Annotated in this window: 40 protein-coding genes and 1 tRNA gene; 18 read left to right on the forward strand and 23 right to left on the reverse strand. The window is 56.4% G+C overall.

Annotation, left to right across the window (positions count from 1 at the left end):
* Positions 1 to 717 (reverse strand): hypothetical protein (locus tag ACTG34_RS00025; protein ID WP_439103011.1); only part of this gene is annotated, 717 nt, incomplete at its 3' end.
* A gap of 122 nt (positions 718 to 839) precedes the next feature.
* On the opposite strand from ACTG34_RS00025, the gene ACTG34_RS00030 reads away from it, so the two are divergent.
* A complete protein-coding gene (locus ACTG34_RS00030; RefSeq protein WP_439103012.1) occupies positions 840 to 1,406 on the forward strand; it encodes a TIGR00730 family Rossman fold protein in 567 nt (188 codons plus the stop codon).
* Here ACTG34_RS00030 and rarD read toward each other — a convergent pair.
* The 11 genes from rarD to gmk all read right to left on the reverse strand — a co-directional run bounded on the left by rarD (position 1,346) and on the right by gmk (position 12,187).
* Positions 1,346 to 2,302: an EamA family transporter RarD gene (gene rarD / locus ACTG34_RS00035; protein WP_439103013.1), complete on the reverse strand. Its 957-nt coding sequence runs from the start codon at positions 2,300 to 2,302 to the stop codon at positions 1,346 to 1,348. The two genes, ACTG34_RS00030 and rarD, sit on opposite strands and share 61 nt — an antisense overlap.
* 120 nt (positions 2,303 to 2,422) lie before the next feature.
* Positions 2,423 to 3,022, reverse strand: a complete 600-nt coding sequence (locus ACTG34_RS00040) for a superoxide dismutase (RefSeq protein WP_439103014.1) — start codon at positions 3,020 to 3,022, stop codon at positions 2,423 to 2,425.
* Between the two features lie 431 nt (positions 3,023 to 3,453).
* Positions 3,454 to 4,143 (reverse strand): phosphate regulon transcriptional regulator PhoB, encoded by a 690-nt coding sequence (phoB, locus tag ACTG34_RS00045; RefSeq protein WP_439103015.1) that lies wholly within the window; start codon positions 4,141 to 4,143, stop codon positions 3,454 to 3,456.
* Positions 4,143 to 4,865, reverse strand: a complete 723-nt coding sequence (gene phoU / locus ACTG34_RS00050) for a phosphate signaling complex protein PhoU (RefSeq protein ID WP_439103016.1) — start codon at positions 4,863 to 4,865, stop codon at positions 4,143 to 4,145. The genes phoB and phoU overlap by 1 nt, the downstream gene beginning before the upstream one ends.
* A gap of 16 nt (positions 4,866 to 4,881) precedes the next feature.
* Complete coding sequence (pstB, locus tag ACTG34_RS00055) at positions 4,882 to 5,679, reverse strand: phosphate ABC transporter ATP-binding protein PstB (RefSeq protein WP_439103017.1); 798 nt, start codon at positions 5,677 to 5,679, stop codon at positions 4,882 to 4,884.
* An 11-nt stretch (positions 5,680 to 5,690) separates the two neighbouring features.
* Entirely contained in the window at positions 5,691 to 7,049 is a 1,359-nt protein-coding gene (gene pstA, locus ACTG34_RS00060; RefSeq protein WP_439103018.1) for a phosphate ABC transporter permease PstA, read from the reverse strand.
* On the reverse strand, positions 7,049 to 8,521 hold the full coding sequence (gene pstC / locus ACTG34_RS00065; RefSeq protein WP_439103019.1) for a phosphate ABC transporter permease subunit PstC: 1,473 nt from the start codon (positions 8,519 to 8,521) through the stop codon (positions 7,049 to 7,051). Before pstC ends, pstA begins: the two co-directional genes overlap by 1 nt.
* A 118-nt stretch (positions 8,522 to 8,639) precedes the next feature.
* The gene (locus tag ACTG34_RS00070) at positions 8,640 to 9,671 is read right to left on the reverse strand and encodes a substrate-binding domain-containing protein (RefSeq protein ID WP_062215365.1); all 1,032 of its coding nucleotides are present in this window, start codon (positions 9,669 to 9,671) and stop codon (positions 8,640 to 8,642) included.
* 189 nt (positions 9,672 to 9,860) lie between these two features.
* Complete coding sequence (locus ACTG34_RS00075; protein ID WP_439103109.1) at positions 9,861 to 10,901, reverse strand: sensor histidine kinase; 1,041 nt, start codon at positions 10,899 to 10,901, stop codon at positions 9,861 to 9,863.
* A 108-nt stretch (positions 10,902 to 11,009) separates the two neighbouring features.
* Positions 11,010 to 11,543, reverse strand: coding sequence for a gamma carbonic anhydrase family protein (locus ACTG34_RS00080; protein ID WP_439103020.1), 534 nt, complete (start codon positions 11,541 to 11,543; stop codon positions 11,010 to 11,012).
* Positions 11,540 to 12,187: a guanylate kinase gene (gene gmk, locus ACTG34_RS00085; protein ID WP_439103021.1), complete on the reverse strand. Its 648-nt coding sequence runs from the start codon at positions 12,185 to 12,187 to the stop codon at positions 11,540 to 11,542. The genes ACTG34_RS00080 and gmk overlap by 4 nt, the downstream gene beginning before the upstream one ends.
* Before the next feature lie 575 nt (positions 12,188 to 12,762).
* Between gmk and ACTG34_RS00090 the strand changes: the two genes are divergently transcribed.
* A complete protein-coding gene (locus ACTG34_RS00090) occupies positions 12,763 to 13,476 on the forward strand; it encodes a PAS domain-containing protein (protein WP_439103022.1) in 714 nt (237 codons plus the stop codon).
* A gap of 97 nt (positions 13,477 to 13,573) precedes the next feature.
* Positions 13,574 to 13,972 (forward strand): GNAT family N-acetyltransferase, encoded by a 399-nt coding sequence (locus ACTG34_RS00095; RefSeq protein WP_439103023.1) that lies wholly within the window; start codon positions 13,574 to 13,576, stop codon positions 13,970 to 13,972.
* A 67-nt stretch (positions 13,973 to 14,039) separates the two neighbouring features.
* Here ACTG34_RS00095 and ACTG34_RS00100 read toward each other — a convergent pair whose 3' ends face one another.
* Positions 14,040 to 15,410: a class II 3-deoxy-7-phosphoheptulonate synthase gene (locus ACTG34_RS00100; RefSeq protein WP_439103024.1), complete on the reverse strand. Its 1,371-nt coding sequence runs from the start codon at positions 15,408 to 15,410 to the stop codon at positions 14,040 to 14,042.
* 467 nt (positions 15,411 to 15,877) lie between these two features.
* On the opposite strand from ACTG34_RS00100, the gene ACTG34_RS00105 reads away from it, so the two are divergent.
* The 6 genes from ACTG34_RS00105 to ACTG34_RS00130 all read left to right on the forward strand — a co-directional run bounded on the left by ACTG34_RS00105 (position 15,878) and on the right by ACTG34_RS00130 (position 21,652).
* Entirely contained in the window at positions 15,878 to 17,062 is a 1,185-nt protein-coding gene (locus tag ACTG34_RS00105) for an ABC transporter substrate-binding protein (protein ID WP_439103025.1), read from the forward strand.
* A 117-nt stretch (positions 17,063 to 17,179) separates the two neighbouring features.
* Positions 17,180 to 18,040: an ABC transporter ATP-binding protein gene (locus ACTG34_RS00110; protein ID WP_439103027.1), complete on the forward strand. Its 861-nt coding sequence runs from the start codon at positions 17,180 to 17,182 to the stop codon at positions 18,038 to 18,040.
* A complete protein-coding gene (locus tag ACTG34_RS00115; RefSeq protein ID WP_439103028.1) occupies positions 18,037 to 18,744 on the forward strand; it encodes an ABC transporter ATP-binding protein in 708 nt (235 codons plus the stop codon). Before ACTG34_RS00110 ends, ACTG34_RS00115 begins: the two co-directional genes overlap by 4 nt.
* 3 nt (positions 18,745 to 18,747) lie before the next feature.
* Entirely contained in the window at positions 18,748 to 19,758 is a 1,011-nt protein-coding gene (locus tag ACTG34_RS00120) for a branched-chain amino acid ABC transporter permease (protein WP_342842334.1), read from the forward strand.
* The gene (locus tag ACTG34_RS00125; protein WP_439103029.1) at positions 19,755 to 21,056 is read left to right on the forward strand and encodes a branched-chain amino acid ABC transporter permease; all 1,302 of its coding nucleotides are present in this window, start codon (positions 19,755 to 19,757) and stop codon (positions 21,054 to 21,056) included. Before ACTG34_RS00120 ends, ACTG34_RS00125 begins: the two co-directional genes overlap by 4 nt.
* Positions 21,056 to 21,652: a nucleotidyltransferase family protein gene (locus ACTG34_RS00130; protein WP_439103030.1), complete on the forward strand. Its 597-nt coding sequence runs from the start codon at positions 21,056 to 21,058 to the stop codon at positions 21,650 to 21,652. The genes ACTG34_RS00125 and ACTG34_RS00130 overlap by 1 nt, the downstream gene beginning before the upstream one ends.
* Here the strand turns inward: ACTG34_RS00130 and ACTG34_RS00135 are convergent.
* The 4 genes from ACTG34_RS00135 to ypfJ all read right to left on the reverse strand — a co-directional run bounded on the left by ACTG34_RS00135 (position 21,633) and on the right by ypfJ (position 30,667).
* Positions 21,633 to 22,214 (reverse strand): Hint domain-containing protein, encoded by a 582-nt coding sequence (locus tag ACTG34_RS00135; protein ID WP_439103031.1) that lies wholly within the window; start codon positions 22,212 to 22,214, stop codon positions 21,633 to 21,635. The genes ACTG34_RS00130 and ACTG34_RS00135 overlap by 20 nt on opposite strands.
* A 665-nt stretch (positions 22,215 to 22,879) precedes the next feature.
* Positions 22,880 to 28,792 carry a Hint domain-containing protein gene (locus tag ACTG34_RS00140; RefSeq protein WP_439103032.1) on the reverse strand — a complete coding sequence of 1,971 codons (5,913 nt, stop codon included), beginning with the start codon at positions 28,790 to 28,792 and terminating at the stop codon, positions 22,880 to 22,882.
* A gap of 848 nt (positions 28,793 to 29,640) precedes the next feature.
* A tRNA-Leu gene (locus ACTG34_RS00145) sits at positions 29,641 to 29,726 on the reverse strand.
* A gap of 68 nt (positions 29,727 to 29,794) precedes the next feature.
* A complete protein-coding gene (ypfJ, locus tag ACTG34_RS00150; protein WP_439103033.1) occupies positions 29,795 to 30,667 on the reverse strand; it encodes a KPN_02809 family neutral zinc metallopeptidase in 873 nt (290 codons plus the stop codon).
* Between the two features lie 156 nt (positions 30,668 to 30,823).
* On the opposite strand from ypfJ, the gene ACTG34_RS00155 reads away from it, so the two are divergent.
* The 6 genes from ACTG34_RS00155 to gluQRS all read left to right on the forward strand — a co-directional run bounded on the left by ACTG34_RS00155 (position 30,824) and on the right by gluQRS (position 37,289).
* Positions 30,824 to 31,402, forward strand: a complete 579-nt coding sequence (locus ACTG34_RS00155) for a YqaA family protein (RefSeq protein ID WP_439103034.1) — start codon at positions 30,824 to 30,826, stop codon at positions 31,400 to 31,402.
* A complete protein-coding gene (locus ACTG34_RS00160) occupies positions 31,399 to 31,896 on the forward strand; it encodes a disulfide bond formation protein B (protein ID WP_439103035.1) in 498 nt (165 codons plus the stop codon). The genes ACTG34_RS00155 and ACTG34_RS00160 overlap by 4 nt, the downstream gene beginning before the upstream one ends.
* 17 nt (positions 31,897 to 31,913) lie before the next feature.
* Entirely contained in the window at positions 31,914 to 32,060 is a 147-nt protein-coding gene (locus ACTG34_RS00165; protein ID WP_439103036.1) for a hypothetical protein, read from the forward strand.
* A 132-nt stretch (positions 32,061 to 32,192) separates the two neighbouring features.
* Positions 32,193 to 35,000 carry a DNA gyrase subunit A gene (gene gyrA / locus ACTG34_RS00170; protein ID WP_439103037.1) on the forward strand — a complete coding sequence of 936 codons (2,808 nt, stop codon included), beginning with the start codon at positions 32,193 to 32,195 and terminating at the stop codon, positions 34,998 to 35,000.
* Between the two features lie 103 nt (positions 35,001 to 35,103).
* Positions 35,104 to 36,450, forward strand: a complete 1,347-nt coding sequence (gene trmFO, locus ACTG34_RS00175) for a methylenetetrahydrofolate--tRNA-(uracil(54)-C(5))-methyltransferase (FADH(2)-oxidizing) TrmFO (protein ID WP_439103038.1) — start codon at positions 35,104 to 35,106, stop codon at positions 36,448 to 36,450.
* Positions 36,450 to 37,289 carry a tRNA glutamyl-Q(34) synthetase GluQRS gene (gluQRS, locus tag ACTG34_RS00180; protein ID WP_439103039.1) on the forward strand — a complete coding sequence of 280 codons (840 nt, stop codon included), beginning with the start codon at positions 36,450 to 36,452 and terminating at the stop codon, positions 37,287 to 37,289. The genes trmFO and gluQRS overlap by 1 nt, the downstream gene beginning before the upstream one ends.
* Positions 37,290 to 37,293: 4 nt before the next feature.
* On the opposite strand, the gene hisI is transcribed toward gluQRS, so the two are convergent.
* The gene (gene hisI, locus ACTG34_RS00185) at positions 37,294 to 37,653 is read right to left on the reverse strand and encodes a phosphoribosyl-AMP cyclohydrolase (RefSeq protein ID WP_439103040.1); all 360 of its coding nucleotides are present in this window, start codon (positions 37,651 to 37,653) and stop codon (positions 37,294 to 37,296) included.
* A gap of 64 nt (positions 37,654 to 37,717) precedes the next feature.
* On the opposite strand from hisI, the gene ACTG34_RS00190 reads away from it, so the two are divergent.
* Together ACTG34_RS00190 and ACTG34_RS00195 are read left to right on the forward strand one after the other, a co-directional pair.
* The gene (locus ACTG34_RS00190; protein ID WP_439103041.1) at positions 37,718 to 38,161 is read left to right on the forward strand and encodes an iron-sulfur cluster assembly scaffold protein; all 444 of its coding nucleotides are present in this window, start codon (positions 37,718 to 37,720) and stop codon (positions 38,159 to 38,161) included.
* A 63-nt stretch (positions 38,162 to 38,224) separates the two neighbouring features.
* Positions 38,225 to 39,631, forward strand: coding sequence for a methyl-accepting chemotaxis protein (locus ACTG34_RS00195; RefSeq protein WP_439103042.1), 1,407 nt, complete (start codon positions 38,225 to 38,227; stop codon positions 39,629 to 39,631).
* A gap of 207 nt (positions 39,632 to 39,838) precedes the next feature.
* Here ACTG34_RS00195 and ACTG34_RS00200 read toward each other — a convergent pair whose 3' ends face one another.
* The 5 genes from ACTG34_RS00200 to sciP form a co-directional block, all read right to left on the reverse strand.
* Positions 39,839 to 39,961, reverse strand: a complete 123-nt coding sequence (locus ACTG34_RS00200; RefSeq protein WP_439103044.1) for a hypothetical protein — start codon at positions 39,959 to 39,961, stop codon at positions 39,839 to 39,841.
* Positions 39,962 to 40,107: 146 nt separating this feature from the next.
* On the reverse strand, positions 40,108 to 42,201 hold the full coding sequence (gene recG / locus ACTG34_RS00205) for an ATP-dependent DNA helicase RecG (protein ID WP_439103045.1): 2,094 nt from the start codon (positions 42,199 to 42,201) through the stop codon (positions 40,108 to 40,110).
* Positions 42,198 to 44,324, reverse strand: coding sequence for an NAD-dependent DNA ligase LigA (ligA, locus tag ACTG34_RS00210; protein ID WP_439103047.1), 2,127 nt, complete (start codon positions 44,322 to 44,324; stop codon positions 42,198 to 42,200). The genes recG and ligA overlap by 4 nt, the downstream gene beginning before the upstream one ends.
* A 150-nt stretch (positions 44,325 to 44,474) precedes the next feature.
* A complete protein-coding gene (ctrA, locus tag ACTG34_RS00215; protein WP_439103048.1) occupies positions 44,475 to 45,188 on the reverse strand; it encodes a response regulator transcription factor CtrA in 714 nt (237 codons plus the stop codon).
* A 101-nt stretch (positions 45,189 to 45,289) separates the two neighbouring features.
* Positions 45,290 to 45,568 (reverse strand): CtrA inhibitor SciP, encoded by a 279-nt coding sequence (gene sciP / locus ACTG34_RS00220; protein ID WP_439103049.1) that lies wholly within the window; start codon positions 45,566 to 45,568, stop codon positions 45,290 to 45,292.
* Positions 45,569 to 45,693: 125 nt separating this feature from the next.
* Here sciP and mnmA point away from each other — a divergent pair.
* The coding region (gene mnmA, locus ACTG34_RS00225) for a tRNA 2-thiouridine(34) synthase MnmA (protein ID WP_439103050.1) at positions 45,694 to 46,431 on the forward strand (738 nt) is incomplete at its 3' end.

Genomic DNA, 46,431 nt, shown 5'->3' on the forward strand with positions numbered 1-46,431 from the left:
AAGACCAACCGTCAGTTCACGTACCCCGTCCGAGGGCATGAGATCGAACAAGGCCACAAACTCACCGCGCGTATTGGTGGTGGCGCGCGAGACCTCTACGCCATCGACATAGATCACAACATCAGTGTTTGCAGGGGCGTGTCCGGCAACAGTTGTGATCCCCTCGGGCGGAATACGCACGATATCAAGGGAGACCGAGGCAGCACTGACCGACAGATCATTGACAGCTGACTGAGATGCGGCGGCGGTCGTATTGCCGACAACAGCCGCGTCTACATCGTCGGTCACGGGAGCGGCGGCAGACGCGGCTTGCGGGTCCTCTTTGGCGCTCTCATCACGTGTTTGATCATCGTCACCTTGGTCGGATAGGGGCGTTTGCGCCACGACTTCGGGCGTTTGCTCTCTGGGCGCAGGCGTTTGTGGTGCGACATCGTTTTGGGGGACGTCCGACGCATTAGGCGTCATCTCTTGGTCGGTGGCGTCACCATTCGGAACCGGTGTTTTTGCGGCGACTGCCGCCGTGGCGACCTCTCCGACAGCATCCGCTTGCTCGCCTTGCGCCAACGCGGCCTGATCCACACGCGCTTGATCCCCTCCCGCGGGTGCCTCCGCCTCGGGGGCTGCCACCCACAGCCCTACACCAATCGCTGCAATGATCGCGATGACTGACGCCGCCGCAACGGGTGCTGCGCGCTGAAATGCACTTTTATCTGACATAGCCCTGCTTTCGTTCCGTCGTTTCCCCACCCCATCTCGCGCAGGGTTGAGACAGCCTAACAACGCGTCTAACAAGGGTCAAAGACTTCCTTTGTTTCAAACCATTGCATATGAGGTGTTCAATGTCGCAATCTGGCCAATCTCCCCTATCCGTCTGTGTTTATTGTGGGGCGCGCGAGGGGGGCAAACCCGCTTATATGGCGGCGGCCACCGATCTGGGGCGCGTGATTGCGGATGAGGGATGGCGATTGGTGTACGGCGCGGGCGATGTCGGCCTTATGGGCGCGGTGGCACGCGCCACACAGGCCGCAGGGGGCGATACCTTTGGCGTGATCCCAGTGCACCTGATGAATATGGAGGTCGGCAAGCGCGATCTGACCGCCTTTGTGGTCACCGAAAACATGCATGAGCGCAAGAAAGTCATGTTCATGAACTCTGACGCGATTGTGGTTTTGCCTGGCGGTGCGGGCTCCCTCGACGAGTTTTTCGAGGTGCTGACGTGGAAGCAAATCGGGCTACACGACAAGCCGATCTTTTTGCTTTCAATCGATGACTATTGGGCGCCACTCAACGCCCTCATTGAGCATGTCATTGCGCAGGGGTTCGCCGCCGACACAACTGCACAGCTCTACAAAACAATATCGTCGATCGAGGCATTGACCGAGGCCTTGCGCGCCATCCGGACCTGACGGTCACGGCGCAGCGCCTGCAGGGAAAACAGCGACACAGCAAGCCAGACAAGTGGCAAGGCCACCATGTGTGGCAGTGTAATCGCCTGACCAAAAATCAAAACAGCAACAGTTAGTTGCAAGGTGGCGTTATAGTAATGTCCGATGTTGAGCGACGACAGTGTCACCCGTTTGGCCGCAACGCCGAACAACAAAAGCGGCACGCCCGTGGCTATGCCAGAAAAGGCGAGAAACGCGGTGTCATGCCAATTCGCTCCAAACGCGCCGCCGCGTACCGCATCACCACCCCACACCCCGAGATGGGCGCCAATCAAGTACACGAGCGACACAGGCATGAGCAGCGTGGTCTCGGCGGCCATTGCCAAGGTCGGCCCCGCCTCGACCCCCTTTTTGAACACGGAATAGGCGACAAAGGTCGACGACATCGCAAGCGCCATCCACGGCGCGGCCCCCAACCCAACCGTCAAAATCACAACGGCAGTCAGTGCCAATCCCATGGCGGGCCATTGCAACCCCGAAAGGCGCTCTTTGAAGACGACCCACCCTACGGCCGCGGCCAAAAGAGGCGAGATATAGTAGGCCAACGAGGCCTCAAGCGTTTTATCAATCTGGATTGCATAGACGAACAAAAACCAGTTGATCGACACGAAGATCGCCGCAGGAATGATCCGGTATATCCCGCTCCACCCAGTGCGCGGATGCAATACACCCAAGAGGTCGCGCAGGCGTCCTTGGACGAGGATCACCACGAAAAACGCCAGAAACGACCACACCGTGCGGTGGGCCAGTACCTCGAGTGGTGGCACATGGGACAGTTGCGCGTAGTAAAGCGCGGAGAGACCCCAAATGGTATAGGTGCCAAGAATAGCCAACAGGCCAATACGTGAGTCGGACATAACTCTGTTGAACGGTGAATTGTTCCCGACAGCAAGGCTCAAAACCGCTCAGGCGGATACGCACAAAAAAGGCGCCCCACACAGGAGCGCCTTTTTCTATAAAGCGAACGCCATCAAATATTAGAGGCGGCCGGCGACGTTTTCCCAATCGACCAGTTTTTCAAGGAAGTTGGTCAAATACGCAGGGCGTTTGTTGCGGAAATCGATGTAGTAGGAGTGCTCCCAAACGTCACAGCCCAAAAGTGCGGTCTGACCAAAACACAGCGGGTTCACGCCGTTCTCGGTCTTGGTCACTTTGAGCGCGCCATCTGTGTCTTTGACGAGCCATGCCCAACCGGAGCCGAACTGGCCTGCGCCCGCCGCAGCGAACTGTGCTTTGAACTCATCCACAGAGCCAAAGCTCTCAACGAGGGCTTTTTCCAATTCGGTCGGCATGGCGTTGCCGTTTGGCCCCATCATTTCCCAAAACTGGTTGTGGTTCCACAGCTGTGAGATGTTGTTGAAGATGCCGTTTTGCGCGACCGACGATTTGTCGTAGGTGCCGACAATGATCTCTTCGAGGGTCTTGCCGTCCCACTCGGTGCCCGCAATTGCCGCGTTGCCGTTGGTGACATAGGCGTTGTGGTGCAGGTCGTGGTGAAACTCGAGCGTCTCGGCGGACATGCCAAGATCAGCAAGAGCATCGTGGGCGTAAGGGAGATCGGGGAGTGCGAATGCCATTGTAAGGCCTCCTTGGAATTTTTAACTGCGGTTCTGGTCTATACCTGTTGTGTTGCGACCCATTGGTCAAGAGCACGCCGCAACATCGCGGCAAAAATTATCCATCCCGTGCGCGCATGCGTGGATATTCACGCCAAGCAATCGTGGCGCGCGCCTAGACGCGACGCTCCCACGCGCGAAAATAGACGTTGCTATGCGCCATGATCTTCGGGCGCGGCGCTTTCTCAACAACACTCTCTCTTTGGCGATGACACGCAAGCCGGTTTGGGACGGTTGCGTTGCGTCAAATACGCCGCTGAGCTCAAAACGGGGTATGAATTGCGTGCGGGTCTATTTTGTCATGGTCAATGCGGTGACTTTCGCATGTGCGAGATGTGTTAATGCATGCGGACATAACGCAAGAAGAGCCGTTTAAAACGGCATCCCGTTGCTTATCCCAACGCATATCCCGCACCGCGCACCGTGCGAAGCGGATCGTCACCGCCAAACTGACAAAGCGCCTTGCGCAGCCGTCCGATGTGGACATCTACCGTGCGTGTGTCGACATAGATATCGCGCCCCCACACTCGATCCAAAAGCTGTTCGCGCGACCATACGCGCCCCGGCTTTTCCATGAACGTTGACAGAAGGCGAAATTCGGTCGGACCCAGCTTCAACCCGTTGCCGCCGCGCGTAACACGGTGCGTCTCGGCATCCAGAGCGATATCGCTGAACTCCAACATTTCACCTGCCGCAGCGGGGCGTACGCGGCGCAACTGCGTGCGCACCCGTGCCATCAATTCAACCAAAGAATACGGCTTGACTACATAATCGTCTGCGCCAGTCTCAAGTCCGCGCACGCGGTCCACCTCTTCGCCGCGCGCAGAGAGCATAATCACCGGAATTGCGCGGGTCTCGGCCCGCATCTTCAAGCGTCGGCAAATCTCGATCCCCGAAACGCCGGGCAACATCCAATCGAGCACGATCACATCAGGCTGATCCTCATCCACCAGTAACAACGCCTCATCGCCATCTTGAGCGCGGATCACCAAATATCCTTCGGCCTCAAGGTTATAGGCCAGAACCTCACGTTGTGCGGGCTCATCCTCAACGACCAAAACACGCGGCTTTTGCGGTGACATTAGTCGTCCTCCACACCGATATGCGTGCGCGATGTCATATCACCTTTTACACGCGCCTCATCGGGCATTTCACCGGTCACAAGGTAGATCACCTGCTCCGCCACGGACGTGGCGTGGTCGCCCATGCGTTCAATGTTTTTGGCAATGAAATGCAGGTGCATACAGGCCGAAATATTGCGTGGATCTTCCATCATAAAGGTCAGGAATTCACGAAACAGGCCGTTGTACATCTGGTCAACGTCAACATCGCGGTGGCGCACGGTTTCGGCCAGAACGGCATCGCGCTGCAGATAGGCATCAAGCGCCAATCGTAGCATATCCTCGACCTCACGCGCCATGCGGCGCAGGCTTGCCCCCGCTCCATCAATCGGGCTCATCTCCGCTAAAACACCCGTGCGTTTGGCAAGGTTTTTGGCGTAGTCGCCGCAGCGCTCAAGGTTGGTCGAGATTTTCATCACCGACAACACCGTGCGCAAATCTCCCGCTGTGGGTGAACGCAGCGCGATGAGGCGTGCGGCCTCCTCATTGATCTGCACGTCAAGCGCATCAATGATTTTGTCCGCCTTGCGCACGTGCTCGGCGAGTTCCACGTCCCGCTCCTCAAGAGCGATGGAGGCATCTTTGATATTGGCTTCGACCAGTCCGCCCATTTTCATGATAAGCGCCTGAATACCCTCAAGATCACGATCAAAGGCGGAGGCAATGTGTTTTCCGTTATTCATATCTGTCTCCTGACCCTTATCCGATCCGACCGGTGATATAGCTCTCGGTGCGTGGATCCTGCGGGTTGGTGAAAATCTGGCTCGTGTCGCCGTATTCGACGAGGTTTCCGAGGTGGAAGAACGCGGTCTTTTGGCTGACACGCGCGGCTTGTTGCATCGAGTGCGTCACAATCACCACGGAGAAATTCGTGCGCAACTCATCAATCAGTTCCTCGACCTGCGCGGTCGCAATGGGGTCAAGTGCCGAGCATGGCTCGTCCATCAATAGGACTTCGGGTTCGGTGGCAATGGCGCGCGCGATGCACAGGCGTTGTTGTTGGCCACCCGAAAGCCCCGTTCCTGGCGCGTCAAGGCGGTCCTTGACCTCATCCCAGATCGCACCACGGCGCAGGGATTGCTCGACGATCACGTCCAGATCGGCCTTGCTACGGGCCAAACCGTGAATGCGTGGACCATATGCGATGTTGTCGTAAATGGATTTCGGGAACGGGTTTGGCTTTTGAAAGACCATACCGACCTTGGCGCGCAACTGCACCGGATCAACCCGCTTATCGTAGATGTTTTCGCCATCAAGCAAAATTTCTCCCGTCACACGGCAGATATCAATCGTATCGTTCATACGGTTCAAGGTGCGCAAAAACGTCGACTTGCCGCAACCGGACGGACCGATAAAGGCTGTGACGGTCTTGTCCTTGATCTCCACATCGACGTCTTTGATCGCATGGGTGTCGGCGTAATAGACTTGGACGCCCTTAGCGGAGATTTTGATGTCGTTCATATCCACGTCTCTCTTCATTAGTCGCATATCGTTCATATCTGACCCCCTTACCAACGGCGCTCGAAACGGCGGCGCAAGATAACGGCGATGATATTCATCGTCATCAAGAACCCTAAAAGAATTATGATCCCGCCCCATGCACGTTCATAGTACGCAGGATCGGCACGTTTTGCCCATTCATAGATCTGGGCAGGCATTGCGGAATTGGGATCGAAGAACCCCGATGCAATCCCATCGGGCATGTTGGACGCGATGTAGCCAACCATACCGATGAGCAAAAGTGGCGCGGTTTCACCCAAGGCCTGCGCGAGACCGATGATGGTCCCAGTCAAAATGCCGGGCATAGCGAGCGGCAACACGTGGTGAAACACCGACTGCATCTTTGACGCGCCCACACCCAAGGCCGCATCACGGATCGATGGTGGCACAGCTTTGAGGCTGGCACGCGTCGAGATAATGATCGTAGGCAAGGTCATCAAGGTGAGAACCAAACCGCCCACAAGAGGTGCGGATTGCGGCAGGTGGGCGAACTGGATGAACACAGCCAAACCAAGGATACCGAACACGATCGACGGGACAGCGGCCAGATTGGAGATGTTCACCTCAATCAAATCGGTCAGTCGATTTTGCGGTGCGAACTCTTCGAGATAGATCGATGTGGCGACCCCGATGGGCAGAGCCAGTGCAAGCACCACGAGCATCATAAATAGCGACCCAAGCATCGACACGCCAATGCCCGCTTGTTCCGGCCGGCTTTCCGAAGCATCCGCGCCAAGAATAAAATCGGCGTTAAAAACGGTTTTCATCAACCCTGCGGCCACCATCTGATCAGCAATATCAAGGTGCGCAGCGTCGAGGTTTTTGTCACGCTCAAGATCGGCAGCCTTTACACGGCCTTTGAAATAACCATCAACGCGCGACGAGACCAAAAGGCGGAATTCGACGGTTTGGCCAATCAAATCGGGATTGGCTACGACCGCATCACGCACCTGTGCGGATGCCGAGCTGGACAGCATTTTTCCAAGGTCTTTGGCTTTGGGATAGGGGTTTTCGATGCCCTGGGCCGCAAGCGTGTCCGCGAGGCCGGCCTCGACCAAAGGCTTATACCCAAAGGTCGTTACCTTGGCTATGACCTCTGGATCACGGACACCAGATTTGTCGAGTTTGGCCTCGGGCAATTCCACGGCAATGGTGACAAAGGTTTGTTTGAACGCGGGCAACCCGTTGCCCACAATGGACGTCAACAAAAACACGAGAAAGGTGAGGCCAAGTGCGATTGCGGCAATGCCGTACCCCTTGAAGCGCGCCTCAGAGGCATTGCGCCGCTTGGTGCGTTTTGTCTCCGTCAACAGGGACGATTTGGGTGCGCCTTGAGGCGCGCGGTTGGATGAGGTTGCGTCAGACATCAGTCATACTGCTCCCGATATTTGCGCACAATCACGAGTGCGATCACGTTAAGGCCAAGGGTGATCACAAACAGCGTCATACCCAGAGCAAAGGCGACAAGTGCCTCAGGCGATGAAAAATCGGCGTCGCCCGTCAATTGCGACACGATACGCGTGGTGACAGTGGTCATAGCGGCAAAGGGGTTCATGTCGAGTTGGGCGGCGGCCCCTGCCCCCAAGACGACAATCATCGTCTCACCAATCGCACGCGAGGCCGCGAGCAAAATGGCGCCGACAATACCGGGCAAAGCGGCGGGTAAAACCACCTGTTTGATCGTCTCGGACGGGGTCGCGCCAAGGCCAAGTGATCCGTCACGCATGGCTTGTGGCACCGCGTTAATGATGTCGTCAGACAAGGACGAGACAAACGGAATGAGCATCACACCCATCACCAGACCCGCGGTGATAACGGCGCGCCCACCAGCCATCCAGTCAACGCCCAGCATTCCACCATCGCCAAATAGCGACACCAACATCGGACCAACGGTAAGCAAAGCAAACAGACCGTACACAATGGTCGGAATGCCTGCGAGCACCTCAAGAAGCGGTTTGGCAAAGGCGCGGGTTTTTGGACCTGCATATTCCGACAGGTAAATAGCCGCGAACAACCCGATGGGCACAGCGACCAACAGCGCGATGATCGAGATATAGAATGTCCCCCAAAACAGCGGCAACACGCCCAACTCGGACCCGCCACCAAACGAGGGAGCCCATGTGGTTCCGAAAAAGAACTCAGACGCCGGATACAGTTTGAAAAACTCAATCGTGTTGAACAAAAGCGAAAAGACAATGCCAACGGTCGTCAGAACCGCCAAAGACGCCGCCGCCAAAAGCAGCGTGCGAACAACAGTTTCCACTTTGTTGCGGGCACGCGACACACGTGACGTTGCGCGCAATGCAAGGAAAAAGCCCACCCCTGACGCAGTAAGCGCAACAATGGTCATAATGATCCGCCCGGTAGACGATGCGGTCCGATATTTCTGAGCCGCCTGCAACACATAGCTGTCTACGTTGGACCCTAACGCGACGCCGACTTCGCCCAAAAGACTACGAACATCTGTGAACTCGGTGCGAATATCGCGCGCACGGTCTCGGCTTATCGCGCCTTGTTCAACAGCGACATCGAAGCCATCAGCGACACGGCGCACATCTGCCATAATCAGGTTGAGCGCCCCAGCATCTTCAAAGCGGTCTTGTGGAATGGTCTGTGCGATTTGCGTCTGCAAAATAATCGGCTGCATAATCAACCACGCGACCAGAACAAACAGGCCTGGGATGAGCGTCGACAACATAACGTTGGAGCCATAATAGCTTGGCAGAGAATGCAAGCGGCGGATGTCGCCCCCTGCGTCTTTAATTGCACGTGCCCGTCCGAGGACAAACCCAGTCGCACTGAGCGCGAGAACTAGAATGAAAAGCCAAAAGGCAGACATGGCCGCTCCGTATATCGTGGGGGAGAGAATTTAAACCGAAAGGAAGTCCCCCTACCTCCGCGGTCAAAAAGGGCTGCGCGATAGCCTCGCGCAGCCCCTGTGTATTGCGACGATGCGCTTAGTTCATGGTCACTTCGTTTGCAACGCCGTCTTGTGTCTGAACAAGCTCGGGGTCGGATACGAGGCCGTACTCGGCAAGCGGGCCATCGGGGCCAGCCATGTCGTCGGATACGAAGAACTCAGCGTATTCTTTAACGCCAGGGATCACGCCGATGTGGGCCGCTTTGATGTAGAAGTAAAGCGGACGCGACACGGGGTAGTTGCCCGATGCGATTGTCTCGGTTGTAGCTTCAACGCCAGACATTGTTGCCGTTTTCAGCTTGTCGGTGTTGTTCTCATAGAAGGCGAGACCAAACACGCCGATTGCGTTTGTGTTCGCAGCGATCGAGGCAAGCGTTTCGGTGTAGTCGCCGTCGATGTCGATGGATTTGCCATCTGTACGCACGAGCAAACATGCATCTTCTGCGTCATCTTCGGACATGCCGCCAGCAACCATAGCTGCCATTGCGCCTGTTTCTTCACAGCCCGCTGCGATCACTTTTTCCTCAAACACTTCGCGTGTGCCGTGCTTTGTACCAGGGATGAAGGCAAGGATGTCTTCGGCAGGCAGATCAGCGTTGAAATCGGACCACTTTGTGTAGGGGTTGTCGACAAGCGCGCCGTCAACGACCACTTTTGGAGCCAAAGCGTTGAAGATGTCGGCTTCGGTGAATGCGGTGAATGCTGGACCGTCGATCTGGGATGCGAACACGATGCCGTCATAGCCGATGCGTACTTCGATGATGTCAGTCACGCCAGCGTCTGCACAGACAGAAATCTCAGAGTCTTTGATTTTGCGCGATGCGTTTGCAACGTCGATGGTGTTTTCGCCAACACCCTCGCAAAAGCGCTTGAGACCGGCGGAAGAGCCACCAGATTCAACAACAGGTGTTGGGAAGTCAAAGTTCTCACCGAAGGCTTCGGCCACGATGGAGGCGTAAGGCAGAACGGTGGACGAACCTGCGACTTGAACCTGATCACGTGCAGAGGCTGCGGTTGCGGATGCAGCGGCGAGTGCCAGTGCGGATACGGTCAATTTTACGAAAGACATATAAAGCTCCTGTTGTCTTATCTCAGGGGTGTCATTCCCCTTCGACACCGAGACCTAAGGCCCGCTCGCAATGCTTTTGTGTAAGTTTTGTAACAGATTAATGACATGGGCCAAAATGCTCAAAAAAAGCGGCGTATAGATTTTCGCGTCTCCATCCCAAAAGACGCGGGGCGCCGAGATCGTAACCCCTTATTCATAAGGCAAAATAACAGAAAAGCAGCTGCCTTTTCCCGCATAGCTTTCGATCCTGAGCCGTCCGCGATGTCGGTTAATGATGTGTTTTACAATCGCCAAACCAAGCCCCGTACCGCCCATTTCACGCGAGCGGTGAGAATCAACACGGTAGAACCGCTGGGTGAGGCGCGGGATATGCTCTTGGGCTATTCCCTCGCCTTGATCGGCCACATCGACGCGCAATGCAGGGCCGCGCATGGTCGGCTCTTGGGTATGGCCCGCGACACAGATTGACACCTGACGCCCCGCACCGCCGTACTTGATCGCGTTCTCAACGAGATTTGTGAACACTTGCGTTAACTGGTCCTGATCGCCCATGACACGGTCGCTACCCTCTGCCCCTTCGAGCACAAGTGTTACATTCTGTTTTTGTGCGAAGGGCGATAAAGACAAAACAACAGAGCGCAAAATGGCGCTGACATCGACATCATCGGTCGGGCGCACACGCCGGTTCGCCTCAACACGTGACAGCGACAATAAATCACCCACAATGCGGTTCATCCGCCGCGCCTCTTTGCCCATAATCTCGAGAAACCGCATACGCGCGCCCGCATCGTTGGCCGCTGGCCCTTGTAGAGTTTCGATAAATCCCAAGACGGCCGTAAGCGGCGTGCGCAATTCATGCGATACGTTCGCCACAAAGTCGCGCCGCATCAGGCCCGCGTCCTCCACCTCGGTGCGATCCTCAAAGGCAACAGTGACACAGGCGAAGTCATCAGTCACCACGGGGCGCGCGTGAACCGCATAATGCAGATCGTGCCCGCCCTCGCTCACGCTGTATTGCGCCTGTGCAGGCTCGGAAAGACGCAGAACGCTTTCAATCGCGTCCAACACCATGGGCTGGCGCATCACGGTGATATAGTGACGCCCGATGGTGCCCGCGCCAAACATGGATTCGGCTTGGCTATTGATCGCTAAAATACGCTCATCGCGTCCGACGATGATGACCGGAAACGGCATTGCCCCCGCCAGTTCGCCCACCAAACGCGATTGCATTACATCATTTGTATTCAACTCTCTCACGGGGGTCTCCTTGCACATGTGCGCGCCAGATTAATCGTCGATCATCACACTGCCATGACACTGGATACTGGCGCGTATGCCCTAGCCGTCGATGGCAACAAGACCCTCGCGAAACTCCCGCGCGCGGCTTTGGTAGTGCAGTGCAGAGGTTTTGAGTGCTTGGATTTGCTCCGCGCTCAGGGCGCGCACAACCTTGCCCGGAACCCCCATCACCAAAGATCCGTCAGGAATCTCTTTGCCTTCGGTGATCAACGCCCCTGCCCCGATCAGACAATCGCGACCGATTTTGGCTCCATTCAAAACCGTAGCGCCCATCCCGATTAAAGAGTTTTCACCAATGTGACAGCCGTGCAGCATCGCCTTGTGCCCGATTGTGCATCCCGCCTCGATCGTAAGCGGAAATCCCATATCCGTGTGTAGAACGCTATTCTCTTGCACGTTGGACCCCGCGCCGATTTCAATCGCCTCGTTGTCGCCGCGCAGCGTGGCTCCGAACCAGATGTTCGCGCCCTCGCCCAAGACAACTTTGCCAATCACGTTGGCATCTGGGGCAACCCAGTAGTCGCCATTGACCGGCAAAACCGGGGTGTGATCACCGAGCATATATAATGTCATGTCTCTTTCCCTTCGAACTCTGATTGCAAGGTGCGCACAAAACCGAGCAAGCCGGGCTGTTGGCGGCGGCGCAGACGCTCGGCGGCAATGATGGTCTTGAGCCGCTCGAACGAGTGATCCAGATCGTCATTGACCAACACGTAGTCATACCCGTCCCAATGGCTGATCTCATCCCAACTTTGGCGCATGCGTTGTTCGATGACTTCGGCGCTATCTTGACCACGGGTTTCCAAACGGCGGCGCAACTCCGTGATGGAGGGTGGCAAGACAAAGATCGACAACACGTGATCGCGCAAGGCCGAGTTGGCAATTTGTTGTGCGCCTTGCCAATCCACATCGAACAACACATCCGATCCGGCCTCAATGGCCTCGCGGACTGGCCCCGCCGGCGAGCCGTAATAGTTGCCGAAGACCAAAGCGTGCTCCAACATCTCGCCCGCACCGACCATATGTTTAAAGGTGTCTTCGTCCGAGAAATGGTAATGCGTCCCGTCAACCTCACCCGCGCGCGGGCTACGGGTCGTGCTGGACACAGAGAATCGCAAGGTCTCATCCCACTCCATAAGCCGCTTGGCCAAGGTCGATTTCCCCGCCCCTGAGGGAGAGGACAGAATGATCAAGAGGCCGCGGCGATCAGTGGTCATATTAAAGGCTCCGTCGTGACTGTATCGAGGCCACCCCTGTGCGGCCTGCTCAATTATCCGCTTACTCATATCCTCGCGCTGCCGGTTTGGCTACCTATGCGGATGCGCCAAGGCGCAAATGAGACTCAATTGTGGCGCAAGCTCATCCAGGTCGTTTAAAACGGCACACGCTAGCCGCAATCTTGCCCGCATTTGCCGACTCAAAAGATTAACACAGCCTCGGTTTCCCTCCAAAGTGGCGCAGGAAGGCATAATTTTTTCGCGCCAAGTCCCGCGTATAAAACCAAATCGAACCAAGAGCCATGACACAGGACAAATAATTGAAATTAAATACATAAATATGAAATTTGCAGGAATTCGGGTTTCAATACACCTGTCAATTTTGTCCGATTTTTCACGGTTAACGGCCCGGGCGTTAACCATTGCTTAGGAAATTCCACCAATTGGGGCAAAGTCATGGCATATTCAGGTCAAGCCAGCGGTGAGACACTGCTACCAACGCACACACGGTCGACGGCGGGAAAACGCATAGCCCCGCTACCAAGACCCGAGACGACTGACACAAGGTGAAGATTATGAGCATCAATTCTATCAACGGTACAAACGTCGTTTCCATGATGCCGCGCCGCGCGGAAATGATCTTTCCTGCTCTTAAAGATGTAGAGGCCTATTGGGAGGGTCTTCGCAACGGTCGTCCAATCCCGTCACGCGGCGATATCGATCCCCGTGGCATGCAGTCCGCTCTGGAATATGCCTTCATCCTTGAGCGCATCGCGCCCGGCGTGGCCCGTTTTCGCCTCGCGGGGATGCACCTCACGGATCTGATGGGGATGGAAGTGCGCGGCATGCCACTCACCGCGATGTTCACTCCCGAGGCGCGCACCCAGATTTCCGCAGCCCTAGAAGCCGTGTGCGAGACGCCCAACGTCACAACAATCACACTGAAATCTTCGGGCGGTATGGGCCGCCCTGCGCTTGAGGCGCAATTGCTTTTGTGCCCGTTGAAATCTGATCTGGGTGATGTGAACCGTGTTCTGGGGTGCTTGCAGTCCAAAGGCGATATTGGCCGCCAGCCGCGCCGCTTTGACGTGGTTGAGGTTACAACCCGCGACCTGTTGACCGATATGCCCGCGACCGTTCAGACGCCCGCCGCGAAAACACCCGCGACCGAAATTCCGGGATTTGTCGAGGCACACCGCCCCCGCGAAACCGAGATCCGCGAGACACCCAAAAGCGCGCCAAAGGCGACTGTCCCGTTCCTGAAACTGGTCAGCAACAACGACGCCTAAGACCAATCGCATCTTGTGACCTGAGATCTTTGCTTGCGCCCAAGCATCACACCCGCCAACTTGGCAGTGATTAAAGAATAGATAGGGCCGCGCTGCGATGCAGGTAAACTACGCGATTGAACCAGACTTAACGGCGCAAGCGTTTTTGGACGTGTTGCGCCGCTCGACATTGGCCGAGCGCCGCCCCGTTGACGATAGCGATAAAATCGCAGGGATGGTTGCGCGCGCTGATGTGATTGTGACGGCACGCGATGAGGCGGGAACCCTTCTTGGCGTGGCGCGCTCCATCACCGATTTTCACTACGCACTGTATTGCTCCGAGTTATGCGTTGATACCACGGCGCAAGGGCACGGGATCGGCAAGGCGCTCTTGGCGCATACAGTCGCCGCGGCGCCCAATTGCTCCGCCTACCTGTTGCTCTCCGCCCCCAAAGCGGTCAGCTTTTACGAAGCGGCGGGGTATAAGCGCCACGGGGATTGCTTTATGTTCGCATAGGCGCGCCGCGAACAAACAAAAAGCCGCGCACGAGGCGCGGCTTTTCAGATTGCATAAGAGTGGAGAGTTACGCCGTTGCGGCGAAGGCTGCACCACTGCGGGTCTTTTGCAACTCTTCAGCCACAAGAAACGCAAGTTCCAACGACTGCGATGCATTGAGACGCGGATCACATGCAGTGTGGTAGCGGTCTGACAAATCCTCATCCGTCACGGCGCGCACGCCGCCCGTGCATTCGGTCACGTCTTTGCCCGTCATTTCGAAATGCACACCGCCAGGGATCGTCCCCTCGGCGCGGTGAATGGCAAAGAATTCCTGAACTTCCGACAACACGTCCTCAAAGGGGCGCGTTTTATAGCCAGACGGGGATTTGATCGTATTGCCGTGCATCGGATCGCACGACCAGACAACGTTTGCGCCCTCTTCCTTGACCGCTTGGATCAAGCGCGGCAGATGCTCGGCCACTTTACCCGCGCCAAAACGCGCGATGAGGGTCAAACGGCCTGCTTCATTGGCAGGGTTGAGTTTCGCCATCAACACTTTGAGGTCTTCGGCGGTTGTGGTCGGGCCGCATTTCAACCCGATCGGGTTTTCAACGCCGGCACAGAACTCAACATGCGCGCCATCAGGCTGGCGAGTGCGATCGCCGATCCAGATCATGTGACCAGAACCTGCAATCGTCGCACCTGTGGTGCTATCGACACGGGTCAACGCCTCTTCATATTCGAGCAAAAGCGCCTCGTGGGAGGTGTAGAAGTCCACGGTTTTAAGGTCGGAGTTTTTATCCGATGTCATGCCCGCAGCGGCCATGAAATCAAGCGTGTCTTGAATACGGCTTGCCATGTCGCGGTACTTTTCGGCCTCGTCATTTTCGGTGAACCCAAGGGTCCATGCGTGCACGCGGTGCACATCGGCGAAGCCCCCCTTGGAAAAGGCGCGCAACAGGTTGAGCGAGGCTGCGGCTTGGGTATAGGCCTGCAACATGCGCTGAGGATCGGGAATGCGCGCTTCGGGTGTGAAATCGAAACCGTTGATGATGTCGCCACGGTAGCTTGGCAATTCGACGCCGTTCGCAGTTTCGGTATTGGCCGACCGCGGTTTGGCAAATTGCCCTGCCATACGACCGACTTTGATCACAGGCACTTTGGCACCGAAGGTCAAAACCATCGCCATTTGCAGCATGACCTTAAAGGTATCGCGGATTGTGTCGGCGCCAAACTCGGCAAAGCTTTCGGCACAATCGCCACCCTGCAACAAGAACGCCTCGCCGCGTGATGCTTTTGCCAGTTCCTTTTTGAGGGAGCGGACTTCACCGGCAAAAACCAGTGGGGGATATTTGGCAAGTTGAGATTCGACAGAATTTAACGCAGCTTGGTCCGTATAATCGGGCATTTGCACACGCGGTTTGTTTCGCCATGTGGATTTGGACCAGTCCGTCATTGTCATCACTCCGTAAATTGCTCGTTCGATGTCAAGTTTACGCTCCCTATAGATTAGGCCTAGCGTAAACGGTTGACCGCTTATAGGCGCAGCCGTGAGGTGTTAAAACCCATAAATCCGCCGCCCGCATAAGATCAACATGTTATCCCGATTGGCCCGAATGCCTACGAAGTCCCCGTGCGTCTGGTGGCATATCATTCACGGGCGATTCGCCCTCTTGAGAGGGAGATTGCAGCTTTAAGATGTATCACAATCAAATATCCGTAGGTAATTCGACTGAAAATTCACAGATATAAAGTGATTAACGGCAGTAAAAGTTGACCCAATAGGCGTTCTTCCCAAATTCGCAACCCAACGGAAAGAAAATCGACATTTGCCTGTGCAGTTTCTTTCCAATAGGCTTTGATACTGGCAATGGGTCCCGCACAAATGACGGGGCTAAAGACCAATACTGGGAGATACAATCTATGAAGAAAATTCTGTTGGCCTCTGTGGCCTCCACCATGTTTGCTGGCGCTGCGTTCGCTGATGACGTGAAAATTGCGGTTGTTCTGGGTTTCTCTGGCCCCGCAGAATCACTGTCCGTCGACATGGGCGCAGGTGTTGAAGCGGCTTTGGCTGAAGTCTCCGAGAGCGGTTTGTTCCTCGGCGGAACAACAATCACGCCTGTTCGCGGCGATTCCACATGTACAGACGCGGCTGTGGCCACGTCCGTTGCTGAGCGCATGATCACATCCGAAGGCGTTGTTGCCATCATCGGTGGTCTTTGCTCCGGCGCAACCGGCGCGATGCTGCAAAACGTGTCCGTTCCAAACGGCATGGTTCAGTTTTCGCCCTCCGCAACATCGCCCTCTTTGACAACTGTCGAAGACAACGGCCTGTTCTTCCGCACCTCCCCCTCTGACGCGCGTCAGGGTCAGGTGATGGCGGAAAGCCTCCTTGAAAAAGGTATCAAATCCGTTGCTGTGACCTACACAAACAACGACTACGGCAAAGGTTTGGCTGACGCGTTTGAAAGCTCCTACACCGAAATGGGTGGCGAAGTGACAATCAACGCCGCTCACGAAGACGGCAAAGCGGACTATTCCGCTGAAGTTGGTGCCTTGGCTGCGGCCGGTGGTGATCTTCTCGTCGTGGTTGGCTACATCGACCAAGGTGGTCCGGGCATCATCCGCGCAGCTCTCGACACAGGCGCATTTGACCGTTTCCACCTCCCCGATGCGATGATCGGTGACGCCCTCGAAGAGCGCTTTGGCGCAGAATTGAACGGCTCCACAGGTCAGGTTCCTGGCTCCGACAGCCCAGGTGGTCAGATGCTCGTCGCAATCGGCGAAGCACGCGGCTACAACGGCACTGCCCCTTATGCCCCTGAGTCCTACGACTCCGGCGCGCTCGTCACCCTTGCAATGCAGGCGGCTGGATCCACCGATCCACAAGTCTACAAAGACAAGTTCTACGACGTTGCAAACGCACCGGGCGAGAAAATCTTCCCAGGTGAATTGGCAAAAGCCCTTCAAATTCTCGCAGATGGCGGCGAAATTGATTACGTTGGCGGTTCCGCTGTTGAATTGATCGAACCCGGTGAGGCCGCTGGCTCCTACCGTGAGATCGTATTCGAAGACGGCAAAATCGTTACGGTTGGCTACCGCTAATCCGGTCTAACCGAACTATGACAGCCCGAGTGGACGGACCACTCGGGCTGTTTTGCAATAATCCAGACGCGTGAGGCAAACATCACGCGCGACACACATATTTTCGGGGGAAAACAGATGATCGAAGTGCGTGATCTTCACATGCATTTCGGCGGTTTCCGCGCAGTGGACGGGGCGAGCCTGACCATTGCTGAAGGGTCGATTACGGGTCTCATTGGCCCGAACGGCGCAGGGAAAACGTCGCTTTTCAACTGTATCGCAGGGGTTTTGACCCCCACCTCAGGCCATGTCCTGTTTAATGGTGAGGACATCACGGGGCTCAAGCCCCACGAGTTGTTCCACAAAGGTATTTTGCGCACCTTCCAGATTGCGCATGAATTTTCCACGATGACGGTGCGCGAGAACCTGATGATGGTGCCCGCAAACCAGACGGGTGAGACGCTTTGGAATGCGTGGTTCAAACGCAAAACCATCGCCGCCGAGGAAGCCGCATTGCGCCAAAAGGCCGATGAAGTCCTTGAATTCCTGACGATTTCACATATCGCGGATGAGAAAGCGGGCAATATCTCTGGGGGCCAGAAAAAGCTGTTAGAGCTTGGCCGCACCATGATGGTTGACGCCAAAATCGTATTTCTCGACGAGGTCGGCGCAGGTGTAAACCGCACGCTGCTTTATACAATTGCCGATGCGATCAAACGCCTCAACGTCGAGCGCGGTTATACGTTTTGTATGATCGAACACGACATGGAGTTTATCAAAATGCTGTGTGATCCGGTGATCGTGATGGCCGAGGGCAAAGTGATGGCCACAGGTTCCGCCGAGGGCATCATGCAAAACGAGGAGGTCATCGAGGCCTATCTCGGCACCGGCATCAAGAACAAAGAGGCGACCGAGGGTTTGACCAAAGACGCCAAACCCGCCGCTAAAAAGGCAGCATCTAAAAAGACCGCCGCCAAAAAGACGGGAGACGCAACATGAGCTTTTTACACGCAAATGCCATGACGGGCGGCTACGGCACCGGCGCAGACATCTTGCACGATTGCTCTTTGACCGTTCAAAAAGGCGAAATTGCCGTGATCGTTGGCCCCAACGGGGCGGGCAAATCCACCGCGATGAAAGCGGTCTTTGGTATGCTCAATCTACGCCAAGGCAGCGTCAATCTGGACGGCGAAGACATCACTCACCTGAGCCCGCAAGAGCGCGTGCGCAAGGGTATGGGCTTTGTCCCGCAAACCAACAACATTTTCCCCACAATGACAGTGCGCGAAAACTTGGAAATGGGTGCATTCATTCGCAGTGACGACATCGAAGCGTCCATAGACCTGGTCTACGAACTGTTTCCCGCCGTCTTTGAGAAACGCAACCAGAACGCGGGCGAATTGTCGGGTGGTCAACGTCAACAGGTGGCCGTGGGCCGCGCGTTGATGACCAAACCCAAATTGCTGATGCTTGATGAGCCAACTGCGGGCGTCTCGCCCATCGTTATGGACGAGCTGTTCGACCGTATTATCGAGGTGGCCCGCACAGGGATCTCCATCCTGATGGTGGAACAAAACGCCCGTCAAGCTCTTGATATCGCTGACAAAGGATATGTTCTCGTGCAAGGCGCAAACGCATACACCGACACTGGCGCGAACCTTCTCGCCGACGATGAGGTGCGCCGCACCTTCTTGGGGGGCTAAGACATGGATTTTCTCAACGCTTTCGTAGCATTCGCCAACTTTGTTCTTGTCCCTGCCACCGCCTATGGCGCGCAACTTGCGATCGGCGCACTGGGCGTCACGCTCATTTACGGTATCTTGCGCTTTTCGAACTTCGCCCACGGCGAGACGATGGCCTTTGGCGCGATGGTCTCCGTTCTGATTACGATGTTGTTCCAATCATGGGGCATCTCTCTTGGTCCACTGCCAACGGCGCTGCTCGCCCTGCCCTTTGCGGTTGGTGCAACCGCACTTTTGGTCCTGTTTACAGACAAATACGTCTATAAGTTCTACCGCCGCGTCAAAGCCGCTCCCGTGATGCTCGTCATTGTGTCCATGGGTGTGATGTTCGTGATGAACGGCCTCATTCGTATGGTCATCGGCACAGACGATCGCCGGTTTGCAGATGGGGAACGCTTTGTCGTCAACGCCCGCGCATTTAAAGAGTGGTCGGGCTTGTCCGAGGGTCTCGCGATCCGCACAACACAGGTGATCACCCTTGTGACTGCGATCATTGTTGTGGCCGCATTGTTCTGGTTCCTCAACAAAACCCGCACCGGCAAATCGATGCGCGCCTATTCGGACAACGAGGATTTGGCTCTCTTGTCCGGCATCAACCCGGAACGCGTTGTGATGATCACATGGGTCATCGTGGGCGGTCTGGCGGCCATCGCGGGCACGCTCTACGGATTGGACAAGTCGTTCAAACCCTTCATCTTTATGCAGCTTTTGCTTCCGATCTTTGCCGCTGCGATTGTCGGCGGTCTGGGATCGCCTTTGGGTGCCATTGCGGGCGGGTTCGTCATTGCCTTTTCCGAGGTAACGCTCACCTACGCGTTCAAAAAGGTCGTGACCTATCTGGGACCACAAGACTGGAGCCCTGACGGATTGGTGCAACTCCTGTCCACCGACTATAAATTCGCGGTGTCCTTTGCGATCCTGATCATCGTGCTGCTGTTCAAGCCTACGGGCCTCTTCAAAGGGAAATCGGTATGACCCAGTCACGCACCCCCTTATACGTCGCCATTATGGCCGCGCTTATCATTGCGGTTGGCTTCATCCAGTCGTGGAACTCCGCGCTGTTCATCCTCAACTTTGGCCTGATCTCCGCGATCATGGCGCTTGGTGTGAACCTTCAGTGGGGCTACGCGGGCCTGTTCAACGTCGGCGTTATGGGCTTTGTCGCTCTTGGCGGTCTGGCCGTTGTGCTCACGTCCATGCCCCCCGTCAAAGAGGCGTGGGACGCAGGCGGCATGAGCGTGATGTTTGCGCTCGCCGTGGGCCTCGCGGTCATTGTCGGTGCGGTTTTGCTATGGAAACGTCTGCGCCACACAAAAGCACGTGGTCTGTTTATGGCCGTCTGGCTCATTGGCGGGTTCTTTGTGTTCCGCGCTGTGTTCGATCCGGCTGTGGCCGCGATCGAGGCCATCAACCCCGCGCAAACCGGCTACCTCGGTGGGGCAAATCTGCCTGTGCTTTTGGCGTGGCCTATTGGCGGCTTGTTCGCCGCGGGTGCCGCATGGGTGGTTGCCAAAACCGCACTTGGCCTGCGCTCTGACTATCTTGCCATTGCGACCCTTGGCGTTGCCGAAATCATCCTAGCGGTGATGAAAAACGAGGACTGGTTGTCGCGCGGCGTGAAGAACGTCAACGGCTTGCCCCGTCCCGTGCCTTACGAGATCAATCTCCAACAAAGTGATTGGTTCGTGTCCTTGGCATCCAAAATCGGCGCGGATCCGGTCACGGCCTCGACGATCTTTGTCAAACTGTCCTATGCCTCTCTGTTCTTGATCGTGATCATCTTGATCGTCACAGCGATGGAATTGGCGCTTAAATCGCCATGGGGCCGTATGATGCGCGCGATCCGCGATAACGAAGTGGCATCGGAAGCCATGGGTAAAAACGTCACAGGCCGCCACTTGCAAATCTTCGTGCTTGGCGCGGCGATCTGTGGCATTGCCGGTGCAATGATGACCACACTCGACGGTCAGCTGACGCCCGTGACCTATCAGCCGCTGCGCTACACGTTCCTTGTGTGGGTGATGGTGATTGTTGGCGGATCTGGCAACAACTGGGGCGCCGTTCTGGGCGGTATGTTGATCTGGTTCCTCTGGGTCGAAGTCGAGCCGATTGGCACATGGGTCGTCAATGTCATCACCTCTGGCATGACCGACGACAACCCGATCAAAATCGGCCTGATTGAGCGCATTGCCTATATGCGTCACCTGACCATGGGTGTGATTTTGCTGCTCGTGCTGCGCTTTAGTCCGCGCGGACTATTGCCTGAAAAGTAATGCGGGTTCTGGCAGGAATATGCGCGGCGGGATCATCAACCCGAATGGGGTTTGATAAACTCGCCGCGCCCCTGCCACCTGCCACCACCCCGCGCGACACCTGCCTGACGCGGGCCTGTGCCGCCTCGGCCCATCTGGATCAATGCGTGATCCTTCCGGCGCCAGACCATCCCTATTACGCGGCTCGCAAAGCGCTCATTGGCACGGCTCCCTCGCGCTGTGTCTCGGGACCATTTTCCAAAAGTCTCAAGGCTTTGGCATCCGCCGCCTACGGCTATGACGGGTTACTCATTCAACTGGCCGACATGCCGCACATCACGCGCGAGCACGTCGCGGTATTGACGAATATGTTTGAAAAGCATCGGGGTGAGGCGATTGTGCGCGCGTCAAATCGCGAGGGGCGCGCGGGCCATCCCGTGCTCTTTCCATCGCAGTGCTTTGGCGCGTTTGAGGCGCTCGACGGAGACATCGGGGCGCACGCTATTATTGCCCGATATCCGTTGAAACAGGTGGTTCTCTCAGGGGACGCCGCGACATTCGATCTGGACACGCCAGCGGCGTGGGAGGCATTTCGCCCTAGTGCGGCACAGACATAGGGCGCGCTCGAAGATCGCGACCACCCTTACCGTAGCCGCGCACGCCATAGCGCTCCGCAAGCTGCGGGAACAACAGGTACACCTCGTCGCGCGCCTGCGCATCATGGTCCGATGTGATTGGTGTTGCCGGTTGAAAGCACTCCGACCAAAACCCGTTGGTCAAGATAACTTCAGCCACGGCAAACTGGAAATGAACATACGTGACCTCAAGCGGTTTGAACTGACTGATCCCCGGCAAACCAACAAGATGTTTGGCCGCCGACAAGACGTCTTGATCCTGACCGTAGCGCGCCTCGCGGTCAGCGGCGAGAAGCACGCGGTGCTCGGGCGACACAACCAGATCGCGTTCTGGCAAATCCCCGCCCAAGGCACCCTTTTCAATCACAACGGGCATCAGGTCTTTTTGGCGCTCAAGGTGAAGTGCCGTAAGCGTGCGGTGCCCGATCCATTCGATTTTTTGGGGACCACTGTCGCGCGTGAACACGCGGTCGCCCACCTTTAAGGCGCCAGCCTCAACTTCACCGCGCGAGGTGAAAATCGCAATGTTTGACGTCAGACACATAATCAACTCTCAATCGTATGGGGCCACGTTCACACGGTGAACAACCCTAACCCAAAGCGGGCGTGCGTTTTGTTTTGTGGCATCTTGGTCTTAGGTCCAAGGCACCGTTATTCCTTTAATTTATGGGATTTTTACCAATATCGCAAAGACATTGAGAGGTCCGCGCCCGTGCCCACAGGGTCTACATTTTGAAATATGGCGGGACTAAGGCACAGCCTGTTCCATCGCGCACCGATTGTTTCCTGACCCGATGCAAAACGGGGCCACACCGCCGATCGTCCTTTTCGCTGTCGCTAATCGAGTGACATTAACAGCGGGCGAATTTCTCAAAATAGTTTTCACCCTGCGTCGAAAGACGCGGATATTTCGATCCAATCTTTTGGATGTGTTCAATCTGTCGCGCCAATAGAAACAATCTCAATGGCGCGGTGCGTCACGCGCGCTTGAAATTCCGAATCGGTTCTCGCCACGCAGTGCGACCCTATCGTGACATGCACAGGTGCGCGCCATGCCATGCCACGCGGCGTGCGTCAGTCTATGCACTCTAAACCAAAACAAACGCACCACATCAGGCACGAAAAAAACCGGACACCCAGCCCCACTACAGGTCGGTGTCCGGTTTCAAGTGGCGCCTAAGCGCCACCGGAGCAGGCAGTGTGGCGGTCTTAGTTGACCAGCAACGCTGCCTCGTGTTTGCGAAGCACGCGACGCGCCGTCATGTAATCGTCGCGGGTTGCAATGTCGCGCAGCTCGGGGAACAGAGTAAAGATCTCTGTACGGCTCTCTTCGCCAATCCCGGCAAGGGTATAATCGCCCGGCTGGAAGCTTTCCGACCATGTGCCATCCGACAAAATGACCTCGTGGCGATCAAACATGATGTGGATGTACGTGACATCTTGTGCATCAAGTTCTTCGACACCCGCGCGACCCAAGAGGTGCTTGGCTGCAACGAGGACTTCGTAATCTTCGAACAACAGCGCGGCTTTCTCGGAGGTCACGAGCATACGGTGGTTCGGAGACACGATCATATCGCGTTCCGGTAGCCCCTGACCAAGCGCACCCTCGCGGATGAGAATAGGTTTGAGCTCCGCACGTTTCGTCAACTCATCCGTGGTCATCTCTTTCGCACCAACCCAACGGATTGTCTGCATCCCGTTGTCACGGGTTATGACCTTATCCCCGACTTTGAGGCTCTCAACTGCACGTTCCCCTTCGGGGGTCGCAATCATCGTTCCAGGTGTAAAGCATGGAATGACCTGTTCGATGTTCGTGTAGTTGATGTTGGCGTAGGTATCGTCATCCGCATTGTAGAGCTCAATCGTACCGTCAAAGCCGTTGCCATCACTATCAGGGTTCTGAACCTGAGCCGTAATCACCCAACCGTTGCTGAGCATGTCGGAGATGTCGAGCGTGTCCCAATCAAGACCGCCAGCACCGCCATTCACGGTTGTGTTGTTGAGACCCGATTGGCTTTCGGAGATGTAGATAAAGTCGTTGTCATCGCCGCCAGAGAGAACATCATTGTCCCCGCCGCCGTAAATGCTGTCCGACCCCGTGCCACCGGAAACCGTGTCAAAGCCTTCGCCCGCGGTGATGGTGTCATCACCGTCTCCACCCATAAGGATGTCGTTGCCTGCGCCACCGTCGATGGTGTCGTCGTCAATGCCACCGTCGATAATGTCATTGCCGGCTTCACCGTAGAGCATGTCCTGATCGTCGCCACCGATGATCGTATCGTTGCCCGCGCCGCCATAGACAACGTCCATGTCGTTGTTGGGGAACGGATCGGTCGCATCGTCCTCATTGGTGTGGTTCATGATCTGGAACAGGTCAGAGGCGTCGATATAGTCGTCACCGTCACCACCCTCGATGTAGTCGGAGCCATGTCCGCCGAGGATGTTGTCGTTGCCCGTACCGCCATAAACCGTGTCGTCGTCAATGCCGGCTTTGATCGTGTCATCGCCGTCATCGCCATAGATCAGGTCGGCGTCATCGCCCGTGACGATATAGTCATCGCCGTCACCGCCGTGGACTTCGTCTTTGCCGTCGATCTGGTTTTGATCTTCGAGGAACGGATAGCCCGCAGATGGCAGTTTCGGATCATCGCTCAGACCACCGTTGGAGTAGTCGGAGAAGGTGTCGAAGCCGACGATGATTGTGTCGTCCCCTGCACCGCCGTCCACGTAGTCGGCCCCTTGTACGTCCTCGATGTAGTCGTCGCCGTCACCGCCAAACACGGTATCGTCGTCGATGCCCGAATAGATGGTATCGTTGCCGTCACCGCCCTCGATATAGTCAGCATCGTCGCCCGTGATGATCGTGTCATCGCCCGCGCCGCCAATAACCGTATCGATGTCGTCGTTCGGATCGCTATCCACAGGGACAACTTCCGAATACGGCGAGTAGTCCAGATCAGCCAAGTTGTTGGGGTTGGTCAGACCAAGCAGTTCAGCAATGGTGTCGGGGCTATCGCCACCGGCAACATCGATTTCGTCATCGCCGTCACCACCATCAACCGTGTCAGAGCCTTGCTCGTCCACGATGACGTCATCGCCGTCTTCGCCAAAGATGGTGTCATCGCCAGTTCCGCCGTCGATCTCATCATCACCTTCACCGCCAAAGATGGTGTCATCGCCATCGTAGCCAAAGATGATGTCATCGTTTGGACCTTCTCCCGCCAACAGCTCGTCGTTGTTGTCGACCATGTCGCCATCTGGATCGCCTGTATAGGCTAGATCGATGAGGTCATCACCGCTTGTACCCTCAACGATGCCGTCACGCGGCTGATCACCAACGGTGACACTCACTTGTGCAGTGTCCTGAAGACCGTCTTCGTCCTCAATGGTGTAGTCGATCGTGGCCTCACCTGTGAAACCGTCTGTCGGCGTAAAGGTGAGTGTCCCGTCCGGGTTGATCTCAACAGTGCCATCGGGGCTCGTCGCCGCGATCACAGTCAAATCGTCGCCATCCACATCGGTGTCGTTGCCGAGCACGTCAATGATGACAGGTGCGTTGAACTCAGTCTCCGCCGTGTCATCCACCGCATCGGGGGCGTCGTTCACGGGGGTGACAGTGACGTCGACCGTGGCCGTGTCTTCGTTGCCGTCGGGATCGGTCACGGTGTAGGTGATCGTCGTCGCGCCGTTGAAGTTCTCGTCGGGCACAAATGTCAGCGTGCCGTCGGGGTTGATCGTCACAGTGCCGTTCGGGCTGGTCGCCTCGGTGACAGTGAGAGGATCGCCGTCCGGATCGCTGTCGTTGTCGAGCACAGGAATGTTGACCGAGCCGTCCTCAAGAACGGTCGCAGTGTCGTCATTTGCAACGGGGGCTTCGTTTTGCGGATCTGTAAGGATTTCCTCGATCTGGCTGAACTCAAGCGTCGAGCCGTCATCGAAGGTCACAGTACCTTTGGTGGCCCCGTCGTCGGTTTCATCGTCTGTTTCATTGATGGTGACACGGCCTGCACCGCGCAGATCGAGAACGTCCCAATCGTCGCTTTCATCAGGGCCGTTGCCGCCGACGATGACGTCGCCGTCCGCATCAGACGGTGTGTCCACAATGAAGGTGTCGTTGCCGCCCTCACCGTACATTGTGTCGGAGCCTGAGCCGCCTGTGATGATGTCATCACCACCTTCGCCATCGTTTGTGTCATAGCCAACGAGTGAGACGTTATCGATGGACGCACCGACGTAGTCGGCCTGACCTGTGCCTTCGAACTCGAGGCGGTCGGACCCATCACCGGACCCGCCGACGACGGTGTAGGTGTAGGTCGTCATGTCGCCTTCGTTCGGGTCGATCGTATCGATCAACTCACCGTTCCAAAATACCTTGATGCCATTGTCACCACCAACGGCGTCAGCGGCATCAAATGTGAGAACATATTCTTCACCGTCTTGAACGCCATTGACGTCTTGGCCGATCCGCAGCGGACCGGGGTTGCCTTCGAGGTCCAGCCAGTTGTTGCCATCCGTTGGATCAACATCGCCGCGGCCATCGTTGTGGAAATCGATGTCGTTTGTGGTGGGATTGGACGACGTCCAGCCATTGACCGCACCGGTGTCGGTGTACCCATACCCCGTTTGCGTCATGCCTGACGTATCTTCGAACGATCCGTTGACGATCAGGTTGTCGGCCGAAAGTTGACCGAAAGTACCATCGTCGCCGTAGATAACATCGTCACCTTCGCCGCCGGTGATGATGTCGTCGCCAGGCTCGCAGATCTCCACAACCACAGGCGCGTCGATCAGTTGGCCGTTCAGTGTGAAGCCGGAGTTTACGTCACGTGTGGTGAGCGTGAATTCAATGGCCGTTTCATTTTCGAACCCTGCGGAGAACCAAGCGTCTTGATCTGTGGGGTCGTTTTCTTCTGTACCGGTTGCAGTCACAGTTCCCGCACCTGTTGTCACGTTCAGCGACGTATCGGCGCTCGTGCCGTAATTGCTGAAGGTATCGGTGGAGATTGTCACTTTCTCAGCCGTGTTGGTCAGATCGAGGTCGCCGAACGTGGCCACGGACGTAAGCGCAATCGGCTCCCCTGTCGCTTGATCGTAGAACTCCAGACGGAATGTGGCATCTTTACCCGCGTCGGAATTGTCATTGTCGCCATTGAGTAGAATTTCGGAGCCCAGCCCACCTGTAAGGTCAACCTTCAGACCACTGTCGACATCGACGACGACAAGTTTCGCCATTACCACGGTGCCGTCTTCGGTCACAGCCACGTTGTTGTAAATAACGCTATCACCGGCACCGGCAGAACCATCATGGCCTGTTTGGCTGCCGTGTTGAACGTTGTTTGCGTTGAGGGACAGGGAGTCCGCGACATTGCCGCCGGAGGACTGGCCATCATTCTGGCCGTCACCATAAAGTGTGTCGTTGCCTGCACCGCCATCAATGGTGTCGTCGCCGCCGTTCCCGAACACAAGGTCGGCGCCATCACCCGCCGAAATGACATCGTCGCCAGCATCGACGCAATCGTCGGCTTCGCCTTCGATGAAGACGGGCGCGTCATAATAGACGTCCGTGATGTTGATGCCGGAGTTGTTGCTCCCGTCTTGATCGTGTTCGATCACAATGCGCGCAACAGGACCAGGAATGTCGACCAAAAGCGAATAGTTGGGTGAAGTGTCTTCTTCGTAGCCACCATTGCTATCGGCGGTATCCACGCCAAACTGACCATCGGTGTCTTTGAGCTTGAGGTGTGATCCACCCGTCATGTCGACATTGATCTCGTTGCCCGCGGCATCATACGCCGTGACTTTAACAAGGCCATCGCCATCAATGTCGTTCACGCGGAACGACACATCATTCACCGCATCCGAGAAGGACAGCTCGTATGTAGCCTCGTTCCCGTGACCGTTCAGGTTGGAATCAAGCGAGCTATGCGCATCGGCGCCTGGGCCGTCAGTGTCGATGCTGTGGACCTTTTGCTGATCGGATGAAAACTGGGTCGTCGCATCGGTGTCTTGTTGCAAAACTTTGAACGAAACGTTCACGTTGCCGGTGTCTTGGCTGAAATCGGTCAATGCCTGATCGTTAGCAACGCCTGCTTCATTCCACTCGAAGCTCTCACGGACATGGTCACCCGTAAACACTTTCGTTGGACCGCTGGACGCATCACCGTAAATCACGTCATCGCCTGTGCCGGCATCGATGGTATCGTCACCACCTTGGCCGTAAATTTCGTCATTGCCCGCGCCCGCAAGAATGGTGTCGTCGCCTGCGCCCGCGTAAATGATGTCGTCGTCGCCCACTTCGCCGGCAAGAAGCGCATCGCCCGCGTCGATCATGTCGCCGTCAGGATCGCCCTCATATGTAGCGTCGATGATGTCGTCGCCATCAGTGCCCTCAACGATGCCGTCGGAGCCCGTCGTGATGCTTGGGTCGGAGAACACAGCAACATAGGCAATGGAGCCATCAAAATACTGGTCATAGGTGCCATCGTCGTACTCACGCGCGCCAAAGGTGAAGTTTTCATCGTCGTTGTCGCCGATGTCCATGTTGAGGCCGGCACTGTCGAAATCGGTTTCGTATGTTGTGCCTTCAGAAAGGTTCTCGACCACAAAGGAGCCTTGGCCATCGTCATCCCATGAATAGGACACGCGCAGCTCGTCGCCTTCGTCAAAGAACCCAGCGCCCGTGCTCAGGGAGAGAGAGTCCGAGCCAGAGAGATGGGAGACAGTCACGGCGCCGTTAGCCGTCACTTGAATGTTGAAATAACCTTCGGTGTCTTTGTCGCAGAACTCACCACGGTTTACGATGGTGTCGGGCGATGTGCCGACTTGGTGGTCCTGAATGAATTGAACCTGAACGGTGCCCTCGGAGAGGTCAAAAGGGGCGTCCGTTCCGGAGACATCAAAGTAATCACAGTTGCCATCCAGTTGCAGCGCGCCGTTAGCGGCATGCGCGTTCCCGTGGAAATGACCATTTTGTGCGATACCGTCAGACAATCCTGTGTCTTTCGTCTCGCCGCCGGAAGAAAATTCCCAAAGCCCAACGAGGTTCTCGACCAAGTCGCTGTTGAAATCGGGGCCAGTAGGGGGCGTTGAGCCGCCATCATTGCATTTCCACCAAAACGTCATCGTATGTCTCTCCAAACAAGCACGTGCCCGAACGGCTCGGAACACAAAACCGACCCAACGGAGCCAGCCAATTGAAATGCCTAACCGCAAAGGAGAAGATCAAGTTTGGGAAACGCGAACACATATGGGGCCTGCCTTACCGGCAAACCCGCATCATATCAGCAGCATGTCATTCCCGACACTTGCGTATCGTTTCCACTGCAGACACGAGCGCTCACGGTCCAAAACATGGATCGTCAACTTCGTGGCTGCCCCCGTAGCCTCGATGCCCCCCAGTTGGGCACCTTTGAAAATGACCCTAGGCGTGAGGGATCGCAACTTATATTTGGACCTAAAAGTGTTAACGCAGGCCTCAAAGTGCTAAAAACCAACACTAAAGTATAGCATTCCGCAACGGAAGCAAACGGGCTAAAATCGTCATTTATTTATAAAAAGCATGTACTTAAAGTTTGCGCGCACTGACACTTTAGTGTGGGAACAAACGCCTTGGTTGGGCTGGATATGCCCAAAATCATGAACAGCTAAATAATTTGGTTACCTCAATCCTGGACCCGGAAACAGGCGACTCCGGACCCAAAACAGTCCAGAAACGATTCGTAGCCAAGTTGGAAACAATACCACGTAGGGTTAACGATTCGTGTGCTTAATTGGACATTGCGGCGGACCGCACGTCTCGGTCCAGCGATCGAATTCATATGACAAACGTCAACCCACGTTGGCCTAAAACCGGCCTGAACCAAGTCTCATACCAAACCACATTATCATGAAACTTATTGCAATCCACTCACCCACGTCGGTCCACCTTTTTTCAACAAGGTGTCGCGAAAAACGCGGACAAGATTTGTGTATGGTACCCGTGGGCGGACTCGAACCGCCAAGCCTGTTACAGCGGGGGATTTTGAATCCCCTGTGTCTACCATTCCACCACACGGGCTAAGACGAGGTGCGGTTTAGCCGAGCTTTCCGCCCTCGTCCAGACCCATATCGCACTCAATGCAAATTTTATAGTCGCTCGGCCCCAAAGGTATCGCAGGCCGCCAAAGTTGCCGTCTCGAATCCGGTTTCGAACCACCTTTGGCGCTGCGCAGATGTGCCGTGCGTAAAGGTGTGCGGCAATGGCACCCGTCCTGCATTGCGTTGCAGCGTGTCATCGCCAATTTGCTTGGCCGCATTCATCGCCTCTGCGATGTCGCCCCGCTCGAGGGAGCCAAACCGCTCTTGCGCATACCGCGCCCAAATCCCCGAATAACAATCTGCCTGTAACTCGATCCGCACAGAAATGGCGTTGCTTTGCGCCTCGCTTACTTGCGCGCGTAACTGGTTGGCTTGGCCCAGAATCCCCAATTCGTTTTGCACGTGGTGCGCGATTTCATGGGCCACCACATAGGCCGCCGCAAAATCACCACCCGCCCCCATCTGGCGCTCCATCGTGACGAAAAAGGCGGTGTCGAGATAGGCCTTTTGATCAGCGGGACAGTAGAACGGGCCGGATGCACCGGACGCGCCACCACACGGGCTTTGCGTCACGCCTTTGAACAGGACCAAAACAGCCGGTTGATATGGCACGCCGACCTGAGTGGTGAAAATCTCGCTCCAGATTTCTTCGGTGTCGGCCAAAGTGACGGATACAAAATCGCCTGCGCGCTTGTCCGCCGCCGTGATCGGGGCCGCGCCACTTGTGCTCACGCCACCAGACCCAACCCCCACGCCGTTGAGCAGCGGTGAGACATCAACCCCGAGCAAACCGCCGATGACCACAATAGCAATGACACCTAGGCCACCTACCCCGCCCACCGCCTTGCCGCGCGACATGCCACCGGATCGTCCACGACGATCCTCAATGTTGCGTGATCCACGCCGCCCTTGCCACTTCATCGTACACCTCACATCACACTACGGCGCCACCATACGGTCCAGCGCGGCGCTCTCAAGCAAAAACACGTGGTTGTGTGCACGGGGCGTGCTGCAAACCTTGACCCGTCGTGCGCATTGGTGCCTAAAGGCGCAAAATCACCGAAGAAATGAGAGCCGATGATCACGCGCCTATATCAATGGACCCTGCGTCTCGCCCAAAGCCCGAATGCCCTTTGGGCCTTGGCGATTGTTGCGTTTATCGAAAGCTCTGTCTTTCCGATCCCGCCCGACATTTTAATGATCCCGTTGATCATCGCACGCCCGCGCGAAGCGTTCAAAATTGCGGGCATCGCCACCGTGGCCTCCGTGCTTGGCGGCATGCTTGGCTATTGGATCGGCTTCGGCGCGTTCGAAACCATCGGCCGGCCTGTGTTGGAATTCTACGGCAAGGACGCCTATTTCGACGAATTCGCGGTCAAGTATAATGAATACGGTGCATGGGCCGTGTTGATCGCGGGCGTCACACCGTTCCCGTATAAGGTCATCACCATTCTGTCGGGCACCACTCATCTATCCTTGCCCGTCTTCGTTGCGGCCTCCATTGTCGCGCGATCCTTGCGGTTCTTTATTGTCGCCACTCTCTTGTGGAAATTCGGAGAGCCTATTCGCGTGTTCATCGAGCGCCGTTTGGGGCTTATCTTCACGCTGCTGATTGTCATCTTTATCGGCGGCTTTTACGCGGTGAAATTCATATGACCCCGATGATCAACACCCTCACCCGCCTGCCACGCCGCCAAATCGCGCTTCTTGCCGGATTTGGATCGCTTGGCATCCTGCTTGGAGCCTTTGCATTTCAGGCGGCGGGATACGCCCCTTGTGCGATGTGCCTGTGGCAGCGCTGGCCCCATGCGATCGCTTTTGGGCTTGGCATCCTCTTTGCGCTAACGCGGTTCGGATTTATCCCCCCCCTTGGTGTGCTGACGATGGGCATCTCCGCGGGCCTGGGCCTCTATCACACCGGTGTAGAGCGCGATTGGTGGGAGGGGCCGACCTCGTGCACCTCTGCGGGTGACGGGCTTTCAGGCCTGTCTGGCATGGATCTTTTGCCCTCGGCCAGCATGGATGCGTCTTTGGTGCTATGCGACGAAGTGGTGTGGGATCTGTTCGGGCTGTCAATGGCCTCCTACAATGCCCTCGCCTCATTGGCGTTCGTGGCGCTGTGGATCTGGGCATGGAAATCACGCGCCTGACGCCCTAGGTATAGCCCATGACCAAAGAGACCGCACAGATCGTACCGCTCAAGACCGGCAAACGCCGCCTTGGCTCTGACATGGCGGACCTGCGTGCACAGGCTCTCAAAGAGCGGCTAAAACGCGCCAATCCCCTTAATCGCTTCAAGCTGCGCAAAAAGTAGACGGACCATCCAGATAGCGCAGGGCGCACCGCGTGCGACATGAAACGGATCGACCATTGCACCCCATATCCCGTATGGGGTACAGTGCCGAACAACACCATATAGATCATAGACAAACAACAGGCGGACAACGTGAGCGACACTCCCCAAACCCCTGACAACGAAGACGAAAACATCCGCACGCCATTTCCATGGGATGGGCCGCATATCTCCATCACCCAAGAGATGAAATCGAGCTATCTCGATTATGCCATGTCGGTGATCGTGAGCCGTGCCATTCCCGACCTGCGTGATGGTCTGAAACCCGTGCACCGCCGCATCTTGTTTGCGATGTATGAGGCGGGCAACACCCACGACAAGAGCTACCGTAAATCGGCCCGCGCCGTGGGCGACACCATGGGCAAATACCACCCGCACGGGGATAGCGCGATCTATGACGCGTTGGTCCGTATGGCACAGCCGTTTTCGATGTCGCTGCCGCTTTTGGATGGTCAGGGCAACTTTGGTTCGATGGACGGCGATATGGCTGCCGCGATGCGCTATACCGAAGTGCGCATGGACAAACCTGCCGCCTACCTGTTGGCCGACATTGACAAGGACACCGTTGATTTCGTTCTGAACTATGACGGTAAAGACAAAGAGCCAACGGTTCTGCCCGCCCGCTATCCCAACATGCTTGTGAACGGTGCAGGTGGTATTGCTGTGGGTATGGCCACGAACATTCCGCCCCACAACTTGGGCGAAATCGTTGATGCCACGCTCGCTCTGATCGAAAACCCCGATGTGTCGACCGAACGGTTGATGGAAATTGTGCCGGGTCCGGATTTTCCAACCGGCGCGATGATGCTTGGGCGTGCCGGTGCGCGCAAAGCCTATCTTGAAGGCCGTGGCTCGGTGATTATCCGCGCCAAAACCCGTGTCGAGGAAATTCGCAAGGACCGCTACGCCATTGTGGTCGACGAAATCCCCTATCAGGTGAACAAGGCCACGATGATCGAAAAGATCGCCGAACTTGTCCGCGACAAAAAGGTCGAGGGTATTTCCCACGTCCAAGACGAATCCGACCGCAACGGCGTGCGCGTTGTGATCGAGCTGAAACGCGATGCAACGCCCGAGGTGGTACTTAACCAACTCTACCGCTTTACGCCGCTGCAAACCTATTTCGGGTGCAACATGTTGGCGCTCAACGGCGGTCGCCCCGAGCAATTGACACTGCGCCTGTTCCTTGAACACTTCATCACCTTCCGCGAGGAAGTGGTGGCACGCCGCACCGCGTTCGAGCTGCGCAAAGCCCGCGACCGCGCCCATATTCTATGTGGTCTGGCCGTGGCTGTGACCAATGTCGACGAAGTTGTCGCCACTATCCGCGCCTCTGCGGATGCAGCCCAAGCGCGTGCGAAACTGATGGAGCGGCGTTGGCCCGCCCTTGATATCGCGCCCTATATTCAGCTGATCGACGATCCGTCCCATAAGATGAACGACGATGGCACCTATAACCTATCCGAAACACAGGCCCGCGCCATTCTGGAGTTGCGTCTGCAACGTCTGACACAGATCGGCGTCAAGGAAGTCACTGACGAGCTGCAAGAACTTGCAGGTAAAATCAAAGACTTCCTCGCTATTCTCGCCTCGCGTGAGCGGATCATGGACATCATCTCCAATGAGTTGACGGAGGTGAAAACCCTTTTTGCCGTGCCGCGCCGCACCGAGATTGTGGACTGGTCGGGCGATATGGCCGACGAGGATCTGATCGAGAAAGAGGATATGGTCGTGACCATCACCTCGTCCGGCTGGGCAAAACGCACGCCGCTCGCTGACTACCGCGCCCAAAAGCGCGGCGGCAAAGGCGTATCGGGCATGTCGACCAAGGACGAGGACGTGATCACGACCCTGTTTGTGGCCAATACCCACACGCAACTGCTGTTCTTCACCGATGACGGTATGGCGTATAAGCTCAAAACATGGCGTCTCCCGCTTGGCGGGCGCACGGCCAAAGGCAAGCCATTGCTGCAAATCCTGCCGATCCCGCAAAAGGTGTCGATCGCCGCGATTATGCCAGTGGATCGTGACGAGGTGGATTGGGATGACCTTCAGGTCGTGTTCGCCACCTCCAAAGGCTCGGTGCGCCGCAACCGCCTGTCGGATTTCACCAACGTGAAATCGAACGGTAAAATCGCGATGAAGTTCGAGGGCGAAGACGAAAACACCCGCCTGATCAACGTGCGCATTTGTGACGAGAACGACGATGTGATGCTTGTGACCTCATCGGGTCGCGCCATCCGCTTCCCCGTCACCGATGTGCGCGTGTTTAACTCGCGCTCCTCAACAGGTGTGCGTGGCATCAAATTGGTCAATGACGGCGACGAAGTTGTGTCGATGTCGGTGATCAAGCACTTTGACGCCGAAAGCTATGAGCGTCAGGCCTATCTCAAGATGCGCCGCGCGCAAGTGGGTGCGGATGAGGTCGAGGGCACCGATGACGACGAAGAGGTTGCAGAAGGTTCGATCACAACCGAACGCTTTGACGAAATGAAGGCGGCCGAAGAGCTCCTCGTCACCATTACAACGGGCGGCGTGGGCAAGCTGTCGTCCAGTCATGACTATCCCGTGCGCGGTCGCGGGGGCCAAGGGGTAACAGCCATGGAGAAAACCATGCGTGGCGGACCTATTGTGGCCTCCTTCCCTGTCGCCATTGAAGACCAGATCATGCTGGCCACATCCAAAGGTCAGTCGATCCGCTGTCCCGTTGGTGGCATCTCGTTCCGCTCACGCGGCGCGGGCGGCGTGAAAGTGTTCAACACTGGCAAAGGCGAAGAAGTCGTGTCGGTGGCCTACATCGCAGAAGCGGAAGACGACGATGTGACGAACGAGGCAACCACAGACGCTTCGGTGCAGACACCCGACACAGGCACAACGCCCGTCGACACATCTGACACCTAGACTGATTAACGGGCGAGACCCTACGACATAAACATCGGGGTGCGGGGGCAATAGCTCCCGCATTCTCTTTGAAACACCCCTCAAACGCACTATGTGAGCGCTCATGACAGATAAAACACTCCACATCGTCGGCGGCGGCATGGCCGGTTCCGAAGCAGCATGGCAAGCGGCCAACCTTGGCGTCAACGTTGTGCTTCACGAAATGCGCCCAAAGGTCGAAACCTTTGCACATCAAACTGGCAATTTTGGCGAGATGGTATGTTCCAACTCGTTCCGCTCGGATGATGACGAACAAAACGCCGTTGGGCTATTGCATTGGGAAATGCGCGCGGCAGGTGGCCTCGTCATGGCGTCTGCAGATGCCAACAAGCTGCCCGCGGGTGGCGCATTGGCCGTGGACCGCGAGGCGTTTGCCGAGCATATCACCGCAAAAATCAACGCCCATCCGCTGATCTCGGTCGAATTTGGCGAAGTGTCCGAGCTGCCTACGGACGGCACATGGTTGTTTGCGACAGGACCGTTGACCTCCCCCGCCCTTGGCGCCGCGATTGCCGCCGAGACGGGCACAGACCGCTTGGCGTTTTTCGACGCCATCGCGCCAATTGTCTACGCCGATAGCGTCAATATGGACATTGCGTGGCTCCAATCGCGCTACGACAAGGGCGACACGGAAGAGGAGCAAAAGGCCTACCTCAACTGCCCGATGACGAAGGATCAGTACGAGGCTTTCATCGACGCGCTCGCCGCCGCCGATAAAACGGAGTTCCACGAGGGCGAAACCGCAGGCTATTTCGACGGCTGTTTGCCAATCGAAGTGATGGCCGAGCGCGGTCGCGAAACCCTGCGCTTTGGCCCGATGAAACCCGTGGGGCTCACCAATGCCAATGACCCCGAGAACAAACCCTACGCCGTGGTGCAACTGCGCCGCGACAACAAGCTGGGGACGCTCTACAATATCGTCGGCTTTCAGACCAAAATGAAATACGGCGCGCAGACCGAAGTGTTCAAAATGATCCCAGGGCTTGAGGACGCGTCCTTTGCCCGTTTGGGCGGCATCCACCGCAACACATTCCTCAATTCTCCCACATTACTTGACGACCAGATGCGTTTGAAATCACGCCCAAATATTCGCTTTGCCGGTCAAGTCACGGGCGTCGAGGGCTACGTGGAAAGTGCGGCAATGGGCCTGCTCGCGGGACGTATGGCAGCCGCAGAGATTTTGGGTCGCGACCTACCACCGCCGCCCTTTACCACCGCTATGGGCGCACTGATCAACCACATCACGGGTGGCGCGGAGGCCAAGACCTTTCAGCCAATGAACGTGAACTTTGGCCTGTTCCCGCCGCTTGACGGGATGCGTGGCGGCCGCAAGGGGCGCAAAGAGCGCTACAAAGGCTACACAGATCGCGCCAAAGAAGATTATAATCAATGGCTTGACGGACAAAATTAATGTCGTTTGTGACCCGATTTGCACCCTCTCCAACGGGACCGCTGCACATCGGGCACGCCTACTCCGCGATGCTCGGCCAGCAAATGGCGCGCGATGCCGGCGGGCGTTTTTTGCTGCGGATGGAAGACACCGACCTTGAGCGATCAAAGCCCGAATGGGCGGCGCTTATTGTCGAGGATCTGACGTGGCTCGGACTGACATGGGACGGTCCTGTTGTGAGCCAAGCCGCACAGCTGGATAGCTACACGGATAGCTTGGCGCGCCTTGAGGCTATGGGTCTATTGTATCCGTGTTCGTGCACCCGCGCCGATATTCGCGCGGCCCTTGCCGCCCCACAAGAGGGCGTGGCCCATGACGTTTATCCGCTTACGTGCAAAGCGCGCACGATGTCCACGCGCAAGGACGGTGACGCACTGCGTCTCCACCTTGACCGCGCACTGGATCAGCTAAGCGGTGCCCCCATGCGCTTTACCGAAACGGGCGCGGCACATGCGGGGCTACACACGGTCGATGCGGCGCAGGCGCTACGCGAGATCGGGGATGTGGTTTTGTCGCGCAAAGGCGAGGATATCGTGGCTTACTTTCTGGCCTCCGCCCTCGATGACGTGGCCCAAGGGATTACACATGTGGTGCGCGGCGAGGATCTCTTCGCGTTTACAGCGATCCAAGTGATTTTATTGACGCTGCTCGATCTGCCTGTCCCCATCTATCACCACCACGCGCTCATTCGCGATGAGGCTGGCAAACGCCTCGCCAAACGCGACGATGCCAAAGCAATCTCGACATTTCGCAACGAGGGATACAGCCCCGACGACATCAAACGCATGGTCGGGATTTAGGCGCTCAGACCATCGGTTTGGACAATTCCACGGTCTCGCCATCGCGCACAGCCGTGTAAAAACACGAGCGACGATTGGTGTGGCATGCGGGTCCGGTTTGATTGACCGTCACCAAAATACAGTCGCTGTCACAATCAAAGCGGAAATCAACCAACTCCTGAAGATGCCCCGAGGTTTCGCCCTTGACCCAAAACGCCTGACGCGAGCGCGACCAATAGGTGACTTTGCCACTCTCAAGCGTCTTTGCCACGCTTTGCGCATTCATCCACGCCATCATCAAAACCTCACCCGTTGCGGCATCTTGCGCAATTGCGGGGATCAGTCCTTTGTCATCAAATTTCAGGGATGCAGGGTCAAAGGGCATGTTGGGTTCTTTCCTTGTGGTATCGGTTGCCCTATCTAAAAGGCCACGTGATGAAAGGCAAACCATGTCCACTGAACTGGCCAAACTCTATTCAGTAAAACTGCTCGCGCTTGCCGCGGATATTCCCCATGTCGGGCAATTGGATGCGCCACAGGCCCGTGTGCGCGAACGCGCGCCGCTTTGTGGATCCACAGTCACGGTTGATGTGGAGATGGCACATGGCAAAGTGGCCGCCTTTGCCCAAGACGTAAAAGCCTGCGCCCTGGGTCAGGCCTCAGCTGCAATTTTAGGAGCGCATGTCATTGGTCGTAGCGCCGACGAATTGGACGCCGCGCGCGACGAGATGACTGCATTTTTGAAAACCGACGGCCCCGTCCCCTCGCCCCCCTTTGACGCGTTTGAGGCGCTCCGGCCCGCGCGTGACTATAAAAACCGCCATGCGTCGATCCTACTTGCCGTTACGGCAGCTGCAAAAGCCGCCCGCGAGGCCCAAAACAGCCCACTCTAATTGGGATATTTAACGGACAGGTAAGTGAATTGCGTTAAGCCACGAGTGTAACTGGAGGCATGCATGATTCCCAATCCAAACTTTGAGGACGCTACACTTGCGGACCCAAGACTGACCGAGCTCGCCAATCACGCAGGCCGGCTAGGCTATGAGATCGTTGATGTTGCGGGATTTTTGGACGCCGTAGATGCACAATCATCCAGCCAGATTATGGTTCTCAAACAAGTTGAAATCTCCGCAACCGGCGTGATGACCGCCAATGCGGCGGTACGTCACGCCCTTGAAACTGTGACAGACGTCACCGAAAACACCCTCACAAAAGTCGAGGGTTCGGTCGATTTCGTGCGTGAAAACGGCAAACGCTCCAATACCGTGGCCTCATGGGTCAAAGCACTTTCGGAGAAGATGCAACAGGTCGCGGCCTCTCTCACCGCCGTGGAAACGGATAACAAAAACATCGCCGACATCGCCCGGCAGGTGAACATCCTCGCCATCAACGCCAAAATCGAAGCGGCCCGCGCGGGTGATTATGGCCGCGGATTCGGTGTCGTGGCCGAAGCTATCAATGAGTTGAGCCAAAAAACCGCGACCGCCGCCGCAGGGATTGAGGACAACATACACGCTTTGTCTGGTTGGGTGGACAAATTGCGCTCCGAGGCCTCTGGCGTCTCGTCGGATGCCGATATCGTGCTCGGCGGATCGGAGCAGACCGACCGCGCTTTGACCGAAATTGCTGATGGTGTGCGCCAAACCAGTGACGCCACCCGCACAATGGCCTTTGAGGCCGAAAAAGTGCGCGAAGCCGTGGCAGAATTCCAACCCGCCTTTGCCTCAATCGGCAAATCGGCCGAGAAAACCGCATCTGGTATCCATGAGGCCCACAGCCGCGTGAACAAGTTGATTGACACCTCGGAAACCATTTATCGCACCAGCGTCGATTTAGGCGGCGCAAGCGAAGACTTGGTCTTTATCGAACGGGTCAAAGTTGCCGCGGGTCAAATATCGGAGATTTTCCAAAACGGTATCGCAGAGGGGCGCATCACAAAGCACGACCTGTTTAACCGCACCTATACCCCGATGGGTGGCACCAACCCGCAACAATTCCGCGCACGCTTCACCGACTTTACAGATGCCGTTTTACCCGCCATCCAAGAGCCCATGTTGTCGTTTAGCGATAAAGTGGTGTTTTGCGCGGCGATTGACCCCAATGGCTATCTTCCGACCCATAACAAGAAATTCGCGCAGCCCCAAGGCAAAGACCCCGCGTGGAATACCGCCAATTCCCGCAACCGTAGAATGTTTGATGATCGGGTCGGATTGAAGGCAGGACGCAACACAGAGCCGTTTTTGCTACAGGTCTACCGCCGTGACATGGGCGCAGGGCAGTTCACCATGATGAAAGACCTCTCTGCTCCGATCATTGTAGATGGCGCGCATTGGGGCGGCTTGCGTTTGGCATATACGTTTTAACGTATTCACCACATCGGCCCCGTCCGCACGGCTCATAAAAAACCGCCGCACTTCGGGGACGAAGGCGGCGGAGTATTGATCTGGCGGACAAACATGTCGTGATGAGGCAACGACATCTGACGGAACAGGAAAAGGTCAAACATTCGGGGCAGAACGGTAAGGCCGCAGGGTCAGATCAAAGGCAGAATAGCGAAAAAACAGCGCCGCCTATACCAGCGCCGGAAGCGAGAGACCCGCCATCAAGATCACCATCAAAGAGACCATCCCAATCACATCTTCAATCATGGTGGTGCGCGAACGGGTAACGATAGCTTTCAATTCGGTCAACATGGGGCGTCTCCTCAAGGATGATGATCTCTATTGATCTCAGTGCGTTAATCTTTTGTTGCGCCTTTGTTCTCATTTTGGCGCCCCTATGTAAAGAACTTTTTGAGAACATTAGCGAACAAAATAGAACGCGCCGTGTAGAAACTCCCCTAACCCACTGAAATCAAACGGATCGCCTCATCTCGCCCCATGAGCCATAAGAGAACACGCACAGCCACACCACGTGGGCTTTCCAGTTTGGGATCGAGAGTCAGTAACGCCCGCGCGTCACTTTGTGCCAACGCCATCAACGCCGACTGTCGCTCCAGATCCGCCACTCGAAACCGTGGCAGGCCAGACTGCGCCGTGCCCAACACATCGCCCGCGCCACGGATCGCAAGGTCTTCTTCGGCAATCCGAAATCCATCATCGGTATCGCGCATGATATCGAGACGCCTGCGCCCGCTTTGCGTCAATGGCGCCTGATACAACAACAAGCACGTCGATGCGACCGCGCCGCGCCCGACTCGTCCACGCAATTGATGCAGCTGCGCCAATCCGAAATGCTCTGCGCGCTCAATCACCATGATCGACGCATTGGGGACGTTGACGCCAACCTCGATCACGGTTGTGGCGACCAAAACTGACAGGTCTCCGGCCGCGAACCGCCGCATGGTGTCGTCCTTGGCCTCCGGTGGCATTTGGCCATGCACCAATCCGACACGCCCCTCGCCCAAGGCCGCGCGCAACACTTTGAACCGCTCCTCGGCGGCCATCATGTCCACCACTTCGCTTTCCTCGACTAAGGGGCAAACCCAATAGGCCTGACGCCCCTCATCGGTGGCCGATTTGAGGTGCGCGATGACATCCGCCAATCGCTCGGTCGAATTCAACGCGGTCTTGACCGGCGTACGTCCTGGCGGTTTTTCATCCAGAATTGAGACGTCCATATCGCCAAATTGCGCCAATGTAAGCGAGCGCGGAATAGGCGTTGCGGTCATCACCAAGACGTCGACACCGCTGCCTTTTTTGGCCAAAGCCATGCGTTGCGAGACGCCAAACCGGTGCTGTTCGTCGACAATCGCCAATCGCAGATCATGGTAGATAACGTCGTCTTGAAACACCGCATGCGTGCCCACCAAAATCTGGATATCACCACGCGCCAGTGCCTCCAATTTTGCTTTGCGTTCGCGCCCTTTGTCGCGCCCCGTGAGCAGTTCAAGCACAACACCCGCCGCCTCGGCCAAGGGGCGCAATCCCTCAAGGTGTTGGCGCGCAAGGATCTCTGTCGGGGCCATCATAACCCCCTGCCCGCCAGCCTCAACCGCAACCAAAAGTGCGTCAAGCGCGACCAAGGTTTTTCCCGACCCGACATCGCCCATCAACAAACGGTTCATGCGTTTTGGGCTGGCCATATCATCGGCAATCGCCACCATCGCGCGCTCTTGCGCACCTGTGGGCGTAAACGGCAAGGCTGCTAAAACCCGTGCGCGCAACGCGCCGTTACCGGTGTTTTGACGCCCCTTTGCTCGGCGCACCTGCGCGCGCGCGAGGGCAAGCGTGACCTGATGCGAGAACAATTCGTCATAGGCAAGACGTTGCCGCGCGGGCGATGTTGCCGCAATTTCATGATCTGAGAGCGGAACATGTGCCTGTTCCAAAGCAGTGGAAAAGTCGGGCCACCCCTCGCGCGCGCGCAAATTGTCGTCAATCCATTCATCAACAACAGGCACTAAGGCCCGCGTGGCCGCGACCGCCTTTACCATTATTTTTTGCGTGACACCCGCCGCAAGGGGATAAACCGGCTCGAATTTAGGCAACGTGCCTGAATCCTCTACCGCCAGAATGTGATCGGGATGGGGCATTTGAAACTGGCCATCATACATCTCGACCTTACCTGACACGAGACGCCGCTCGCCAAGAGGCAGTTGTTTTTCGATCCAATCAGGAGCACCGCGAAAGAAGACCAACTGAAAGGCTAGCGCGTCATCCTCGACCGTAACGCGGTAGGGCAAGCCTTTGCGAGACGGCTTTTGATGACGCACAACTGTGACTTCGACGGTGACGACCTCACCGATGTGGGCGCCCTGCACCGTGTCACGGCGGCGCCGGTCAATCACCGAATTGGGCAGAGTAAACAATAAATCACGCGGCCGCTCAACGTTCAGGCCAGCCATCGCTTTAGCCGTTTTCGGACCAACGCCCGTGAGCGTCTCTAGCCCCGCGAACAATGGAAACAGGATGTCAGGGCGCGCCCCGCTCATGCGTCACCGATCAGTGCAAGCCACCCGTCCTCGTCCAGTGTTGCAACGCCCAACTCCGCCGCCTTTTTCTCTTTCGATCCCGCCCCTGGTCCCGCGACGAGCAAGTCGGTCTTTTTGGACACAGAGCCTGCGACTTTGGCCCCAAGGGATTCCGCGCGCGCCTTGGCCTCGGCACGGGTCATTTTCTCTAAACTGCCTGTAAACACGACCGTTTTGCCACTTACAGGGCTGTCAGATGTGGGGCGCTCGGCATTGATCACGTTCAAATGCGCCACGAGACGGTCGATTGAGGCGCGTTCACGCTCCTGATGAAACGCCGCCACGAGCGATCCGGCCATCACCGCGCCCACACCGTCAATGTCCAACAACTCGCTCCATGCCGCACCGCGCCCCGATTCGGCGTGCGTCATCGCAGCCTCGAATGCGTCCCATGCGCCGTACGATGTGGCCAAAAGCGTGGCGGAATTTTCGCCCACATGACGAATGCCAAGGGCAAAGATCAGTTTCGCCAGAGGGATTGTTCGTTTTTCATCAATTGCATCGAACAGGTTGGCGGCAGATTTCGCGCCCCAGCCTTCGCGGTTTTTGAGCTGCTGCAAGCCCGACCCAAAACGGTCGCGCAGGGTGAAAATATCGGCGGGTTCGCGCACCCATCCGTCATGGTAGAATTGCTCCACCTGTTTGGCACCAAGCCCCTCAATGTCAAACGCGCCGCGTGATACGAAATGCTTTAGTTTTTCAACGGCTTGCGCGGGACAAATCATGCCACCGGAACATCGCCGCACCGCGTCGCCCTCTTCGCGAATGGCATCTGATCCACATTCGGGGCAGCTCGCGGGCATCTCGAACGGGGTCGTGACCTCAGGGCGCTTGGACAAATCGACATCCGCAATTTTCGGGATCACATCGCCCGCGCGGTACACCTGAACCCAGTCGCCGATCCGAATGTCTTTGCCGCCGCGAATGGTCTCGCCCTTGCTGTCATATCCGGCGATATAATCCTCGTTGTGCAAAGTGGCGTTCGAGACCACGACACCGCCCACGGTGACGGGCGACAGACGGGCCACGGGCGATAGCGCACCGGTGCGGCCGACCTGAATGTCGATCCCCTCAAGCCGCGTCCATGCCAGTTCGGCGGGGAATTTATGCGCGATTGCCCACCGTGGCGTGGTGGATCGGAACCCCAAACGGCGCTGTAAATCAAGGCGGTCCACCTTGTAGACCACGCCGTCGATGTCATAGCCAAGCGTGGCGCGGGCCGCTTCGATCTTGCGGTAGTGATCCAGCATCTGTGCGAGATCCGTGAACCGTTGCGTCAGTGGGTTGGTTGCGAACCCGAATGCGGACAACTGCGCAATCGCGCCCATTTGTGTGTCGGCCAAAGGCGCGGACAATTCGCCCCATGCATAGGCAAAAAACGCCAAGGGGCGCGCGCGGGTGATTTCGGCATCGAGTTGGCGAAGCGATCCTGCGGCGGCGTTGCGCGGATTGGCGAATGTTTTGCCGCCCCGCTCAGTGTGGCGGGCGTTGAGGGCAGCGAAATCGGCGTGGGTCATATAGACCTCGCCGCGCACCTCCAACACATCAGGCGCACCGTCGATTGATTGCGGGATAGACGCGATTGTGCGGGCATTGGCCGTCACATTTTCACCCACGGCACCATCGCCACGGGTCGCCGCGTGCATCAGCATACCGTTTTCATAGCGCAGGGATAACGATAACCCGTCAATCTTTGGCTCGGCTGTGTAGGCAATTTCACCCGGTGCGGCGAGGTATTTACGCACAGAGGCGTCAAACTCACGGATATCCGCATCATCAAACCCGTTGGAGAGCGACATCATCCGAACAGCGTGGGTGATTTTCCCAAACCCCTCGGACGGAGCTGCGCCGACCTGATCTGTGGGCGTGTCCGCACGTTTAAGGTTTGGAAATCGTTGTTCTATTGCCGCATTGCGCCGCTTGAGCGCGTCAAAGCTGGCGTCATCCATCACAGGCGCATCGGCGGCATGATAGGCGGTATTGGCCCGCGCCAAAACATCCGCAAGACGCGCAAGTTCCACGACCGCCTGATCGCGGGTCAACGCCTCAACATTCACCTGATCCAATGGCGTATCTGCGGACATAAAACGACCTCCCGATTTCGTGCCCCTCAGGTTTATGAGAGCAACGCGCGGAGGTCCAGATAGAGATGTTGGAATAGACATTCAAAATCGTCGCCCCGAGGTTCGGAGAAACCCTAAGGGCGACGACAGTTACAAAGGTTACACTCGTACCTACGCACCGACCGCAAGCGGTTGATCCAATTCGTTCGGTTCAGGATCGCGCAATACATACCCACGCCCCCAAACCGTCTCGATATAATTGTCACCATCCGTTGCTGTCGCGAGTTTCTTGCGCAGCTTGCAGATGAAAACGTCAATGATTTTCAATTCCGGCTCATCCATGCCGCCGTATAGATGGTTGAGGAACATTTCCTTGGTCAGGGTTGTCCCCTTGCGCAAGGAAAGTAGCTCAAGCATCTGGTACTCTTTGCCCGTCAAATGCACCGGACGCGCGCTTACGGAGACGGTTTTGGCATCGAGGTTTACATCGATTTTGCCGGTCTTGATGATGGATTGGGAATGCCCTTTCGAGCGACGAATGATCGCGTGAATACGTGCCACCAATTCTTCGCGGTGGAACGGTTTGGTCAGATAATCGTCGGCCCCAAATCCAAATCCCTTAATCTTGTTTTCTGTGTCGTCGGCCCCTGACAAAATCAGAATCGGCGTATCGACACGGGCAAGACGCAGCTGGCGTAGCACCTCATGGCCGTTCATATCAGGCAGGCCAAGATCCAAAAGGATCAGATCGTAATCATATAGCTTTGCAAGATCTATTCCCTCCTCGCCCAAGTCCGTTGAATACACATTCAAATTGGCATGGGAGAGCATCATTTCGATGCTTTTGGACGTGGTTGGGTCATCTTCGATGAGCAAAATTCGCATACTTCGGGTCTCCGATTAATTATCTATCGTTCGCTAACAGTCAAAATGGTTTAAAATGGTTAACCACACGTTACCGGATAGAATAATATTAACGAAGCAACCTAAGGTTGTCTATATTTTTGAATTGAGGTTGCTTTAAGCGCTGCTTCGCCGTGATCCCGGATCGCAGACTTCCATGATTGGAACTCCTCGTCTGACAATCCGTACATTTTGAGCGCTTCGCTTTCGGAAATAAGTCCGAAAACAACACCTTTGACAACACAGGCCTTGCGCGAGGCAACCCACCGACGGGTCGCTTTTGGTGGGAGATCAGCACGCGTCATCACCGTTCCATCCGGAAGGGTCACAGCGCGCGGACCATCGACTTTTTTTAGATACATCACTTCACCCCTTTGGCTAACTTGGACAACTTTTGCCGCAAACCTCTTAATGGGTAATGAAACGAGGCCTTGAGAGTACCTTGCATTTACTTATATTTGGTCGGCATTCTGGAAAGGATTTGTAAATGGCTCATGACGGCGCGCATCCGCTGAATTCTCTTGGCTTTGCCAAGCCCCCCGCCGAAACCCGTGTGGTCGTGGCAATGTCGGGCGGCGTGGATAGCTCCGTTGTGGCCGCACAGCTCGCTGAGGAAGGCTACGATGTCATCGGCGTGACACTTCAGCTCTATGATCATGGCGCGGCCTTGGCCAAAAAAGGTGCGTGTTGCGCAGGGCGTGATATCCATGACGCACGCCGCGTGGCCGAAGATATGGGATTTCCCCACTACGTCCTCGACTATGAAAACGTGTTCAAAGACGCCGTGATTGACGAATTCGCCGATAGCTATCTGGCGGGGGCCACCCCCGTGCCCTGCATCCGGTGCAATGAAAAAGTGAAATTCAAGGACCTATTGGAAACGGCAAAGGATCTTGATGCCGATTGCATGGCCACAGGACATTATATTCAGCGCAGTGATGGCGCACATGGACCACAATTGCACTCAGCCGCCGATGCAAATCGTGACCAGTCCTACTTTTTGTTTTCGACCACACCTGCACAGCTTGAGTATCTGCGCTTTCCGCTGGGGCATTTGCCGTCAAAAGAGGCGACACGGGCGCTTGCGGCCAAATACGGGCTCTCGGTTGCGGACAAGCCAGACAGTCAGGATATTTGTTTCGTGCCCAACGGCAACTATGCCGCCGTGATTGAGAAATTGCGCCCCGGTGCTGCGGAACCCGGTGAAATTGTCGATCATGAGGGA

This window comes from Celeribacter marinus (assembly GCF_965656515.1).
GTDB lineage: Bacteria > Pseudomonadota > Alphaproteobacteria > Rhodobacterales > Rhodobacteraceae > Celeribacter > Celeribacter marinus_D.

Excerpts from the sequence above, each read along its gene's own strand:
- ACTG34_RS00030 (WP_439103012.1), top strand. The coding sequence starts at position 840 with ATGTCGCAATCTGGCCAATCTCCCCTATCCGTCTGTGTTTATTGTGGG.
- rarD (WP_439103013.1), bottom strand. The coding sequence starts at position 2,302 with ATGTCCGACTCACGTATTGGCCTGTTGGCTATTCTTGGCACCTATACC.
- ACTG34_RS00040 (WP_439103014.1), bottom strand. The coding sequence starts at position 3,022 with ATGGCATTCGCACTCCCCGATCTCCCTTACGCCCACGATGCTCTTGCT.
- phoB (WP_439103015.1), bottom strand. The coding sequence starts at position 4,143 with ATGTCACCGCAAAAGCCGCGTGTTTTGGTCGTTGAGGATGAGCCCGCA.
- phoU (WP_439103016.1), bottom strand. The coding sequence starts at position 4,865 with ATGAATAACGGAAAACACATTGCCTCCGCCTTTGATCGTGATCTTGAG.
- pstB (WP_439103017.1), bottom strand. The coding sequence starts at position 5,679 with ATGAACGATATGCGACTAATGAAGAGAGACGTGGATATGAACGACATC.
- pstA (WP_439103018.1), bottom strand. The coding sequence starts at position 7,049 with ATGTCTGACGCAACCTCATCCAACCGCGCGCCTCAAGGCGCACCCAAA.
- pstC (WP_439103019.1), bottom strand. The coding sequence starts at position 8,521 with ATGTCTGCCTTTTGGCTTTTCATTCTAGTTCTCGCGCTCAGTGCGACT.
- ACTG34_RS00070 (WP_062215365.1), bottom strand. The coding sequence starts at position 9,671 with ATGTCTTTCGTAAAATTGACCGTATCCGCACTGGCACTCGCCGCTGCA.
- ACTG34_RS00075 (WP_439103109.1), bottom strand. The coding sequence starts at position 10,901 with ATGCAATCGCGTTTGGTGGGCGAACTGGCGGGGGCAATGCCGTTTCCG.
- ACTG34_RS00080 (WP_439103020.1), bottom strand. The coding sequence starts at position 11,543 with ATGACATTATATATGCTCGGTGATCACACCCCGGTTTTGCCGGTCAAT.
- gmk (WP_439103021.1), bottom strand. The coding sequence starts at position 12,187 with ATGACCACTGATCGCCGCGGCCTCTTGATCATTCTGTCCTCTCCCTCA.
- ACTG34_RS00090 (WP_439103022.1), top strand. The coding sequence starts at position 12,763 with ATGAGCATCAATTCTATCAACGGTACAAACGTCGTTTCCATGATGCCG.
- ACTG34_RS00095 (WP_439103023.1), top strand. The coding sequence starts at position 13,574 with ATGCAGGTAAACTACGCGATTGAACCAGACTTAACGGCGCAAGCGTTT.
- ACTG34_RS00100 (WP_439103024.1), bottom strand. The coding sequence starts at position 15,410 with ATGACGGACTGGTCCAAATCCACATGGCGAAACAAACCGCGTGTGCAA.
- ACTG34_RS00105 (WP_439103025.1), top strand. The coding sequence starts at position 15,878 with ATGAAGAAAATTCTGTTGGCCTCTGTGGCCTCCACCATGTTTGCTGGC.
- ACTG34_RS00110 (WP_439103027.1), top strand. The coding sequence starts at position 17,180 with ATGATCGAAGTGCGTGATCTTCACATGCATTTCGGCGGTTTCCGCGCA.
- ACTG34_RS00115 (WP_439103028.1), top strand. The coding sequence starts at position 18,037 with ATGAGCTTTTTACACGCAAATGCCATGACGGGCGGCTACGGCACCGGC.
- ACTG34_RS00120 (WP_342842334.1), top strand. The coding sequence starts at position 18,748 with ATGGATTTTCTCAACGCTTTCGTAGCATTCGCCAACTTTGTTCTTGTC.
- ACTG34_RS00125 (WP_439103029.1), top strand. The coding sequence starts at position 19,755 with ATGACCCAGTCACGCACCCCCTTATACGTCGCCATTATGGCCGCGCTT.
- ACTG34_RS00130 (WP_439103030.1), top strand. The coding sequence starts at position 21,056 with ATGCGGGTTCTGGCAGGAATATGCGCGGCGGGATCATCAACCCGAATG.
- ACTG34_RS00135 (WP_439103031.1), bottom strand. The coding sequence starts at position 22,214 with ATGTGTCTGACGTCAAACATTGCGATTTTCACCTCGCGCGGTGAAGTT.
- ACTG34_RS00140 (WP_439103032.1), bottom strand. The coding sequence starts at position 28,792 with ATGACGTTTTGGTGGAAATGCAATGATGGCGGCTCAACGCCCCCTACT.
- ypfJ (WP_439103033.1), bottom strand. The coding sequence starts at position 30,667 with ATGAAGTGGCAAGGGCGGCGTGGATCACGCAACATTGAGGATCGTCGT.
- ACTG34_RS00155 (WP_439103034.1), top strand. The coding sequence starts at position 30,824 with ATGATCACGCGCCTATATCAATGGACCCTGCGTCTCGCCCAAAGCCCG.
- ACTG34_RS00160 (WP_439103035.1), top strand. The coding sequence starts at position 31,399 with ATGACCCCGATGATCAACACCCTCACCCGCCTGCCACGCCGCCAAATC.
- ACTG34_RS00165 (WP_439103036.1), top strand. The coding sequence starts at position 31,914 with ATGACCAAAGAGACCGCACAGATCGTACCGCTCAAGACCGGCAAACGC.
- trmFO (WP_439103038.1), top strand. The coding sequence starts at position 35,104 with ATGACAGATAAAACACTCCACATCGTCGGCGGCGGCATGGCCGGTTCC.
- gluQRS (WP_439103039.1), top strand. The coding sequence starts at position 36,450 with ATGTCGTTTGTGACCCGATTTGCACCCTCTCCAACGGGACCGCTGCAC.
- hisI (WP_439103040.1), bottom strand. The coding sequence starts at position 37,653 with ATGCCCTTTGACCCTGCATCCCTGAAATTTGATGACAAAGGACTGATC.
- ACTG34_RS00190 (WP_439103041.1), top strand. The coding sequence starts at position 37,718 with ATGTCCACTGAACTGGCCAAACTCTATTCAGTAAAACTGCTCGCGCTT.
- ACTG34_RS00195 (WP_439103042.1), top strand. The coding sequence starts at position 38,225 with ATGATTCCCAATCCAAACTTTGAGGACGCTACACTTGCGGACCCAAGA.
- ACTG34_RS00200 (WP_439103044.1), bottom strand. The coding sequence starts at position 39,961 with ATGTTGACCGAATTGAAAGCTATCGTTACCCGTTCGCGCACCACCATG.
- recG (WP_439103045.1), bottom strand. The coding sequence starts at position 42,201 with ATGAGCGGGGCGCGCCCTGACATCCTGTTTCCATTGTTCGCGGGGCTA.
- ligA (WP_439103047.1), bottom strand. The coding sequence starts at position 44,324 with ATGTCCGCAGATACGCCATTGGATCAGGTGAATGTTGAGGCGTTGACC.
- ctrA (WP_439103048.1), bottom strand. The coding sequence starts at position 45,188 with ATGCGAATTTTGCTCATCGAAGATGACCCAACCACGTCCAAAAGCATC.
- sciP (WP_439103049.1), bottom strand. The coding sequence starts at position 45,568 with ATGTATCTAAAAAAAGTCGATGGTCCGCGCGCTGTGACCCTTCCGGAT.